Below are 57,299 nucleotides of genomic sequence, written 5' to 3' on the forward strand. Positions count from 1 at the left end.
GGTCAGGGGGTGGGTCGGGTCGAAAGCGACACGCCAGGCCTCGGGGACCTGCTGCAGGTGCTGCATCAGGTTGATGAAGTGCGCCAGGCCGATGCCGCTGTCGAGGTTGGCGCGCCGGTCCCAGGTTTTCAGGCTGGTGCACAGTGGCTGGAGCGCGGCGGCGTCGGAGCCGAGTTGCTTGGCGCAAAAATCGAGCAGGTCCGGCATGACTTGGCCCGCCAGGTACACCTCGTTGTCCATGACCATGTTTTGCAGGTCGCTGACGCTGATCGGCTGTTTGTCCAGGGATTGCAGGCGTTGCAGGGCGAAACGCGCACGTGGACCCAGGCCGATATTGTCCTGGCTGATCACCGGCGAGAACCCGGTCAGCGGCGCCTTGGGGTTGACCATCCAGGCGGAATCGTTGGAATGCTGTACATAATCGGTGCGTAGCAGCTGTGGCAACTGCGCCGCCGGGAAGATCCCGGCTTGCGCAGCCTTGGGGTCGATGTCCCAGGCACAGGCGCTGCGGCTGCCGTCGAGCATGATCATGTGCAGGCCGGCCCGTGGGTCGCTGCATGTTGCCAGCTTGGCGGCGCTGACGTTTGGCACCACCGACAGGTTCATGTACAGGCTCTGGCCCTGATCATCGGCAGCCAGGGTGTTGACCCAGGGGATGCCTTGCAGCGTGTGCACCGAGCTTTGCAATTCCTTGAGGCTGCCAGCGCGGTTCATGGCGTACCACTGTTGCAGCACGCGGTCGTTACCCAGATTCGCGTCACGCAGGCTGAAGGCGTATTTGTTGTCCCAGTCCAGCTTGCCGGGCCATTGCACCACGGGGCCGAACTGCGAACTGTAGACAGTGTGGGCAACGTTCTTGAGGCTGCCATCGGCCTGTTTGACCTGCACGGTCAGCGTGGTTTTATCCAGGGCCACAGACTTGCTGTCAAGCATATAGCGCGTGGAATCCCTGGGGTCCAGGGTCAGCCGGTACAGGGTGAAGTGCTTGGAGGTGTCCACGGTATGCGTCCACGCTACGTGCTGGTTGAAGCCGATATTCACCACCGGCAGCCCTGGCAGTGCGGCGCCCATCACATCCAGTTGGCCAGGGATGGTCAGGTGCATTTCGTAGAAACGCATACCACCCACCCAAGGAAAATGCGGGTTGGCCAGCAACATCCCACGGCCATTGAACGAGCGGTCACGCCCCACCGCGACGGCATTACTGCCCCGATCGAGGCTAAAACGTTGCTGATGCGCGGCGGCCTGTTCGAATGCGCGCGCGCCGGGCTGCACACTCGCGATGGCTTGGGGCGGCGTGGCGCCCACCAAGGCTTCGGCGAACTGGCCGACGCCACCTTCTACCAGCAACCGGCGCGTCAGCTTGACCAGATCTTCTTTAACCAGGGGGCGTACCCACGCCGCCTGGCATTGCGTGGGCGCGCCCTGCTCTTTCAGATAGCGGTTATAACCGGCCACGTAGCCTTCGATACGCTGGCGGATTTGCGGGGTCTGCGCACGCCAGAATGCCTGCACCGCGCCGGGTGTATTGAGCCAGGTAAAAAACACATCGCTAGCGAGATTGTTGCGCTCCTCCAGGGTTGCCTGCTCGGGGCCAAAGTAGCGCGCTCGCTGGCCATTCACCGTGACCACTTCATTGGCCAGCAGGCACAGGTTGTCCTGGGCGTACGCGTAACCGATGCCAAAGCCCAGACCGCGCTCATCATTGGCACGGATATGCGGCACGCCGTAGGTGGTACGCCGAATTTCAGCCGACGCCTGCGTCACTTGCTCACGCGCCGAGGCCGCGAAGTTCAGCCCCAGCAGCAACCCTGCCACGCAGACCCTGGACAACCCTTTGGAAATAATCACGCCGACCCCACAGTCAAATTGAACACCCTCGGTAGATACAACTACCCCACCGTAAGGACGCAAATAACCGGGAATAATTTAGCCGCGAAAGGGGCTTATCCAGGCCCGCCACAGTGTGACAAACCTGATACCGACAAATTTTCTACATGCGGCACTTCATGATTTTGCTCTCTCGTTCGTCTTATTGAATAAGAGCACCATCATTTTCCTGATCAGGCTCTGATAAGGAGTTTTTGCATGTACAACCCGCAAGTGCCCACGGATGGACATTCACCGGCTGCCGAAGCCAACTACGGCAACGGCCCACAAGGCTTCGGCAAGGCGCCCGAACAGCAAGGCAACCAGCGCATTCGCCATTTGCTCAAGTGCTTCGGTCTGCGCACCAGCCTGATTCGGCTGAAGGTCATCGACGCCCTCCTCACCGCCGCCGACAATCAGCGCACCCTGGGAGTGCGGGGCGTGCACAGCCACTTGCTGGAGCTGGGCATCCCGTTGTCGTTTCTCAGCGTGCGAGAGGTGCTCAAGCGCCTGTGCAGCGAGGGCGTGCTCACCCTCAATGCCGATAAAAGCTACAGCCTCCATGAAGAGGCTGCCAAAGTGCTCGAAGGTCGCGCCTGACACACGCCCCTTCGATCAGAAGTTCGGCTTGACCTTACGACGCATGATGCCGTTGATCACAACCACCACCACGGCAATCGCAATGGCCAGGTACTGGAAGGTCTTTTCACTGATCACGCCAATGTTCTGCAGGTAGGACAGGCCGAACATCGAGGCCAGCACAGCCAGAGCGATCAAAATCGAGTATTTCAAGCGTTGCTTTTGGGTCATGACGAATTCCTGGACCTGAAGGTTGTATCCACTGTGTATCGCCGCTCATGCCAAGCACATACCCAATTACGGGGACGGCACCGCGTCGGCGGGGTCTTATGTTACAGGCGATGAACAGATTTGGCTTGTCCTACGCCTGACAGACCTATGAAGCCCCGTGGAACATTGAGAAATGCTTCGACGGCTTACCCTGCTGGTTCCCCCGATGATCATGCTGAGCCTGTGCGGTTGTTTCTCTTCCCTCGCGGCGCAGGCTGGCATGATCACCGCGATGATGGCGGCCGAGCTTACGAACGCCGCTGACCCCTTCCGAATACTTCTTCCTATCGACCTGCCCCAGCGTGCACAGCGTGTGCAGCAAGCCCTCTTTTCCCGGTGTTGCTGCACCGATGCGGTACATATTCGTTAATATCATTTCCACGGGCGCCTTCGGAACCTTCCCACGCTCTCACCCCAATTATTCTAGGCCCAAACAAGGAAGAACCATCCCTCGGATATCATCAGGACGCGCGGGCCAATGCCATTGGAATAATTCACGTGATTACAGGTATCGCCCACCATCGCCTGCGCCGGAACATCTCGTCCGATGAAATCCCCCATCCTTCCCACACCCGGCCGATGCCAGGGGCGGCCCGGACAATCGCCATTCCGGACGTGGATGCCATCGCGCCGGTCAGCGCGATTCGTTCCGACCTGATCGAGGGCCTGCAAATAACTGATCAACGCCTGCTGCTCAATCAATACCAGCAACTCAATCAGAACATCCAGGCACTGCTGCTGCGCCAGCCGACGCTCAGCAGCGTCATCGAGCAGCAGTTGACCCGCAGCTTTGGCACTACGCCGCCGGTAGACGCCTCGAAGCTGTATGTGCATCGCTATCGCACCGATGAACAGGGCGAGCGCACGTTGATCTCGATGCAGAGCATCACCGAGGCCCTATTCAATGCGCTGCGCCAGCTCAAGGCATCTCCCAACGCTCAGCCCTCGACCAGTACCCCCGGCACGGAAGTCGGCTTCTACACCAGCGACTCGCCAAGAGAAAGCAGCCAGCAATTGCACGCGCGCGACACCCTCCTGTCGATTGCACAAGCCATCGAAAAAGAACTGCCTCTGAGCCTTGCCCGATTCTGGACCGAGCCACGCACGGGCGAACCCAACCCTGAGTCACCCCAGAACGAGTTGCTCGGTATCCACCGGGAGATGCTATCCACCCTGGCCGCCTTGGGCGTGGAAGACGGTGCGTTAACGCCCGCCGCCAAATCATTGATCGACAAGGCGTTTGAGCATCCAACCCTGCAGGCTCGGGAAAGCGCGATGAAGGATGGTGAAAGACCCGGTGTCTACCCGCTCAAATTGGATACCCCAAGCCCAGAGGGCAGCCTGCTGGCAGGGGCCTTCCTGATCACCAGCAGCGATGGATCGTCGGCGTCACGCCCATTCAATAGCGCACAGACCGACCGAACCTTACTTCCCGGCCAACAGCAAGGGCTGACGGTGCTCTACACGCCTCGCGATGGCTACGAAACGTTCGACAGCCCGGCCAAGGCACTTGCAACGTTGCGTCAACGCATCAACGACGACCCCGAGGCCGCAGCGCAGCTACTGCAAAGCCTGCCGGTGGCGGTGCAGCAGGGCTTGGAGAGTGACTGGAAAAACCAATTAAGCCAGGACCTCTCCCCCGTGGCCGCCGATGTCATTGCCGCAGGCGTGCCGCAGTTGCTGCAACGCCAGGGCCAACAGGTGAACAACGCACTGCAAGCGTTGTATGAATCGAAAAACGTTGAACCGATACTTGTTGACCCCTGGGGGCATCTACTGACTGAGACGGGCCTGCCTGAGGCTGCCGACCTGGGACCGCATTTCGACGGCAACAACGCCCTGTTGGCGCGTGCGCAATGGCTGGACGAGCGCGCGAACAGTATCGACGCGCGCCAGGCACTGGATCAAAGTCTGGGTGATCGTAAAAACTGGCGATACCTGGCGCAAAAACTCAATGAATCTGCCCAGGCCTTGCCGGAAAACCCCACTGAACGTGACGTGTCGGCCCTGCTGAAAAAAACGCCGATGAATATCGCGCCAGATTCCGCCCATTACCAATCTTATATACGCGCACCTGGCATGTCCGTATGCCTCGAAGCGTTCCTCACTGAAAACGGTGTGCCATTGCCCGCAACCGTGGACGACCTGCTGGCATTGGCGCAAACCGCAAAAGCACGGGCACAGCAACACCCCTTGGGCAACTTCGCAGGGGGCCTGTCGTGGCCGATTCCCTTGGATGTCAGCCAACAACACACGCTGCGCATGGCCGCCGTCGAACATGCCGGCATCGATCCCGAATTACCGCAGGAAAATCCCAGGCGCGGCGTACTGGAACATCTGGGCAGAAACCTGAGTTTCTCCGAGCAGGCACTGGATGACCCGGTCAATGTGCTCGAAACCCTGATCCTCTCCGAAGACGGCCAGGCGCTAGGCCAGGCCATGCAAACCAAAATGAATGGTATCGCCACCGACACCAGCGCAAACGACTATGCGCTGGCGGCGATCCAACTGATGCTGGATCCCGAGTCGTTGACCGCGCCAGTGCGAAACCATGTGGCAGGTTTCGACCTGGCGCAGAAAAGTCACTGGGGCAAACCGCTTTCGACCATCACCAACAACCTGCGCCAACACTTGATTGACACGGGGCGTGAATCCCCTGAGCTCGCTGGCGCAGCCGCACATCTGTTACTCAGACGCACGGCGCCGCAATTGCTGGTCAAGAACATTCCTGATTCGGTAGTTTACGGCAGCACCGCGTGGGCGAACCTTTGCATTGCAGTAGCCGCCATTGAAGCCAGGACGCCAGGCCGCGTGGCCACTATGTCTTATGCCGAAGTAATGATCACCGCCGACACTGCAGGCGCCGTGCCCGCCTCTGCGCAAGCCGCAGTGATGTTGGAGTGGGCCGTGGCCAATGACATTCTTCCAGCGAAGGAAGATGCCTTGTATCAGCCAGCTGACCTGGAAAAAGCCCAGGCGCTGTTCAAAGCACAACTCGATAAGCTGATAGAAGCCTCATCGCTCATCGGCGGGAGTTTTCCAAGCCGTAAACAAATGGCGCTGGATCTGCTCTTGAAGACATTCGGCCCGGGCATGGACTTCGAACTCAAGATGTTCTCCAAATACAATGGCGACACGCCCAGCGCTGCGCGCTCACTGGTGGAAATCGTCATGGAAGAACGGGTCATGGACGGTCGCTGGGTACTCACAAAAGAAAATACCGCCGTGGGCCTTGATGCTGTCATCGCCTTCACCAAGAGTGCGCCATTCAATATTCAGCGAGCGTTTGAGGATGCCTTTTCTACCGCCTTGGACAATCATAAGACCGTTAAAAAAACAGCGCTCCTCAACGCACTCAGCAACCTGCCGCCCGAAGACAGAAAAAACTTGACCCAGGGCAAGCTCAATTATTTTCAAGAAAAAAGTTACAAGGTTGGCAGGATCCCTTTTGAAGGCGACACCTTGTTTCACACCAACCCTGCCGTACTGGTCACCACGCAGAACAATGGACAAACCACCACCTATGAGTTCGATACGGTAAACGGCGTTATCCGAAGCCGCGGCAACAGAAAAACACCGGCGGCCCCTGTCAAGTTCTCCAACGAAATAGTCAGGGAAGAGGCATTTTATCCGGACAGAGACAAAGTCAAGATCGTTGACAGCGGGCAATCGATTCTCGCAAGTATCCCGGGCAACCCTGTGCCGGTTTCATGGTTTGACCTGGGTGATTTGAAGGAAAGCAAGCTGGATCGCGAACAGCCCTCCACAGCACCCCAGCCGTACATGTTCCTGAACCCACGCACTCACCATATCGCCGACTCCGTGCTCAAGGCGTTGGACCTGGACAATCCCGCCATCAAGAAAGCCGCTGCGGGGACCACGACCTTTGAGCGTAATCACGAAAAGCTGACGGACTTCAAAGAGTTTTTGCTCAACCTGATTCCCTTCCGTTCCGCAATCGTCAATTTCATGGACGGCAACTACGGCGAGGGGATGACTGACGTCACCCTGGATATTTTCGGTTTGGTCACCGCTGGCATCGGCCTGGCGGCCAAACTCGGAAAAGTACTGGGTGCGGCTGGGTCAGCAGTGAGCAAGGCGCTCAAGGCAACGAAAATCATGGTGCCCGCCCTGCTCAAGGAGTTGAACCCGTTAAACGGCGTGGGTGATCTGCTAAAGGGCGCGGGTAAACGCATTTACGAAGGCGCCGAAGCGTTAGCGGGTGCGGTGTCATCTCTCAAGGGAAGCGCAAGCCACGAAGCGCTGATCAGCGCCGCAAGCCGCTACGAAGCAGCAGCAACCGGGACCTTCAAGGTGGGCAACCAGCAGGTTCATGGCTCTGCCGTCAAACACAACGGTAAATGGTATCCCTACGATGTGCATAAGCAGGAGGCTTACGGTGCGCCTCAAGCTTTTGATCCTGTACATACGCTGATGCCACCCTCACCCCATGCTGACTTTTCCCCTCGGGGGCACGTGAACGTTCGTCAAAACACGCGATTTCAACCCTACAAAAGGCCCACCCCAAAAACACCGAACATCAACGGACCCACGCCAACGATTGTAAACAAAACCGATCATCTGGACGCCATCAAAGACGAATACGTAAAGCATATTAAAGGCCTCCCCAATGAAGGCCACTTCACACCCAGCCGAAGGCAACCGACAGAAGAGCGGTTCAACGCAGAAATGGATGCTTTCCATCAAAAACTGGACCCGTTAAGCCCACAAAATCGCCCCACAATTCCGGAAACGAAACCCTACGAGACAGTGCCCGACCTGATCGAAAAAGCCTTGGACAATTCGGACGTGGTGGTATTCGGGGAGAGTCACCAGCATTTGGCCATGTTCCGCGAAATTGACGCAAGCATCGACCTGTTCAAGCGCAAAAATGTAAAGGTGGTCGGCATTGAAGGTGTCGTCTATGACAACAATGGACTACTCAAGGACGATGGCATGGGCCATACAGGCCCCGGTTTGAGACCCGCCCACCCTCAATTCAATCTGCAAACGCTGCTCAGAAAATTCAAGAATGCCGGAATAGAAGTCGTGCCACTTGACCACTTTTATCTGACACGGCACCGGCATGACCGTAATGCCTACACGAAGCTAAGCGAAACCGAACGAAACCTGAAAAGGCTCAAAGAGTTTAACTACTACGCCGCACGCGTCATTGAACAACACAAGCACAAGGGTAAAGTGATCGCCTTGGTGGGGCGCCAACACATCAACACCACTCAAGGCGTCACCGGTTTGGCTGAGGCGACCGGAGGGATCGGCATCGGTGTTTACGAACGAACAGGCATGAAGGTGGGCTACGGCACGAACTCCACGGATGCCAAACCGGGCCCGATGGGTATCCTGAACGCTGACAACGATCTGGCGGGAGATCTGCAAATCTTTTCGCCGGCAACCTGATAACACGCTAACTAAATAGTTGCCTGCGTAGCACGCGGGCAACGTTCGAGTTCATCCGCCGTCATGCACCCACCGCTGGTGCAACCAACGCGCTAACGCATCCAGCGCAAACCCCAGCAACCCGATCACCACCACCATCGCCATCAACTCCGAATACGCCAGGCGATCACGGGTGTCGAGGATGTAATAGCCCAGCCCCGCACTGACCCCGAGCATCTCGCACGGCACCAGCACGATCCACAGAATGCCGATGGCCAGGCGTACGCCGGTCAACACATGCCCGACCACCCCTGGCAGGATGATTCGACGCAAGGTCTCCCAACGCGTGGCGCTCAGGCTCTTGCTCAATTGCAGCCAGCGCGGGTCCAGTTGACGCACGCCGGCAGCGGTGTTGAGCACGATCGGCCAGACGGCGGCGAACGCCAGCAAGAAGTAGATGGGCTGGTCCCCTACCCCCATCAGCATCACCACGATCGGCATCCAGGACAGTGGCGAGATCATCCGCAGAAACTGGAAGGCCGGCGTGGTCGCGGCTTCCAGATTGCGCGAACTGCCCACCAGCAGCCCCAGTGGCACCCCCACCAACAGCGCAAGAAACAGCCCGACAAAAATGCGTTTGAGGCTCACGGCTATGTGCAGGTACAGCTCACTGCGGCCAAGCAATTCCCACAGGCTGCTGGCGGTGGCCGCCAGCGAAAAGCGCGCCGACAGGCCGTCGGCCTCACCGAACACTTTCACGCCCAGCCACCAGAGCAACAACAAACCTGCCAAGCCGCTCAACCCCAGCCACCAACCCAGGATTCTACCGTTGTTCAAACGCCAATCTCCTCGTGCCGCTCATAGCCGTCCGGCAGGCCGAAGGTCTTCATGCCGCCCACCGCTTCGATCGCATGACGCACGAAACGGTCGTCCACCAGGTCCTTGGCAACGAACGCCGGGTCGAGATCGGCGAGAAACTTCTTGTCGCCTTCGATCAGCGTGTCTTTGAGGCGGCGCACCAGTTCTTCGGTGTAGCTGGGGAACGGGTACGGCTGAAAGTCGATGCGGTGCTCGTCCCAATTGGCGTGCTGGATCGCGCCATCTTTCACATAGAGGTCGCGGTCGGTGGCAGCCGGGGCCAGGACCTTGCTCAACACCGGCTCGGCATGTGGCGTGTAGCGGTTCGGGCCATCCTTGGACAAAAGCTTCACCGCCTCTTCGCGATTCTCGCGGGTCCATACCTGAGCCTTGACGATGGCGTTCACCACCTTCTGCGACCACTCCGGGCGGTTGGTCAGGTCGTGCTCATGCATAAATACCACGCAGCAAGCGTGGTTGCGCCACACATCGCCGGTAAAGCGCTGCACGCGGCCAACCTTGAGGTTCTCGGCCAGGGCGTTGAACGGCTCGGCGACGATATAGCCATCGATGCGCTTGCTGGCCAGCGCGGGCGGCATGTCCGATGGCGGCAACACGATCAGGTTGACTTCATTGGTGGCAATTGAACTGCCGGTCGCACGCGTCACCGGTGTGAGGCCGTTGTCGCGGAACAATTGTTGGACCACCACATTATGGATCGAGTACCAGAACGGAATCGCCACCGACTTGCCACCCAGCTGCTTCACGTCGGTGATGCCCGGCGATACGGTCAGGCCCGAGCCGCCCACATGGTTCCAGGCCACCACTTTGGCCGGCACCTTGCTGCCGTAGCGCGCCCACACGGTCATCGGTGACAACAGGTGAATCACGTTGACCTGCCCCGAAATAAACGCCTCGATTACCTGGGCCCAACTGCGCAACAGTACCGGGCGTTCGGCCTTGATGCCTTCGGCTTCGAACAGACCGTTGTTGTGGGCGACCAGCAGCGGCGTGGCGTCGGTGATCGGCAAATAACCGATACGCACCGGCGCGTCGGGCTCATTGGCGGCGCGGGCCTGCAGGCTGCTCAACAGCGGCAAGGCCCCGGCGGCACTGAGCACCGCCGAGAGTTTGAGAAAGTCACGGCGCGAGTGGGTCAGGTCATCCAGACACATGGCTAAGCTCCTGTTGTTCATGGGGGTTGGGTTGAGGGCGGCTCGCCTGCCGTAAGGTTTTCAGAATCTCGATACGCAGCGCGCCGATGGCCTCGACCTGTTCTTCCCGAGGTTGCGACAAGTCGATATGCCATTCGCCCAGGGTCCGCGCCGGGCGGTTACCCAGTAGCAGGATGCGGTCGGACAGCAATAGTGCCTCGTCGATATCGTGGGTGATCAATACCGCCGCCGAACCTTGTTCACGGTTGACCTTGAGCAGCAGGTGCTGCATGTCGGCGCGGGTCACTTCGTCCAGCGCGCCGAAGGGCTCATCCAGCAACAGCACTTGCGGCTGGCGTGCCAGGCAGCGGGCCAGCGCGGTGCGCTGGGCCATGCCGCCGGACAACTGCGCCGGGAACTGCTGGCGCGCATGTTCCAGGCCCACTGCAGCGATAGCGTGGTCGACACGTGCGCGGCGCTCTTGCACACTCAGGTGCGGTTGGCGGGCGAAGTCCAGGCCAAAGGCAACGTTCTTTTCCAGGTTCAGCCAGGGCAACAGGCTGGGATCTTGAAAGGCCACCGCCACCCGTGGGTGCGGGCCGCTCAAGGCTTCGCCCAATACCTGCACGCGGCCGGCCTGGGGTAGCTGCAAACCGGCAAGCACACGCAGCAGGCTGGATTTGCCCACGCCGCTGGGCCCCAGGATCGACACCACTTCGCCCGCCTGCAACTGCAAGTCGAACCCTTGCAGAACCGGGCCGCTGGCATACCCCAGGCAAATCCCCTGGGCCGTCATAACCGCCTGGCTCATAGATTGGCCTGACGATGCAACTCGGTGCGCAGTTGCACCAGGCTGGGCGTCACAATCGGCACAAACGCCGACTCGCGCCAGCGCCGCGCAAAGCCGCTGCCGTGGGCGGTCAGGTAGGCCTTGCCGCCGCTGGCCTGCAACTCAAGCTGCACGGCGCCGGCGGCGGTTTCTGCCAAGGCAATGCGCAGCTTGAACAAGGGGATCGGCTCAGCAGCAAAGCGCCCGGCCAGCAACCCGCTCTTGAGCTCGCTGACCAGATGGTCCAGCGTCGCTCGCAAGGCTTCCAACTCTTCGCGCAAGACCGTGCGGCTGGCGCCCAAATGGTTGGCTACCTCGGCCAGAGAACGCCGAGCCAGGCCAATCGACATGCCGCACTGCAAGCCCAGAAACGCCGGGCGCACCGCCGGCAGGAACTTGCGCGCGTCCTCGTGCAACAACCAATCACGGCTCAGCTCCACGCCCTCCAGGCCCAGGGCGGCGGTGTTGCTCGATTGCAACCCAAGCAGCTCCAGATCGCGGGAGCGCTGCAAGCCCGCAACAGAATCGGGGATCGCCAGGATAAATGGCGTACCACCGCCCGCATGTTCGATAGCGGCCGCGGCGACAAAACCATTCTTGCGCAGGTTGGTCACCCAATGCAGACGACCGTTGAGCGTCCATCCATGCTCGTTGGGCTCGGCGCTGATCTGCAACGACTCGATACCCGAGATGAACTTCATTGCGTTCGACAACCCGGTGGCTCCGGCCAACTTGCCACTGAGCAGGTCCGGCATCAGTTCTTCGCGCAGGCGCTGATTGGGGCTCTGTAACAAGTACTCGATAAACGAGCGCTGGCCCCAGCACACAAATGCCGCCGCCAGGGAATGGCTGGCCACATTGGCAATGGCCTCGACCGCCCCCGTCACATCACCGCCTAACCCGCCCAGTTGGGTAGGTACACCGATTTTCAGAATATTGGCTTCTGCCAGGCGTGGCAGCACTTCCTGTGGATCGCAACTGCCCACGTCCAGGGCCTGCGCTTGAACATCGAGCCAACGGCTCAAGATAGGGTCAAGCATTCAATGTCTCTCCTTTTACAGCAGGTGGACCAACGCCGATTCAGCTTGCCGGTTTTTCCCAGCGGTATTGCGCCAGTTCAGGGTTCAGCGGGGTACGGGCAAACACGTTAGCGAAGTTGCACAGGGTTGCCAGGCTTACGCCCAAGATGACCTCCAGCGCGTGGCCCTTGGTGTAGCCGGCCGCAAGGAACGCCTCAAAGCCGGCATCGCTGACATCACCCCGAGTGGCGATCACTTCACGGGTAAAGGCGGCGAGTGTCTCATAGCGAGTGTCAGGCAGCTCACCCAACCGGCGCAGGGCCTCGATCACGTTCTCGGGCAGCTTGGCCTTGTTGCGTGCAACGGCGGTGTGGCCGGCGACACAGAAATCGCACCCGTGGGTGGTAGCAGCAATCAATTGCACCACTTCGCGGTCGGCCAGGCTCAGCTCAGCCTTGGCATTCAAGCCGGAGACAGTGATATAGGTTTCCAGCGCCGCCGGTGCGTTGGCCAATACCGCCAGCAGATTGGGGATGAAGCCCGAGGCCTTCTGCGCGTTTTCCAGGAAAGGTTTCGCCGCTTCGGGGGCGGTGTCAGGGGTGAGCAACGGTACACGGGACATGGAGGGGTCTCCTGATGGGTTCGAGTGCGCCAGTCTGTTGGTTCTAAAAAAATCGCTCAATAGGCTAAAGTAGCGATTACTTGCTCTTGAGTCTTTCCATTAGATGAATTCGTCCAGCGCCCTTGTCGATTGGTTATTAGATAGCCTTGAACTCAACACCAGTTTGTTTCACGTCGGCCGTTATTGCGGTGACTGGCACGCCAGCACGCACGGCCTGGCGCAAGCGAGTTTCCATTTGATCGTGCAGGGCGAATGCTGGCTGCATATCGATGGCGATCCGACGCCCCAGCACCTGAATAACGGTGACGCCGTGTTCCTGCTGCGTGACCTGGCCTATCAGCTGTCCGGTGAAAGTACCGCGGCAGGCGCCCGAGAGTGCCCTCGCCGGCCGATGCTGCCCCTCGACAACAGTGCCGTGGACGGCGTGGGGCTGGTCTGCGGCTTCTTTCACTTCCAGTCCGGCTTGTCGGCGCTGATCGTCGACAGCCTGCCCGCCTGGATCATCCTGCGTGCCGGCGACCCATCGTTGACCGCTGCGCGCAATCTTTTCGAATTGATTCTGCAAGAGTGCGAGCGCATACCGGCGCCCTCCTCTGCCTTGCTCGAACGCCTTTGCCACTTGTTGTTTTTGTATGTGCTGCGCCAGCAAGTCATCGACAACACTGAACTCGGCGGGCTGGCTGCGCTGGGTCGGCAACCGGCATTTGCCGGCCTGCTGGAGCAATTGATCGCGCGCCCGGCCGAGCCCTGGAGCCTGGAAAGCATGGCGGCCTGCACGGGGCTATCCCGTTCGGCGTTTTTCAAACGTTTCAGGGAACTATGCGGCCAGTCGCCGGGGCAGGTATTGCTGATGATGCGTATGCGCCATGCCTGTGGATTGCTCAAGGCCGACCAGACCGTGGCCGAGGTCTCGCTGGCAGCCGGGTATCAGTCGGTGGCCGCATTTACCCGGGCCTTTCATAAAGTCACCGGGCAGCAACCTGGCGCCTATCGCAGGGCACAAGCCTAAGCAACCGCCGGTTTACGCTACCCCAGGCAAGTGCTGGTCATGCTGGATATCTGATCGCCCGGGGGGAGCATTAAAGGTTGGCGTAAATGCCTTGACGCAAATGAGTCACCGCCCGCAGGAACCCTTTGGGCCGATCCTCCACGCAAGAGTAGTCATGGCGCACTGTCAGACTTTCTACGATCAACCCGAAGGACACCTGATGCTATTACCCCTCACTCATTCAGCAGTCCCCCATTACTCCACGGCTTCCACCGAACCGCATCGGTCCAAGCCGTCACCCTATGACCCCCCCTCGGACCTGCAGCGGGGCGTACCGAATATCAGGACGCACCTGCTGCTTGAAAAAGGTGATGTGACCTTCAGCCGGGAAATTACCTGGAGCACCCGGAACCCCGAAAAACCGCAGATCAGCTCCAGTCGACTTGTGGTAGAAACCAGTAACGGCGCCGACGAGGTCCACGTGCGCAGTTGGCCGGGCGACAAGCTGCAGTTCATCATCAACGGCAGACCGTATGTGCTTGAGGCCAAAGCACCACAAGGCCCGGATCAGAGCCTTTTGATCAAAACCAATGGCGGCGATGACAGGGTCATCATTGATGATGACGTCAAGCACCGCCTGGAAGTACAGGGTGGCGCCGGAAACGACTTCATCCAGGCCGGCGGTGGCATGTCCGGGCTATTTGGCGGCAGCGGCCACGATATCCTGCTCTTGGGCAGCAACTCTGGCTACGCCGAAGGCAACGACGGAGACGACCTGATCATCGGCGGCAGTGGCAATGCCTTCATGTTCGGTAACGGGGGCAACGACCGACTCGATGCAGGGGTTGGCAATGCACATAAACAGAACTTGCTCGATGGTGGCGACGGCGACGACAAACTGTATGCCGGTAGCGGGACCAACCATCTGATAGGCGGCAACGGCAATGATCTGCTGACAGGGCATGACCGTACGTCTTTCTATACCGGTGAAGGTAACGACCGCATCGCCAATCATCAGCCCACGGACAGCATTCACACGCGGGTCAATGATCAATGGACACTCACCCAAGGCTCGGCCTTGAATGAGGCCAAGCCGGGCAAAGCCGGCGAGCAGCCAAGTTAACCAACGGTCGCAATACTCCCGTGCAAAGCGCGGGAGTCGGACTATTCTGACAGCTCCTAGTGTAAAAACCCGCCACACAGGAGGTGTGTCATGCACGCGACTGAGCAGTCGATCCGCTTGGAGCAGATCAGTCAGGAACGCTTCATCCAGGCCCCAATCGACACTGTCTACGATTATGTGACCCAGCCCGACCGCTGGCACGAATGGCACCCCACCTCCCTCAGCGCCGACACCGGCACCCGCGGTTCACTCCCGGTTGGCTCGCGTTTTACTGAAGACATCAACCTGCTGGGCATTCGCGTATCCATGAGCTACCGCGTGCAAATCGCCCGCCGCCCCGACGAGTTCAAGACCGTGTTCACCTCCCTGGCGGTGGACGGGTCTATCCATTATTTCTTGCAGGCCCATCAGGGTGGCACTCGGTTCAAGCGTGTATTGACGTATGAAACCGAACTGCAACTGGCCACCTTGCACGAACGCATGATCAAACTCTCTGCCACCGCCCTGGACCAGCTCAAGCAGCGGTTGGAAAGCCCAGGCTTCGTATAATTTAGAAACATTACCACCGCGTCTCGGTGTAAAAAGCAGGGAGAATGCGCGCTTTATTGCTGCGCTTTCAGTGAGACCCCTGATGACAAACCCATTACGACTGGCCTTGCTCTGCGCCCTGTTTGCCGCCCCCCTGGCCCAGGCCGCCGAACTGATTCCCATCGATGTGCACCGCGACGCCAACTGCGGTTGCTGCAAAAAGTGGATCAGCCATCTGGAGAGCAACGGCTTTAAGGTCAACGATCACGTTGAAGCGGATATGAGTGCGGTCAAGCAACGCCTGGGCGTGGCCCCGCGACTCGGCTCGTGCCATACGGCTGTGATCGACGGCAAATTCGTCGAAGGCCATGTACCTGCCGAGCAAGTGATGGCCTTGCGCAAACGCGACGACCTGTTGGGTCTTGCCGCACCGGGCATGCCCCTGGGCTCACCAGGCATGGAAGTTGAGGGTCGCAGCGAGGCCTATCAAGTCATTGGCCTGACGCGCGACGGCAAGGATGTGGTGGTAGCCGACTACCCGGCACACTGACCGGTGCTGACGGGTTACCTGGGACTGTTCGTCGCGGCGTTTGGTGCGGCGACGTTATTGCCGCTGCAATCGGAGGCCGTGTTGGTGGGCCTGCTGCTCAGCGGGCATTACAACCTATGGTTGCTGCTGGGCATCGCCACGTTGGGTAACGTGCTCGGCTCAGTGGTCAATTGGCTGCTCGGACGCTCGGTGGAACGTTTCAAGGAGCGGCGTTGGTTTCCAGTGAGCGCCAGGCAACTGGACAAAGCCCGCCGCCATTACGGGCATTGGGGGCACTGGACATTGTTGCTCAGTTGGGTACCGATCATTGGTGACCCGCTGACGCTGGTGGCCGGGGTGATGCGCGAGCCGTTGTGGCGGTTTTTGCTGTTGGTTACCCTGGCCAAAGGCATACGTTATGGCGTGCTCGCAGCGCTGACGTTGCAATGGGTGTTAATCCCCCGTTAATCCTCTCCCAAGAGCATCCGGACATCTTTCTCGGAGCCCCAGCCCATGCCGTTCATCCGTTCCTTATGCATAGCCGGCCTGTTTTCAGTGAGCGCCACCCCCGTGTTAGCCGCCACTTATGGCCCGGAACTCCAAGGCTTCCAATACCCCTATCCTCTCCAGCATTTCACTTTCCAATCCCAAGGCAAATCCCTGCAAATGGGCTACATGGACGTCCCCGCAACCGGCACCGCCAACGGTCGCAGCGTGGTGCTGATGCACGGCAAGAACTTCTGCGGGGCCACCTGGGAAGGTTCGATCAAGGCACTCAGCAGTGCCGGTTACCGCGTCATCGCCCCCGACCAGATCGGCTTCTGCACGTCCAGCAAGCCCGATCACTACCAGTACAGCTTCCAGCAATTGGCGACCAACACCCACCAGTTGCTGGAAAAACTCGGCATCCAGAAAGCCACGGTGATCGGCCATTCCACCGGCGGGATGCTTGCCACTCGCTATGCCTTGATGTACCCCGAGCAAACCGAACAGCTTGGGCTGGTAAACCCTATCGGCCTGGAGGACTGGAAAGCCCTGGGCGTGCCCTACCAGAGCGTCGACCAGTGGTACCAGCGCGAGCTGAAAATGAGCGCCGAGGGGGTGCGCAAATATGAACGCGACACCTATTACGTCGGGCGCTGGAAGCCGGAATACGAACGCTGGGTGGATATGCTCGTCGGCCTGAACAAAGGCCCGGGGCATCTGCAGGTTGCCTGGAACTCGGCGTTGATTTACGACATGATCTTCACCCAGCCGGTGTACTACGAATTCAAGGACCTTAAGGTGCCCACCCTGCTGCTGATCGGCACCAGCGACACGACTGCGATCGGCAAGGATGTGGCGCCGCCCGAGGTCAAGGCCAGAATTGGCAATTACCAAGTGCTGGGCAAGCAGGTGGCCAAGCTGATTCCCCACGCCACACTGGTGCAATTCCCAGGCTTGGGCCATGCGCCGCAGATGGAAGAACCGGAGCAGTTTCATAAAGCGCTGTTGCAGGGTATGAATGCCCTTTGATTTCGAGGCCCACGGCATGTCGATACAGATCGCAGTGATAGATGATTGGCAAAATGTCGCCAGCGACGTGGTGGATTGGTCGGCGCTGGATGGCGTGGGCCAGGTGCATTTCCTCCACAACTACCCCGCCGATACGGCGACGATGGTTGAGCGTTTGAAGGGCTTTGAGGTGATTTGCGTCATGCGCGAACGCTCCACCTTCGACAAGGGCCTGCTGCAAGGGCTGCCCAGGCTCAAATTGCTGGTCACCGGCGGTATGCGCAATGCTGCCATCGATATTGCCGCTGCCAAGGAACTGGGTATCCAGGTATGCGGCACCGACAGCTATAAGCACGCGGCGCCGGAACTGACGTGGGCATTGATTATGGCCTCTACGCGTAATCTGCTGGCCGAAGCCAATTCGCTGCGCGCAGGTGGATGGCAGGTGGGCCTGGGCGGTGACCTGCATGGCAAAACCCTGGGTGTGCTTGGTCTGGGCAGTATCGGCCAGAAAGTCGCGACGTTTGCCCAGGCATTCGGGATGCGGGTGATCGCCTGGAGCGAAAACCTCACGCCGCAGCGGGCGGCTGAAGCGGGTGTGACATGGGTCAGCAAGCGCGAGTTGTTTGAACAGGCGGACATCCTCACCATCCATCTGGTGCTCAGTGAGCGCAGCCGTGGGCTGGTGGATGCCCAGGCACTGGCGTGGATGAAGCCCACGGCGCACCTGGTGAACACCGCGCGCGGGCCGATTGTGGATGAGCAGGCGTTGGTGCAGGCATTGAGCAGTGGCCGCCTGGCCGGGGCGGCGCTGGATGTGTTTACCCAAGAGCCGCTGCCGGTTGAACATCCGTTTCGCCGCTTGCCCAATGTGCTGGCCACGCCACACGTGGGGTATGTGAGTGAGCGCAATTACCGGCAGTTCTATCAACAAATGATTGAAGACATTCAGGCCTGGGCCGGCGATGTGCCCATCCGTGTGCTTGGCTGACGCACCAAAAAAGCGCAGCCCTGCCTTCCTGTAGGAGCGAGCTTGCTCGCGAAAATCGTCAACGATAACGCGTGTTTCTTGAATAAACGCGGCGTCTGTCAGTTTTTCGCGAGCAAGCTCGCTCCTACAGAAAGGCACGCTGCATATCGTTAGATTTTTTTTGTCCTACAAAAAACTGCGCTAAACCCGGCAGGCGCTGGGATCTGGCCTAGACTCATGACCGATGGGTCCGTTCCAAAACAAAAACCCCGCAAAAAATCTAAACTTTCCAACTCCGCCTCAGGTCAAGTTTTAGGTAAGGACGTGCACGTGCGTTTCACGCCGAATGCCCGTTCATCCAATCTTTTTCAGCCGACGTTGCAACTGGCATACGCCTTGCCAGCTTGTATAGCGCTGGTGTGCCTGGCCGCAGGATGCGGCCACTCGGAGCTGATGGCAGCGGGCCATTAGCGAACCAACAAATGGGAGTGCATTATGATCAGTGCCGCAGTAGATACTCAGGGAGAGCGTTTTAGTCAGCCGGTAGGGGGGCCAACGTCTTTGGTCGACCTGCCCAACACTGTGCGGCCGATCGTGAGTCAGAATCCGAATCGAAAGAAAGTCTTGTTTGTCACCTCCGAGTTCGCCGACCTGGTGAAAACCGGTGGCCTGGGCGATGTGTCCGCCGCCCTGCCCCGCGCCATGGCGCACTTGCACGATGTGCGGGTGTTGATCCCCGGTTACCCGCAGGTGATGGAAAGCGACAACCCGATTCATATCGTCGGTGAACTGGGCGGCCACGCCGCGCTGCCGCCTTGCAAGATCGGGCGTATGGACCTTGCGGACGGCCTGGTCATCTACGTACTGATCTGCCCCGAACTGTACGAGCGCGAAGGCACGCCCTACGGCGCCAACAACGGCCGCGACTGGCCGGATAACCACATTCGCTTCGCCCGCCTTGGCCTGGCCGCCGCCGACATGGCCGCCAACCTGGCACAGATCCACTGGTGCCCTGACCTGGTGCACGCCCATGACTGGCCCGCTGGCCTGGCCCCGGCCTACATGCACTGGCGTGGGTCACGCACGCCGACACTGTTCACCATCCATAACCTGGCTTATCAGGGTGTGGTGAGCCTGGCGTCGACGCCTGAGCTGGGTATTCCACCCCATGCCCTGCAACAGGAAGGCATGGAGTTTTACGGCAAGATGTCGTTCCTCAAGGCCGGCATGGCCTATTCCAGCCACATCACCACCGTGAGCGCCACCTACGCCCAGGAAATCACCACGCCGGAATTCGGCTGTGGCCTGGATGGCTTTCTTGCCAGCAAGACTCAACAAGGTCTGCTCAGCGGGATTCCCAACGGCATCGACGAAAGCTGGGAAACGTCCACCGACACGCACCTGATCCACAATTTCAATATTGGCGACTGGGAAGGCAAGGCGATCAACGCCGCCCATGTGCGCGAGCTGTTTGGCCTGCACGAGTCCAACGGGCCGCTGTTCGCGGTGGTGTCACGCCTGGTTTATCAGAAGGGTCTGGACCTGACTGAAGCGGTCGCCGGTTTTATCGTCGAGAACGGCGGCCAAATCGCGATCATCGGCCGTGGTGAGCCCGAAGAAGAACAGGCCATGCGCGAACTGGCGCTGCGCTTCCCGGGCCAGGTGGGTGTGCGCATTGGCTTTAACGAGACCGATGCCCGTCGCATGTTTGCCGGCAGTGATTTCCTGCTGATGCCTTCTCGCTATGAACCTTGCGGCCTGAGCCAAATGTATGCGCAGCGCTTTGGTTCGTTGCCGGTGGCGCGGAACACCGGTGGCCTGGCGGACACCATTGAAGATGGCGTCACCGGCTTTCTGTTCAATGAATCCACGGTGCAAAGCTACGAAGAAGCCCTGCGCCGTGCCTTCAAGGTATTCGCCTTCCCGGGCCTGCTTAACGCCATGCGCAGTCGTGCCATGACGCAACCGTTCAACTGGTGCCAGGCGGTTGAACCCTACGCCGAACTCTACGAACAACTGGTGGCCAAGGCCCTGGGGAAATCGACCAAATAGCCACTTGAACCCACCCGGGAGGTCTTCATAGATGCCGTTACGGACTCTGGACACCTGGCCCCACGGCGCAATCATGCTGGACGCGCAACACACGCGTTTTGCCTTGTGGGCGCCAGACGCTTTTTATGTCAGCGTTGAATTGGAACACGGTAAATCCATCACCCTGCTGCCCCAGGCCGATGGCTGGTTCGAAGTCGAAGCCGCCTGCCCTGCCGGTACGCTCTACCGCTTTAACATCGATGGGGAAAAGGCGGTTCCCGACCCCGCGTCCAGGGCCCAGACCCAGGACGTGCATGGTTGGAGCCGAGTCGTCGACCCCAACGCCTACACCTGGCGCCATACCCAATGGCAAGGCCGCCCCTGGCACACCGCGGTGATCTACGAGCTGCACGTAGGCGCCATGGGTGGCTACGCCGGAGTCGAGAAACACCTGCCGCGCCTGGCTGAGCTGGGCGTCACCGCAATCGAGCTGATGCCGCTGGCGCAATTCCCCGGTGAACGCAACTGGGGCTATGACGGCGTGCTGCCTTATGCACCGCACGCCGCCTACGGGACGCCCGAGCAGCTCAAGCACTTGATCGACACTGCCCATGCCCATGGTTTGGCGGTGATGCTCGATGTGGTCTACAACCACTTCGGGCCCGACGGCAATTACCTGGGCCAGTACGCCAAGGGCTTCTTTCAGGAGGACGTGCATACGCCCTGGGGCGCCGGCATTGATTTCGAACGCCGCCAAGTGCGGGATTTTTTCCTGGATAACGCGCTGATGTGGCTGCTGGAATACCGCTTTGACGGGCTGCGCCTGGATGCGGTACACGCCATCGACAACCCCGGGTTCTTGCAGGAACTGGCACATCGCGTGCGTCAGCAGGTGCACGGCGAACGTCACGTGTGGCTGGTGCTGGAGAACGAACTGAACCAGGCCAGCCTGCTGCAGGACGATTTCAACGCCCAGTGGAATGATGACTTTCATAACGTGCTGCACGTGCTGCTGACCGGTGAAACCGACGCCTATTACAGCGACTTCGCCGAGCAGCCCACCGCCAAGTTGGCGCGCTGCCTGGGCGAGGGCTTTATCTATCAGGGCGAAACCACCCGCCACGGCCATGCACGCGGCGAACCCAGTGCGGATCTGCCGCCCAGTGCTTTCGTGGCGTTTTTGCAGAACCACGACCAGATCGGCAACCGCGCCCTGGGCGAACGCTTGCACCAACTGTGTTCGCCCCAGGCGCTGAACGCGGCGACCGCTCTACTGCTGCTGAGCCCGATGATTCCGCTGATGTTCATGGGCGATGAGGTGAATGCCGCCGAACCCTTTCTATTTTTCACCGACCATCACGGTGAACTGGCCGAAGCGGTGCGCGAAGGCCGGCGCAATGAATTCGCCGATTTCGCCGCGTTCCACGACCCCGAGCAACGCGAACGCATCCCGGATCCCAACGCACTGCAAACCTTTGTGCAATCGGCGCCCTCTTTCGTCGAGAACGAGCACACCCAGCTCTATCAGCACCTGCTGAGTCTGCGTCATCAACAGGTAGTGCCGCACTTGCCCGGCACGGTGGCATTGGGCGCGCAGGTGTTGGCCGAGGGCGCTGTCACGGCGCGTTGGCGCCTGGGCAACGGCAGCCTGTTGCAAATCGACCTGAACCTGAGCGAGCAGCCTGTGGATCACCCCGCGCCACACCCCATTATTTTCCAAACGCCTGCCGAGCATGGGGCGCAGTTGCCACCGCTGAGCGCACGCGTTTGCTTATCACCTGCCGGAGAACACTTTTGAGCGAAGCGAACCTGGAACTACTCGCCAGTCGCGCGGGCCTGGCCGTCGATTGGATCGATGCCAACGGTCGCCCGCAACACGTGCAGCCCGAGGCCTTGCGCGCCGTTCTCAAAGGGCTGGGGCACCCGGCCGATACCGACGCCGAGATCGACGCCAGCCTGCAGGAACTGGAGCAGGTGCAACAAGACACGCACCTGCCGCCCTTGATCACCACCGACAGCGGCGCAAGCCTGGACCTGGCGCGCTACTTCGCCCCGGACACGCCGTGCCGCGTCAGCCTGGAAGGCGGTGAAACCCTGGAATTGCGTCTGGACGGCAATGCCGAGCTGCCGGGTGTGATTGCCCTCGGCTACCACCAGGTGCATATCGACGGGCAAACCTTCACCCTCGCCGTTGCGCCCAGCCACTGCTACAGCGTGGCCGACGCAGTGGACAGCCGCCCTGCGCGCGCCTGGGGCTTGAGCGCCCAGCTGTATGCCTTGCGTCGCCTCGGCGATGGCGGCTTTGGTGACACCCTGGCCCTGGAGCACCTGGTGCGTTCGGCTGCCGAGCGCGGCGCCGACGCAGTGGCGATCAGCCCCATGCACGCGATGTTCAGCGCCGACACCGAACGCTTCAGCCCTTATTCCCCGTCCAGCCGCCTGTTTCTCAACAGCCTGTACGCCTCGCCCGCCTGCATCCTTGGCGAGCGGGAAGTCCGCAATGCGATCGAGGCCGCCGGGCTGGCGGACGAACTGCGTGTCCTGGAACAACTCACCCTGATCGACTGGCCCACCGCCGCCAAGGCCAAGCAACGCCTGCTGCGTGCGCTTTATGAGGACTTCCGCCACGGCGCGCACCCACAACATGCCGACTTCCAGAGCTTCCGTCAGGCCGGTGGTGAGGCCCTGGAGAACCATTGCCGTTTCGAAGCCGTACAAGCGCAACGTGCCGCCGCCGGAGAGGACCTCGACTGGCGCCAGTGGCCCGAAGACTGGCGCACGCCACACAGCCCGGCGCTGGCGCAGTTTGCTGAAGAAAACCGCGAGGAGATCGGCTACTTCGCCTTCACCCAATGGCTGATCGCCCGTAGCCTGGCGCGCGCGCAACAAGCCGCCCTTGGCAGCGGCATGGGCATCGGCCTGATTGCCGACCTGGCGGTGGGTGCCGACGGCGGCGGCAGCCAGGCCTGGAGCCGCCAGGATGAACTGTTGGCTGACCTCACGGTTGGCGCACCGCCGGATATTCTCAACCGTGCAGGCCAGGGTTGGGGCATCTCCGCCTTCTCCCCGGAAGGTCTCAAACGCAATGGCTTTCGCGCGTTTATCGAAATGCTGCGGGCCAACTTCGCCCATGCCGGCGGCTTGCGCATCGACCATGTGATGGGCCTGCAACGCCTGTGGGTCATCCCCCTGGGCGCCTCGCCCCGCGAAGGTGCCTACCTGTATTACCCGGTGGACGACCTGCTGCGCTTGCTGGCACTGGAATCCCACCGTCACCAGGCCATCGTCCTCGGCGAAGACCTGGGCACGGTGCCCGAGGGCCTGCGTGAAAAGCTCAGCGCCCGCTCGATTCTGGGTATGCGCGTATTGCTGTTCGAACAGAACCACGAAGGCCGGTTCACGCCGATTCTCGACTGGCCCGACAACGCCCTGGCCACCACCAGCACCCATGACCTGCCCACCCTTAATGGCTGGTGGCACAGTCGCGATATCGAGTGGAATATCCAGCTTGACCTGATCGACGCCCCCACCGTGGAGCAATGGAGCGAACACCGCCTGCGCGAACGTCATGCACTGCGCCAGGCCTTGAGCCAGGACCCGCAGAATTTTGTCGATGAGATCCGCAACGACACCGACCACATGATCGACGCCAGCGTGCGTTACCTGGGCCACACCCGGGCGCCGCTGGTATTGCTGCCATTGGAGGACGCGCTGGGCATCGAAGAGCAAGCCAACCTGCCCGGCACCCTCGACACCCACCCCAATTGGCGCCGACGCTTGCCAGGCGAGGCCGCCAGCCTGCTCGACCACGACAGTGCTGCGCGCCGCCTGGAACTGCTGGCCGTGGCGCGCAACCAAGCCTATGAGCGTGACCGATGAACGCACTGCCCCTGCGCGCCACCCAGCGCCTGCAATTTCATAAAGGTTTTACCCTCGATGATGCGGTGCCGCTGGTGCCGTATTTTGCCCGACTGGGCATCAGCCACCTGTATGCCTCGCCGCTTCTGAGCGCCCGCGCCGGCTCCATGCATGGCTACGATGTGGTCGACCCTACCCGCGTTAATCCAGAACTGGGCGGCGAGCCGGCGTTGCGTCGCCTGGTCGCGGCCCTGCGTGAACACGACATGGGCCTGATCCTGGATATCGTCTCCAACCACATGGCCGTGGGTGGCGCGGATAACCCATGGTGGCTAGACCTGCTGGAGTGGGGCCGCTTGAGCCCCTACAGCGAATTTTTCGACATCCAGTGGCACTCGCCCGACCCGTTGCTCAAAGGCCAATTGTTGATGCCGTTTCTGGGCAGCGATTACGGCGACGCCCTGCAGAGCGGTACGTTGACGCTCAAGTTCGACGCTGCTCAAGGCAGCTTCTACGCCGAGCATTACGAGCATCGTTTCCCGATCTGCCCACGGGATTACGCCTTGATCCTGGGCGGCGATGAGCTGCTCAAGCCGCTGGCCGAGCGCTTCGCCGCCCTCGCCTATCAGGACGACGCCTACACCGAAGCCGCCTGGCTCAAGCAAGCGCTGGCCGAACGCGCCACCGAGGTCTTGCCGGCCATCGAGCAGCGGCTGGCCGCTTTCGATAGTCGCCAGCCCGAGGGTTTCGAGCGCCTGCATCACCTGCTTGAGCAACAGACCTACCGCCTGGCCAGCTGGCGCACCGCCGCCGACGACATCAACTGGCGGCGCTTCTTCGACGTCAATGAGCTGGGCGGCCTGCGCGTGGAGCGCACTGCAGTGTTCGAAGCCACCCACGGCAAGATTTTCGAGCTGATCAGCGCAGGCTTGATCGATGGCCTGCGCATCGACCACATCGATGGCCTCGCCGACCCGCGTGGCTATTGCCGCAAACTGCGCCGCCGCGTGGATGCGCTGTCGCCACAGCGCCATTTGCCGATCTTCGTGGAAAAGATCCTCGGCGAAGGCGAAACCCTGCGTGAAGACTGGCACGTGGACGGCACCACCGGCTACGAATTCATGAATCAACTGTCGTTACTGCAACACCATCCAGACGGCTTCGCCCCACTGGCCGAGCTGTGGACGCGCCACAGCGAACGGCCTTCGGCGTTTATCGAAGAAGCGCGCTTGGCTCGTCAGCAGATTCTCAATGGCTCGTTGGGCGGCGACTTTGAAAGCGTGGCCCAGGCCCTGCTGCAAGTGGCCCGTGACGATGTCATGACCCGCGACCTAACGCTGGGCGCGATCCGCCGGGCCTTGCAGGAGCTGATCGTGCATTTTCCGGTGTACCGCACCTACATCAGCGCCAGGGGCCGCAGCGCCGCCGACGACAAGGTGTTCCAGCAGGCCATGGACGGCGCACGCAGCACGCTTAACGAAGGTGACTGGCCGGTGCTTGAGCACCTGGAGAAATGGCTGGGCGGCCAGCCTTGGCGCAATCGGCCGGTGGGCCGTGAGCGCAAGATCCTCAAACATGCCTGCGTGCGCTTTCAGCAATTGACTTCACCCTCCGCCGCCAAGGCTGTGGAAGACACGGCGTTCTATCGCTCGGCTGTGTTGCTGTCGCGTAACGACGTGGGCTTCAGCACCGAACAATTCAGTGCGCCGTTGGCAGCCTTTCACCAGGCCAATCAACAGCGCCTGACGACCTTCCCGAACAATCTGCTGGCCACCGCTACTCATGACCACAAGCGCGGCGAGGACACCCGCGCACGCCTGGCGGTACTCAGCGAATGCGCGCCCTGGTATGCCGAACAGGTGGAGCACTGGCGCAGCCTCGCCGCCCCCTTGCGCGAGGGTACCGACAGCCCCTCGGCGGGTGATGAGCTGATCCTTTATCAGGTGCTGCTCGGCAGTTGGCCGCTGGAGCACAACCCGGACTTTGAGGCCTACCAGCAGCGCCTCTGGCAATGGCAACAAAAAGCCCTGCGCGAAGCCAAGTTGCACAGCAGCTGGAGCGCACCCAACGACGCGTATGAGCAGGGTGTCGAGCACTTCCTCAAGCGCCTGCTACTCAGCGACGCAGGCAAACCGCTGCGCGATGCGCTGAACAGCGCCGCCCAGGCCATCGCCCCCGCCGGTGCCCTGAACGGGCTGGCGCAAACCTTGCTTCACCTCACCGTGCCGGGTGTACCGGATGTCTACCAGGGCGACGAGTTCTGGGACTTCAGCCTGGTGGATCCGGACAACCGACGCCCGGTGGATTTCCCTGCGCGCCAACGTGCCCTGGATACCCCGCCGGACATCGGTGAGCTGTTGTTCAACTGGCGCGATGGGCGTATCAAACAGGCATTGATCGCCCAGGTACTGAACACACGCAAAGCCTGTCCCGAGCTGTTGCATAACGGCAGCTACACGCCGCTGGAAGTAGTGGGTCGACACGCCGAGCGAGTGGTTGCGTTCTACCGTGAACACCTGGGTCAACAGCTGTTGGTGGTGGTGCCGCGCTGGTCTTATCCCTTGCTGGAAGACGGTGTGTTCCCCCACATCAATGCGCAGGTTTGGGGCGATACCCGGGTGAAATTACCGTTCGCCACCACAACACAAAACTGGAAGGGACTTTTTCAAACAGGCGCAGTCACACCCAACAAGGAGCTGTTGATCAGCGCTGCCCTGGGGGATTTCCCGGTCAATGTCTTTATCAATCCTGATAATCAAGAAAGCTGAACATTTTCTGTGAGGAGTTTGTGATGAGTAAAGAAGACAAACGTATTCGCGAACTGGCGCATCAGATCTGGGAGTCTGAAGGCAAGCCGGACGGTGCGCACGATCGCCACTGGGAGATGGCACGTAAACTGGCCGAAGCCGAGGCGCTGACGCCCAGCAAGCCCAAGCCTGCCGCCAAGCCGAAAACCGCGCCCAAAGCGGCCGCCAAACCCAAGCCGGCTGCGCCTGTAGCCGCCAAGCCTGCTGCGAAAAAACCGGCCTCCCCAAAGAAACCAAAACCGCCCGCCCCATGATTTCTCGGGCCTGGCGCTTTTATCAGAAGCGACAGGCCCTTTTTCGTCCATGCCCTTCGCTGAAATACCGTCAGCACGGCCGCATTCGGCCCGAAAAAAGACCCCTTGCAGGAGCAACACCATGAGCAAACCCGAGAACACCACAGCGACGCAGGACCATGAGCCGTCGCGGATTCGTGAAGGTTTGCCCTTCCCCCTCGGCGCCACCTGGGATGGCCTGGGCGTTAACTTCGCACTGTTTTCAGCCAACGCCACCAAAGTGGAGTTGTGCCTGTTCGACGATACCGGCGAAGTCGAGCTGGAGCGCATCGAACTGCCCGAGTACACCGACGAGATCTTTCACGGTTACCTGCCCGATGCCCACCCCGGGCTCATCTACGGCTACCGGGTATACGGCGCCTATGACCCGGCCAATGGTCATCGCTTCAACCATAACAAGCTGCTGATCGACCCCTATGCCAAGCAGCTGGTAGGCGAACTCAAATGGTCGGAGGCGCTGTTCGGCTACACCATCGGCCACCCGGATGACGACCTCAGTTTCGACGAGCGCGACAGTGCGCCGTTCGTGCCCAAGTGCAAGGTCATCGACCCCGCGCACACCTGGGGCAACGATCAACCGGTACGGGTGCCGTGGGACCGCACGATCATCTATGAAACCCATCTGCGCGGCATCAGTATGCGCCACCCTTCGGTGGGCGAGTCCGTGCGCGGCACCTGCGCCGGCTTGATGGAAGACGACGTACTCAAGCATATCCGTCAATTGGGCGTCTCTTCGGTTGAGCTGCTGCCGGTGCACGCCTTCGTCAACGACCAGCACTTGCTGGAAAAAGGCATGACCAACTACTGGGGCTACAACAGCATTGCGTTCTTCGCTCCCGACCCGCGCTACCTGGCCAGCGGCAAGATTGCCGAGTTCAAGGAGATGGTCGCGCACCTGCATGAGCAGAAGTTGGAAGTGATTCTGGACGTGGTCTACAACCACACCGCCGAAGGCAACGAGCGCGGCCCGACCCTGTCCATGCGCGGTATCGACAACGCCTCTTACTACCGCCTGATGCCCGACGACAAGCGCTTCTACATCAACGACTCCGGCACCGGCAACACCCTGGACTTGAGCCACCCGTGCGTGCTGCAAATGGTCACCGACTCCCTGCGTTACTGGGCCACCGAGATGCACGTGGACGGTTTCCGCTTCGACCTGGCAACCATTCTTGGCCGCTACCGCGACGGGTTCGACGAACGCCACAGCTTCCTCGTCGCCTGCCGCCAGGATCCGGTGCTGCGCCAGTTGAAAATGATTGCCGAACCCTGGGACTGCGGCCCCGGTGGTTATCAGGTGGGCAACTTCCCGCCGGGCTGGGTGGAATGGAACGACCGCTTCCGCGACACCGTGCGTGCGTTCTGGAAAGGCGACGACGGCCAACTGGCAGATTTTGCCGGGCGCATGACCGCCTCGGGCGAGATGTTCAACCATCGCGGGCGCCGGCCTTACAGCTCGGTGAACTTCATCACCGCCCACGACGGTTTTACCTTGCACGACCTGGTGTCGTACAACGACAAGCACAACGAGGCCAACGACGAGAACAACCAGGACGGCAGCAATAACAACCTGTCGTGGAACCATGGTATCGAAGGCCCGACAGACGACCCTGAAATCAACGCACTGCGTCTGCGTCAGATGCGTAACTTCTTCGCGACTCTGCTGCTGGCTCAGGGTACCCCGATGATCGTCGCCGGTGACGAGTTCGCCCGCACCCAGCATGGCAACAATAATGCCTACTGCCAGGACAGCGAAATCGGTTGGGTCAACTGGGATCTGGACGATGACGGCAAGGCCCTGCTCAAGTTCGTCAAGCGCTTGATCAAGCTGCGCCTGGCCTACCCGATTCTGCGCCGTGGACGCTTCCTGGTCGGCGATTACAACGAAGACATCGGTGTAAAAGACGTCACCTGGCTGGCGCCCGATGGCAACGAAATGAGCACCGAGCAATGGGAAGACAGCCAGGGTCGCTGCCTGGGCATGTTGATGGATGGCCGCGCCCAGGAAACCGGGATCCGTCGGGCCGGTGCCGACGCTACGCTGCTGCTGGTAGTCAATGCCCACCACGACATGGTCAATTTCCGCCTGCCGCCGGTGCCGGAGGGCGAATTCTGGACGTGCCTGCTCGATACCAATGCCCCAGCGGTACGCGGCCAGGAACGTTTTGATTTTGAGCATGAGTACGCAGTGACGGGCCGCTCGCTGCTGTTGTTTGAATTGCAGCACGAAGACGAGGTATGAGATGGCGCTGCACAGTTTCCTTCAGGGCTACAGGGGCTACGCGGATACCCAGGCGCTTGGGGCTGCACTGAGAGCCCTTCAGGAAGAAGGGCTTGATCAACTGCCGCTGCCGGGCAGCGGCGAAACGCTGGCCCGCTTCAGTCGGCTGGCCCAGGTGGCCGGCCATGACTTGCGCCTGTGCAAGTTGTTTGAAGGCCATACCGACGCGCTGGCAATTATTGCCGAGCTCGACAGCCCGCTGCCGCCGCTTGGCAGCACCTGGGGCATGTGGGCAGCCGAACCACCGGCGGCCAAGGTGCGTGTGCGACGCGATGGTCACTGGCTGATCGTCGATGGGCGCAAAGCCTGGTGTTCCGGTGCTGCAGTGGTCAGTCATGGCTTGCTGACGGCCTGGGACGAGGATGATCGTCAGCAATTGGTGGCCGTGGCGATGGATCAACCGGGCGTCACTGTGTCGGATGAGGGCTGGAATGCGGTTGGCATGGCCGCCACCGGCAGCGTTGACGTTCTGTTCAACGCGGCCAAAGGCATCGCGGTGGGTGGGCCGGGTGATTACCTGACTCGACCCGGCTTCTGGCAAGGCGGCGTTGGTATCGCCGCCTGCTGGTATGGCGGTGCGCAACGCCTGGGCGAGGTGCTGCGCGCTCACTGTGCGCAGCGCCCGGAGCCTCATGCGCTGGCCCATCTGGGAGCGGTCGACAGCGCGCTGAACAGCGCCGCTTGCGTACTGCGCGCCAGCGCCGAGCATATTGACCGCGAGCCTCGCGCCGATGCCAGGCAACTGGCTCAGCAGGCACGCGCGTGTATTGAAGACACGGTCGAGCAAGTCATGCGTCGTGTCGGCCATGCCGTGGGCGCCGGGCCCTACTGCAAAGACCCGCACTTTGCACAGCTGATGGCTGATCTACCGGTGTACGTACGGCAAAGTCATGCCGAACGCGACCTGGCAGCCCTCGGCGAACTGGTAGCCAGCGACGCCTCGGGGAGGTGGCAATTATGAAACCCAATCCGATTGTCGGCCAAGGCACCCCACTCAATCATTGGCAAACGTCGGCACGGCTGGCCGAGTTACCGCACATCAGCGCCGCGCAACTGGTGCCGCAGGGGCACCGCGCGGTGATCATCGCCCCACACCCGGACGATGAAGTCCTCGGCAGCGGTGGCCTGCTGCAGGGTTTGGCCGTGCTGGAGCGCCCTATCCAGTTGATCTCCGTTACCGACGGCAGCGCCAGCCATCCTGGCTCCAAACGCTGGCCGGTAGCGCGCCTGAGCGTCGTGCGCCCGCAGGAGTCGGCCCAGGCCCTGCATCGCCTGGGCCTGCCGTTGCACAGTTTAAAGTGGCTGCGCGGCGGGTTTACCGACAGCAAGGTGGCCGAGCGCGAAGCCCAGCTGTGTGCGTTCATCCAGCGCCACCTCAAGCCCACCGATATTGTGTTCGCCACCTGGCGCGAAGACGGCCATTGCGACCATGAAGCGGTAGGCCGTGCCAGCGCCAAAGCGGCCGAGGCCGTCGGCGCGACGTTGTGCGAACTGCCGGTGTGGACCTGGCACTGGGCGACTGCCGAAGACAACCGGGTGCCTTGGCACCGGGCGCGCAAAATTACGTTGACCGCCGAACAAGTGGCACGCAAGCGCCACGCGATCCACGCATTCGCCAGCCAGTTGGAGGGCGACCCGCAGGTCGGCCTGCCGCCCGTGCTGGCGCCCCACGTAGTAGAGCGCTTGCTGCAACCCTTTGAAGTGGTGTTTGTATGAGTGTGGCCACCCCGTATTTTGATCAACTGTTTGCCGGCAATGACGACCCCTGGGCGTTTCGTCAGCGCTGGTACGAACAACGCAAGCGCGCACTGACCCTGGCCGTACTGACCCGACCGCGATATGCCTCGATCTTCGAGCCCGGCTGTGCCAACGGCGAACTGAGCGCCGAGCTGGCGACCCGTTGTGAGCGCCTGCTGTGCTGTGACACCGCTAGCGCCGCGGTGCGCCTGGCACAGGCGCGTCTGAGCGCGTTTGCCCATGCTCATGTAGAACAGCGGCGCCTGCCCCAGGAGTGGCCCACCGGTGAGTTTGAACTGATCGTGTTGAGCGAGCTGTGTTACTACCTCGATGTGAATGATCTGAATCGTCTGATCGATCGCGCCCTCGCCACCTTGACCGATAACGGCCAACTCCTGGCCTGCCACTGGCGCCCGCCCATTGACGGTTGCCCGCAAACCGCCGAACAGGTACACGCTCTGCTCCAGCATCGAATGGGGATGCCACCGCTGGTGCAGCACCATGACCAGGATTTTCTGCTCGACCTGTGGAGCCGCGACGGCACCTCGGTCGCGCGCCATGAGGGATTGCGATGATCGGCATCTTGATTCCGGTGCATAACGAAGAAGCCCTGTTGGACGAATGCCTGAGGGCTGCGCGGGTCGCCGCCCACCATCCGGGCCTGCACGGGGAAAGGGTGCAAATCCTGGTGGTGCTCGACAGCTGCAGCGATGCCAGCGCGGCGATCGCCCAGGCGCATGATGTGCACAGCATCCACGTGCAGGCACGCAACGTAGGGCGAGCGCGAGGCGTCGGCGCCCGGCATTTACTGAACCTGGGCGCGCGCTGGATTTCCTGTACCGACGCCGACAGCCGCGTGGCCCCCGACTTGCTGGTGGCTCAACTGGCCCTGGGCTGTGACGCGGTGTGTGGCACCGTGACCGTGGACAGCTGGAGTGAAGGCTTCGACCCCGCAGCGCAGATTCGTTATCACCAGGCATACCAGGCGCGTGATGGCCATCGGCACATTCACGGCGCCAACCTGGGCGTGAGTGCCAGTGCCTATGTGCAGGCCGGCGGCTTCGAACCCCTGGCGTGCCACGAGGATGTGCAGTTGGTGCGCGAGCTGGAACGTTGCGGTGCTTCCATTGCCTGGAGCCATGCGCCGCAAGTGATCACCAGTGCACGCCTGGATTGCCGCGCCCAGGGCGGCTTCGGCGATTACCTGAAAAGCCTGATGCTGGTTTCGTAAAAAAACGACAAACCTGTGACACATCCTTGTCTATGCTGAGAGTGGCTTGCAGGGCATCCCAGGGTTGGAATGCCCTGCACTCACCGCAGCGGAGCCTGCGCTGAAGCCAAGAGCGTTACCCACCAACAAGGATGTGACACCCATGAAGCCTGCCTCCTCAAGCGAAGGCCGTCGCGGCCCCGCGCAAATCTGGAACAGCGCGCCGCAGTTGGCGCAAATCCCCTGCCTTGCACTGGCTACCCTGGTGCCGCCCGGTGCCCGGGTTGTGGTGATAGCGCCCCACCCCGGCGATGAAGTGCTGGCGTGCGGCGGTTTGCTGCAACTGCTCAGCACCCGCGAGCATCCGCTGAAATTGATCTCCATCACCGATGGCAGCGCCAGCCATCCGGGCTCCCAGGTATGGCCGGTGAGCCGCTTGAGTGTGGTGCGCCCGCAGGAAAGCGCCGAGGCACTGCGCCGCCTCGGTATGCCGTTGCACAGCCTCAAATGGATTCGCGGCGGGTTTTGCGACGACGCGCTGGCGGCCCACGAGCAACCGATGAGCCAGTTCATTGCGCGCCACCTGCAACCCGGCGACGTGGTGTTTACCACCTGGCGCCATGATGGCAATGACGACCACGATGCCGTCGGCCGGGCGAGTGCAAAAGCCTGCAGCCTGGTGGGCGCGCAACTGTATGAACTGGCGATCTGGGCCTGGCATTGGCCGGCGCGCGAAGGTGCGGTGATTCCTTGGCAACGCGCACGCAAAGTGCGCCTGGACACCTGGAGCGTGGCGCGCAAACTGCACGCCGCCCATGCCTATGCCAGCCAATTGGTCGGCGACCCCCAGATCGGCCTGCCGCCCATGCTCGCCCAGGTGTTGCTTGAGCGTATGCGCGAACCCTACGAGATCGTATTCATGTAGGTATTGGCCCGCCTCTACCTGTTAGTTTTCACAGTAGCGGCCTTTTCGATCTGCAACTAAGGTGCGCAAAGTACTGCCCCCTTAAGGTGCAGTCGAGAAAGCCATGCCAACCCTTTGCATTGGCCGATGTTTTCAGATGCAGGTAACCCGTAGTCCCTGATCCGTATCGCGTTCGTTGTTGCCATGGTTTTGCACCGCGCCTGGCGTGCCAGGTGCCGGACGATATTGTGCTCAAGCGAGGACGGACCATGCGCACACGGATAACTGCTTTGTTGTACTCAGGCATTGCCTCAGCGATTGTATTGACGACCTGGCCGCTGGCCTCTTATGGCGCGTGCACCATCAACAATACGCTCGGCAACGACACCTCCAGTTGTGACAGCGCCACCGCACCGGGCTTTACCGATACCGGCGGCGACAACACCCTCGAACTCACCGCCACCGGCAGAGTAAGTGGGAACGTGACCTATGGAAGCGGCAATGATCGCGTGGTCGTCAACGGCCCGGGCGCCGGCGTCGATGGCAACCTCAACCAGGGTGATGGCAATAACTTTTTCCGGCTCAACCAGGGCAGTGTCAGCGGGTCCATCAGCCAAGGCGCGGGCGCCGATGTGGTGGAAATTTCCGGGGGCCAGGCAGGCGCTGTCAGCCAGGGCTCGGGAATCGACCGTTTTGACATGAGTGGCGGCACTATCGCCTCGCTGGAACAGGGCGACGGCCTGGACGTCTTCAACATGAGCGGCGGCACCATCACCGGCGGCTTCGACGACGGCGACGAAGCAACGATGACCGGGGGCACCATCGGCCGGGTCAACATGAAACTCGATGACAATCGGTTCGATATGTCGGGTGGCAAGATCATCGGCAACCTGGTGACCGGCTTCGGCAAAGACACCATTCTGATCTCGAAAGACGCCTTGGTTGGCGGCAATATCAGCGTCAGCGGTGGGGACGATCAGGTGATCATCAGCGGTGGTGAGGTTAACGGCCAAGTGCTGCTCAGCTTCGGCAACGATGAATTTGTCTGGTCTGGAGGCAAACTGCACTCATCCGTGCTGATGGGCGCCGGCGACGATACGGCCATGCTTCAGGGGCTGGTGGCTGAACAAGTGGCTGCGGCGCAACTGATAGACGCCGGCGTGGGGATCGACAACCTGACCCTGAACAATACCCAAGTCGATGATCCTGGCCTGTTTGCCAACTGGGAAAGCATCCGCCTGGACAACGGCTCGCACATGACCCTGGGCGGGCCCCTGACCCTCGGCGACAGCGAGACCGGCACTGGCGCCCTGTTCATTGATAGCAGCAGTGCGCTGCTGGTCAACACGGGCGGTATCAGTCCGTTTACCACCGGGCAGTTGGCCAACGTGACCAACAGCGGCACCCTCGACATGGTCACTGGCAGCACCACTGCCAGTGACACCTTGACCATCAACGGCAATTACACCGGCGACGGCGGGCGTCTGGCCCTGCAAACCGTGCTGGGAGCAGACGACTCGGCCAGCGACAAACTGGTGGTCAGCTCCGGCACGCTACAGGGCAACACCACCCTCTTGGTGACTAACCTTGGGGGCGCCGGCGCCGCGACGTTGCAGGACGGCATCCAGGTGGTGCAAGCGCTCAATGGCGCCAGCGGGCCTGGCACAGCCTTCACCTTGGGCAATACCGTAACGGCCGGGGCGTTCGACTACTACCTGTTCAAAGGTGCGGGCACGGCTGGAACCGAGCAGAGTTACTACCTGCGCTCCACGATCCCGGCCACACCGCTGCCCAAACCTGAAGAACCGGCCATGCCATTGCCTGAGCCGGTGCCAGGAACCCCGCCCCTGCCGTCTAACCCCACTGAAAAAGAGGTTCCGATCTATCGTCCCGAGGTGCCGCTGTACGCCGTGTTGTTTCCCGCTGCGCAGCAAATCGTGCAAGGGATGCTTGGCACCTATCACGAGCGCATGGGCGATCAGAGCCGGCAGCAGCACACCGGCGTGATGCCGGCAGGTTGGGGACGGGTCTACGGCAGCAGCAGCCGACAGAGTCTTGCCGGTGCGGTCAACCCTACGTTGGACGGTTCGCTGACAGGGTTCCAGGTCGGCACCGATGTGTTCGCCAGCGAGTTGGGCAACGGCCTGTTGCAGCGCCTCGGGTTCTTCGTCGGTCACAGTCGCCTCAGAGGCGATGTAAAAGGCTTCAATGGCGGCTGGGAAAACAAGGACGCCGGCAAAACCACCTTGCGCGGCGACAGCCTGGGGGTCTATTGGACGCTGATCGGCACTAACCAGGCTTATCTTGACCTGGTGTTGATGGGCACCCGCTTTGATGGCAATAACGAGTCAGCGCGTGGCGTGAAAATGAAAACCCGTGGGCATAACGTCACCGCCTCTGCTGAAGTGGGCTGGCCGTTGGCGCTGAGCGCCCGCTGGATTCTGGAGCCCCAGGCGCAGTTGATAGTCGGCAAAACCAGGCTCGATAGCCAGAACGACGGTATTTCCGACGTTTCCTATGACGCCGACACCAACGTCACGACGCGCCTGGGTGTGCGCCTGCGCGGTGATTACACCGTTAATGGCATGCCGTTGCAGCCTTATGTGCGTGCCAATGTCTGGCATTCCAGCGCCGGGGACAACAGTGTCGTATTCAACGATGTAACGCGTATAGACACCGAACAAAAATCCACCACGATGGACGCCAGCCTCGGGGCCACCCTGCAAGTTGCCCAAGGCATTAGCCTGTACGGTGAAGTCGGCTATGACCGCAACCTGGACAGCAATAGCTTCAACGGCCGCCGGGGGACGCTCGGCGTAAGAATGGAGTTCTGACCCAGAAACCGCTGTAGGAGCGAGCTTGCTCGCGAAAAACTCACAGACGCCGCGTTCATTCAGCCAGCACGCGTTATCGTTGAGATTTTTTGCGAGCAAGCTCGCTCCTACACGGCCATGTAAGACTTTTTCCCAGAGCTTGGATCTGCCACACTGATGCGAATAATTATCAACAGATTTTTTATTTGCCACGGATGGCCTTTGGGAGCCCTATATCCATGTCTGTGCAACAACGCGTCAGCAACGTTTTTTCACCCAGCTCAATGGCGATGGCGATCTGCCTAGCAACCTCACAAGCGGCCCTGGCCGCCGACGCCGAAGCCCCGGCCACCATTGAGCTCGGCGCCACCCAGGTGTCGGGCCAGCAGCTTGGCGCAACCACTGAAGGCAGCGAGTCATACACCACCGGCTCGATGAAGACTGCAACCAAACTGCCGCTGACCCTGCGTGAAACCCCACAAGCTGTCACCGTGATTACGCGCCAGCGCATGGATGACCAGGCCATGACCAGCATCAACGACGTGGTCAACGCAACGCCAGGGTTGTTCCTGAACTACTCCAACGGCCCCGGCCGGCAGGCTTACACCGCACGCGGCTTCAATGTCGACAACCTCATGTATGACGGTATCCCCAGCGGTTACAACGGCGCGTCGGTGGGCGCCCAGCCAAACCTGGCGATGTTCGACCGCGTCGAGGTGGTGCGCGGCGCTACCGGCCTGGTGACCGGCGCGGGCAACCCCTCGGCAGCCATCAACCTGATCCGCAAGCGGCCCCTGGACGAACAGAAAGTCACCCTCACCGGCGCCGCCGGCAGCTGGGATGACTACCGTGGCGAATTCGACGCCTCCAGCCCGCTCAACCCCAGTGGCACCTGGCGCGGTCGCGTCGTCACGTCCTACCGCGACGCCAACAGCTTTATCGACAAGGCCGAGCAGGATCACGGCCTGTTCTACGCCGTCACCGAAGCCGACCTGAGCGAAGACACCACTCTCACCCTCGGCTACTCGAACCAGAAGGACAAGACCAACTACTTCTGGGGGGCTTCGATGGTCGGCCTGGATGGCCATCACCTGGACCTGTCGCGCTCTTACAACCCCGGTACCGACTGGGAAAACAAAGACCAGGAAATCAACACCGTGTTCGCCGAGCTGCGCCAGCGCCTGGCCAATGACTGGAGCCTGCAGGTCAACGCCAATTATTCCGAACAGGACGCATTGTTCTCCGGCTCCTACCAATCGCGCTGGACCAACAAGACCCTCGCCCGCACGGTGTATCAGGCCAGCTATGATGAAAACCAGGCCGGCGTCGACGCCTTTGCCAGCGGCCCGTTCGAGGCGTTCGGGCGTACCCATGAGCTGGTGGTGGGTGCCAGCAAGCGCATCTACGACATGACCACTCACAACTACAGCCCGTATGAGCGAGACTGGCCGATCAATGCCGGCAAACCGAACTTCACCCGCACCAACAACGCCCGCGAAGTCACCACCCAGGACGGCTTCTACCTGACCTCACGCCTGAGCCTGGCCGACCCGTTGAAGCTGATCCTTGGCGGGCGCCTGGATTGGTATGACTACGACAACCGTGATGGCGACGGCGACTACAAGGTTACCCGCAACCTCACCCGCTACGCCGGCTTGATCTACGAACTGAACGACCAGCACTCGGTGTATGTAAGCTACAGCGACATCTTCACGCCACAGAAAGAGAAGAGCACTGCCGGCACCCCGCTCAAGCCCATCGTCGGCAAGAACTATGAAATCGGCCTCAAGGGCGAATACCTGGGGGGCGCGTTGAATGCGAGCGTGGCGCTGTTCCGCGTCGACCAGGAAAACCGCGCCGTGAAGATCGTTGTACCGAACTGCCCACAGGCCTCTTGCAACCAGGCCTCGGGGGAAATCCGCAGCCAGGGCATCGACTTCGAACTGCAAGGTGCCTTGACCGAGAACTGGCAAGTCGGCGGTGGCTACACCTACGCGCGAACCCACACCATCAAGGACCACGCCAACCCGCAGAAGGTCAACAAGCAGTTCGACACCGACACCCCGGAACACCTGTTCAAATTGACCACTCGCTATAACTTGCAGGGCCCGCTGGAAAAACTTCGGGTCGGCGGCAACATCTCCTGGCAGAGCCGCATGTACAACGACATCAAGCTGGCCGATGGCAGCACCTACCGGCTCAAGCAAGGCGGTTACGCAGTCACCGACCTGATGGCCGGCTACCGGGTCAACCAGCACCTGGACCTGCAGCTCAACGCCAACAACATCTTCGATCGTCACTACTACCAGTCCATTTCCGACTCCGTGGAGTATGGCGGCGATTCCTATGGCAGCCCACGCAACATGATGCTGACCGCCAAGTACAGCTTCTGATTCCAGCCTGTACCGTGGGAGGGCCTGCGCCCTTCCACTCAAGTCCCCTTCCCTCCTGCCGATAACCGTTTGCCGGATCTGATCCGGTAAAAAACGCTGCACCTGACTTGCTATCGACCAGTGGCCATCGTGGCACGCCACATGCTTGGTTGCTGGTATCACTACATGGAGTAACCGTGAATGCCCCTTCGCACACGCTTCCTGGAGCACTACCGCAAGGCCGACCGCATCATGCTGGCGTTGATCTGGCTGATGTCCCTGTTCTCCGTGGGGTTGGCGTTCTGGCATGACACCCTGCTCCAGGCGCTGCTCGTCGGTGGTGGCACCGGCGTGGTGCTGACGGCGCTCTACCGTGTCATCGGCGGCACCCGGGTGATGCGTTGCGCACTGGGCGCCGGCTTGATGGTGATGGCGGCGTTGCACATCAACCAGGCACACGGGGTGATCGAATCCCACTTCGGCATTTTCGCGCTGTTGGCGGTGTTGACCTTCTATCGTGACTGGCTACCGATCCTGGTAGCGGCGTTGACCATTGCCGTGCACCACCTGGTGTTCCATGCGTTGCAGCACCAGGGTTTTCCGGTGTTCGTGATGGAGCATCACGGCGGCTGGACGATGATCTTCGTTCACGCGTTTTATGTGGTGATGGAAACGGTCGCCCTGCTGTACCTGGCGGTCCATAGCCAGGCTGAAGCGGTCGAAGGCCAGGAAATGCTTGAGAAGATGCTCGCTGTAACCTCACAGTTCACCGAGCAAAGCGCGCAAGGTGAAGACAAGGTGCGCGTGTCGCTGGCCAAGCGCTTCGACCACTTCCTGCAACAACTGACCCACCTGATCGACGGCGTCGCCCGCGACTCCCACGGCCTTGGCCAACTCGGCCAGGAACTGGCCACCGCCAGTGGCACCCTGGAAAAAGGGGCGCGGCATCAACTGGTGCAGATTGGCGAAATGAACGGCTCCATGCAGCGCATGGAGGACGCCATGGGCCACATTACGGTGCAAGTCGAACAAGCCGTGGAACATGCCGGCCAAGCCAGCCAGCAAATTGTTCGCGGCCAGGAAAGCGTCGGCCGCGCCCAGGATGAAATCAGCCAACTGGCCTCACGCATCAACGGCACTGAATCCACCGTGCAATCTTTGGCCGTACAGGCCGAGCAAATCGGCTCGGTGCTGGAAGTGATCAGCAGCATCGCCAACCAGACCAATTTGCTGGCCCTCAACGCTGCCATCGAAGCCGCGCGCGCCGGCGAGCAGGGCCGCGGGTTTGCCGTAGTCGCCGACGAAGTGCGCAGCCTGGCGCAGCGCACCGCCCTCTCCACCCAGGAAATCAAAACCATCATCGAAGGCTTGCAACAGGGCAGTCGCGAGGCCGTCGAAGCCATGCACGCCAGCCGCGAAGGCGTGGAACGCTGCGTGCAAGACAGCCAATTGGCGGTGCAGATGCTCAAGGCAGTCGGCGAGGACATTACGCATATCGATCAACTCAATAGCCGCATCGTCGCGACCACCCGCGAGCAGACCTCGGCGAATCTGGAGATCGTCGAGCGCTTGCAGTCAGTACAAAACATCGCCCAAAGCACGGCCGACGATGTGGAAACCCTGGCCCGCAGCAGTGAACGCCTGCCGCCGATTGCGGTGCGCCTGGATGCGTTGGGGCGCAGGTTTCATCCTTGAATGCGTCGATACGCTAGACGGGTTGCCTCATTTCATCAGGTTCACTTCTGCGACCCGGATGGGTATGAACCGGCGGTGTGGAGCGCTGCACCTTGATCACATGATCTAATCATCAAAAGCTGTAACGCGCAGTCAGTTTCATATTGCGTGGATCACCGTAGATGTCGTACGGGCTATAGCCCCCATTGGCCACGCTGCTGTAGTACACACGATCGAACAGGTTGTTGACGTTGACCTGCAGGTCCAGTTGCTCACTGGCCTTGTAGCCTGCTACCAAACCAACCACTGTGTACGAGCCCTGCTCGTTTTTCCAGGCCGTGGCGCCGGTCCCTCCCGAGGCGCGAATGCGGCTTTGTTGATAGACATCACCCCCCACGCGCCAGCGTTGCAGTTCACCTGGCAAGGTGTAAATGGTCGAGAGTTTGAACAGTTGCCGCGGCTTCTTGCGGTCGAAGTCTTCCCCCTCGCGTGCAGTGTTGGCGTCGTTGACATACTGGGTCTGGGTGTAGGTGTAGCCGGCGGCCAACTGCCAGTTATCAGTGAGGGCACCCTGGATTTCCATATCGATACCGCGGCTGCGTACCAACCCGGCAGCTTCATAGCAGGCACTGGCTGGGCCTGAGCCGCAGCCTTTGACGTCAGGCAATTCCTGGGCGCGATTCTTCTGGTCCAGCTGGAACACCGCCATGCTGGCGTTCAATGCGCCGTCGAAGTATTCGCCCTTGATGCCCACTTCGTAGTTCTCGCCAACGATAGGCACGATTACGCTCCCATCGACGCCTTTTTCGCTCTGCGGCTTGAAGATATCGGTATAGCTGACATAGACCGAATGATGAAGGTCCAGGTCGTAAACCAGACCGGCATAGCGCGTCAGATTACGGGTGACCTTGTAGTTGCTTTCACTATTTGCGCGGTCTTGGAATTCGTACCAGTCGACACGCCCCCCAAGGATCAGCGACAGCGGTTCGGTCAGTCGCAGCCGGGTGCTGGCATAGAAGCTGTCCTGAGTGGTGGTCTGGGGAAGACCGTTGTCTCCCCTGACATAATTGGGCTTGGCATGACCACGCGGGTTCCACGTGAAGGGATTGATGCCCGTGTTGATGTAATCGCTCCAGTCCTTGCCGGACCGGTAATCCAGCTTGCGCTTGCTGACGCCGAAGGTCAGGTCATGCTGTTGACCGAGCAATTGGAAGGGGCCGCTGAGCGCAAGGTCGTAGCCGGTTTCTTTCTGCTCCATGGCTTCGGTCCATAGATACTGGCGATTGTATTCCCAGATCGAAGAAGCCAGCACGTCACCGACAGTTTTCGACCGCATCGCCGCTGCGCGCAGTGTCCAGTCGTTGGGCAGGCCTTGTTCCAACGTAGCGAAATAGCCGGTGGTGCGATTGTCCGAGTATTCCCAGTCATGCCCCAGGAAAGTGTCACGGGGCAGCCCCAGGTGACCACCGCCACGCGCCATGGGCAATCCACCCCAGATGTAGTTGGTGTGGGTCTTCTGTCGGTAGCCGCCCAGTGTCAGAGTGGTGCTCTCGCTCAGGTCAGCGTCGACCACACCGTAGAACAGATCGTTATCACTTTCCACCGAGTCCCGGAAGCTCTTGGCGTCTTGCCGCGAGACCACAGAACGGGCGCGCAGGGTACCGCTGTCGTTGAGCGGGCCACCCACATCCAGCGTGCCCGTGTAGTCATCCCAGCTGCCGGCGCTGCCGGTGAGCGTGCCCTGGAATTGGTGGGTCGGGCGCTTGCGAACCAGGTTGATGGCGCCCGCAGGGCTGCCGGCGCCCTGGGCCAGCCCGTTGGGACCGCGCACGATCTCTACCCGATCATACATGGCCAGGTTGGCCTCTGCGCTGGGCAGGTAGGTCTGGAAGCTGGTGGGAAAACCGTCATACATGATGTTGTCAACGTCGAAGCCCCGTGAACTGAACGTAGGCCGCCCCGCGCCGCCCGCGTTATTCAGAAACAGCCCCGGCGTACTTTTAACCACATCGCTGATGTTGGTCATGACCTTGTCGTCCATGCGCTTGCGCGTCACCACGCTGACCGACTGCGGCGTTTCGCGCAGGCTCAAGGGCAGCTTGGTGGCCGTTTGCATAGCCCCGGTGGTGTAGGAACCGCTGTTTTCGGTCGTCGACGTCAGGCCCTGACCGGTAATGCTGGTCGCGCCCAGTTCCAGCGCGGTTTCGGCCACCTGCGTTACCAACAGGTAAAGCCCATTACCCTGTGCTGAGGCTTGTAGGCCGGTACCCTGCAGCAGTTGCTGCAAGCCGCCTTCCACACTGCTGGCGACATTCAGACCAGGGCTGCGCAGCCCCTCTACCAGGCCCGGTTCGATCGGCAGGGTGATACCCGCCTGGCTGGCGAAGGCCGAGAGCGCACTGCTCAGGTTACCGGCCGGCACGTGATAGGCGCGGCTCTGCTGCGCGCCTTGCTCGGCGGCGTGCAGCGACGCCGCACTCAGGGCGCCACCACCTGCGATGATCAAACCCAACGCGGCAGCGTGTACGGCCCGCGCCAGTGGTTGCATGCCCTGTTTCGTCGCCATGTGTTCGTCCCCGCCCGATAAAAGTAGTGTTGTTATGAGGGGGACACGCAGCCCGGCAAAAACACGACAACTTTTTTACGTGCTCGTACGCGCCGTTACAGTCACCCAATAGGGCGTGCGGTAGTGGACGCTCACCGGCAAGGTCTGGCTGAGTGCGTGGAGAACCTGGTCGGTATCGCGCAACTGGAAGGCACCGGAAATCAGCAACCCGGCGACTGCCGGATCGCAACGCAGCAGGCCACGTCGATAACGGTCCAACTCATTGATGAAATCATCGAGGCGCATCTTTTCTGCACGCAATACACCGCTCAGCCAGTCCAGACGATGCTGCGCCAATGGTACGGAGGGCTCCACCGCCTGGTTGTTGACATAGGTCTGCCGACCGGCCGCCAGGCCCGTCATACGCCCGTCCCGTGACAGCCGCAGGCCTACCTCGGCGGTGCCCTCCAGCGCGGCGAGGAAAGTGCCTTGCGAATATTGGCGCACCAAAAAGCGGCTACCTGACAGTGCAATTTGCGCCTGGGCGGTGCTGACGATAAATGGCCGCGCGACATGCACATCGGACACCTCAATGAGCATCTCGCCGGCGATAAGGCGCACATGACGAACACTGTCGTCGTAGGCGATGTCGATAGCGCTACCGGTGTTCAAGCGGATCTGTGCGCCGTCCGGCAGATTCAGCGTGCGCTGTTCCCCCGTCGCCGTGCGCTCGTCCGCCTGCCATTCGCGCCATGGCAAGCCCCGGTATGCCGTGAGGCCTACCGGCGCGGCAGCGATCAACAATGCAAGGGTCTTGAGCGTTTGTCGACGAACCAGGTTGCACGGGCGTTCCAGCGCTGCGCGCGCGGCCCCCTCGCCAAGCTGCTGGGTACGAGCACTGAAACGCTCCGCCAGTTGCCAGGCCCGTTCGTGGTCTGGATGCAGCGCCCGCCACTCGGCGCCGGCAACATGCTCGGCGGCGCACGCGCCGCTGCTCTGCAAGCGTACGAACCAGCTGGCTGCTTCGCGAGCAATACGCCGGTCAATGGGTTTGGTATTCATGCTGCGCTCTGGCTGGCGAGCACAATACACTCCTCGAACGCCCTCGCCAGGTGGCGTTGTACCGACCGTACGCTGAGCTCAAGCCGGCCGGCGATTTCTTCCTGGGTATACCCTTCCAGTTGCGCCATCAGGAAGGCGTGCCGGGTTTTGGCTGACAACAGCGCCAGTACCTGATCGATCTCGTCGAGCGCCTCAAGCACCAGCGCCTGATGTTCCAGCGACGGAGCCACGTCTTGCGGGGCTTGCGCCAACGCCTCCAGGTAGGCCTGCTCCAGTGAGCGGCGTCGATAGAGATTGATGCTCAATCGATTGGCGACAGTGGCCAGGTAGGCGCGCGGCGTCGTGACGCTCAACGGTTCGCCGAGCCCACTGCTGAGCAACCGCACGAACGTATCCTGGGCCAGATCAGCCGCATCGGCGGCGTTGCCCAGGCGCCTGCGCAGCCAGCCACGCAACCAACCGTGGTGGTGGCTGTAGAGCTGATCGATGGACTGATGGCGACTTGCCGACGAAGTAGACTGCACGGTATGAAATAGATGCTAATGAGAATTCGTCGCATTCTATCAGCCCAGCCTCGGCCCCGTGCAAGTAAAACGTTGTGCAGACAACCAAGCCATCCTTGCCCTTTTCCTGTTCGCGCCACGTCATCGCCTCTGGCTTGAGCGCTGCGAAACTCCTTAACCTTCCTTTGGTCGATGCTTTGAAGGGGCCGATAGTGCCTCAGATGTCTTGTGTGTGTAATGAACGTTGCGGAGACAGCCATGAAAGAAGCTTTCAACGATTTGCCCGGCCCCATTAAGCGGCAGGCTGACAGAATTCTTCGCGAGATCGAACTGGCGGGGTCGATGATTCTTGCAGTGAAAGGGGGCGCCAAAGCCCAGGGGTTTGTGTTGGGAATTACCTGCTGTGAGGGGCTCAAATCAGAGCGCTGTGAGCAGTTGGCAAGCCATTTTGACAGTGTGGTGGAGCAGAAGCTGAGGTCGCTGACCCTCGGGCTTTAGCGTCAGCGGGATGAATCCTGCAGGCACGTAGATTGGATCCATGCAATCGCGCCCACGGCAGCGCTTTAAAAGCTGCGAACAACCTCCTACACTGCCGGAAATTTCCTGCATCTGCGCAGCCTTGCTCTTGTGCCCTACCCTTCAGGATTACAGACATGCGCCTGGCCGATTTCATCCTTGAGCACCTCGAACCGATTCTGCAAGCCTGGGAAGATTTCGCCAGAACCCTCGACACTCCGGGCGAGGACCTCGACAGCGTGGCGCTGCGCGACCACGCCGAACAGATGTTGCGCGCCATCGTCAGCGACTTGCGAACCAAACAGACCCGCCAAGAGCAAATCGCCAAGGCCCAGGGCCTGGCCCCGGAGGAAGAGCACGAGACCGCAGCGGAAATCCACGCCATCACGCGGTTAATGGCAGGCTTCACCATCGATCAGATGGTGTCCGAATACCGCGCCCTGCGCACCAGCGTGGTCAGCCAGTGGATGCGCCAGGTCAAGGACGGCACGCCGATCAACGTAGACGACATGATCCGTTTCCACGAGGCCATTGATCAGGCTCTCGCCGAGTCCATCGCCAGCTACTCGCGTGCGGTCGAGGCGTCGCGCAACGTGTTTTTGGGCATCCTCGGCCACGACCTGCGCACGCCGCTAGGCGCAATCCTGCTGGGTGCCGACGTGCTGAGGCGCTCACAGGAGGCAGGCCCCAAGGCGACCAAAGTGGCCAACCAGATTTACACCAGTGTGCGCCGAGCCAGCCAGATCGTCGGCGACTTGCTCGACCTGACCCGCTGCCAGATGGGACCGGGCATTCCAGTCAGAACCGCAGCTATCGACCTCACACCGCTGTGTCAGCGGGTCGTTGAAGAAATCCGCACCTTTCATCCTGAGGCGATCATCCTGTTTGATTCCAAAGCCCAGGTGCAAGGCCAGTTCGACGGTGCCCGAATGGAGCAGGTGTTCTCCAACATCGTCAGTAACGCCGTGCAGCATGGCGACACCACACGACCTATCAAGGTTGAGTTGGGGTTTCAGGAAGACTTCGCAGTATTTTCCGTGCACAACAGCGGAGAAGCGATACCTGAGGATGTGCTGCCGTTCATCTTCAACCCGATGGGCCGCTTCTCTCAGCGTACTGCCGCCAATCACGGCCCCACGGAAGGCTTGGGCCTGGGCCTGTTCATCGCCTCGGAAATCGTCGCATCCCATGGCGGATCGATTGAGGTCAGCTCTGATACCGAACACGGCACGGTGTTTCATGTGCGGCTTCCGATCGCTACACCCCTGGTCAAAGACAAACGCGTCACACACCAAAGTTGAACGCTATGGAGATCCGCGGTCGCGGACCTTCAAAGCGCCGTACCGCGTGCATCAGCCAGGACGGAAACATCACAAACGTGCCGCTGCTGGCGGCGCAGGTGCTGCTGAACCCGGCTGTCAGGCAGTCTTCCACTCTCATGCGCAGGGCCGGGTTGTAGGTCGACGCCACCATGCCTCGCGGGTCGAGGAACTCCAGATCTCCCCCCACGGCGGGATCGTCCTCCCGGCCACCGGCGTCCACCCAATACACACCCGACCAAAACGCCCCCGGGTGACCGTGCAGCGCATTGCTGTGGCCTGCCTCATTCACGTTGACCCACGCATTGAGCTTCCACTCGAAACCGGGCTCGATAAAACCGTGTTGCTCGCTATGCACCGCGGTTAGCTGGGTAGCGAACTCGCAGGCAAACCTCACCAGGGCAGCGCAGGCATCCCCGCCCCACTCGGCAAAATCATGATCCGACTGCCAACCGCCGCTATTGCTGCGCTGCGTGCCATGGGCATCGGCGGCCATACGCTGGGCGATGAGGGTTTTAAGTTCCGAGTTAAGCCAGTGCGCGTCAGGATATTGAAGGCTGGCCAATGGCGTGGCAAACAGCCGCCTGATCTTGATCAACTGCGGATCCAAACTGTGATTACCGGGCTGCATCGTGAGGTTTCATCGTTACACAAGTGACTGAAAAACATACCGAATCAGCGCACGCTGGGGTGTAAACCTTTGTTAAAAACTTGAGGGTTATTGAAAGGTTTGGACAGATCGTCTACAAACTCCAAGTGGATAGGTTCAAGGCCTTAACTTACGGCAGTGTGCGCCAAAGACGACGCCTTGAGGCCGACTTCGACAAGGTGTACGTAGTACAAGCGGAGTAATCACCATGGAATACGACGAGTACGACGAAAAATTGATAGAAGACGCCGTCCTGGCCCTGCTGGCCACTTTCAGTACCGTTAGCGGCAATACGTGGAAAGGCTACGACTTTCAGATAATGAACCGATTGCATGACCAAGGTTATATCTTGAACCCGGTCAACAAGAACAAGTCGGTTTGGTTGACGACGCAAGGGCAGGAGCGAGGCAGGCAACTGGCGGATCAATTGTTTGGAGCAAAGGCTCAGGTAAAGGACAATCTGTAGCGCACCTCCACCAGCGTGACACCACCCCTCTCAATCTTGAGTTCGCTGCCCGCGTCCTCGACACAACCGACCCTGCGATAAAAGCGGATGGCCCGTTCATTGCGGGCCAGAACCCAAAGCGTCAGGCAGTCATACCCCTGCTGAATCAACGCCTGCAAGCCCAAGATGACGAAATCAGTTTCGCTATGGGGCGCCTCATTGCCGTCCGCGTCCGACTGCCCTTATCCTCACCGCTCCCGTTCGCCCCCGGAGCCGCCATGGACCTCGCCACCCTCGCCCTCTTCCTGCCTGCCTGCTTCGCCCTGAACATGGCGCCAGGCCCCAACAACCTGCTGTCGGTGAGCAACGCCACTCGCTACGGCTTGCGCACTGCCTGCCTCGCAGGTCTGGGCCGCTTGCTGGCCTTTGCCGGCATGATCGCCCTCGCCTCCACCGGGTTGGCGGTGGTGCTGCAAACGTCAGAGTTGTTGTTTTACGGGATCAAGATACTGGGCGCGGCGTATCTGTTTTATCTGGCGTACCAGCTATGGCGTGCGCAACCACAGACAGCCTCACAAACAGCCGCTCACAAGGTCGGCTTATGGGCCCTGGCACGGCAGGAGTTTCTGGTGGCGGCCGGCAACCCGAAAGCCATTCTGATCTTCACCGCTTTCCTGCCGCAGTTCGTGGTACCCGGCCACCCCATCACCGCACAGTTCGCCGTGCTGGCCCCGATGTTCCTGGCCCTGGAATGGATCGCCATCAGCGCCTACGCCTACATGGGCCTGCATATGCGCCGCTGGTTTGCCGAGCCAAGGGGCAAGCGCATCTTCAATCGTTGCTGCGCGGGGCTGTTGTCAGCGGCAGCGGCAGTGCTATTGACCGCCCGCAGGGCTTAACCCAACGCCTGTAGGCGCGAGCTTGCTCGCGAAAACCGCCAACGTTGGCACGGGTCGCCTGAATAAAACGCGGCGTTCCAGGGATTTGCGCGAGCACGTTGACGCAGACAGGCATTGCCGTAAAATCGCCCCCCCAAAAATTCAGCGTGCACAGCGAGAAGGAGCCTCAATGCGACGAGTGATGATTGTGGGTCAACCTGGGTCCGGCAAAAGCACTTTGGCGCGCAAGCTTGGTCAGTGCACGGGTTTGCCGGTGGTTCATATCGACACTATCCACTGGCAACCAGGGTGGATCGAACGCAGCCGCGCCGCGAAGACGCAGCTTTGCCTTGAGGTTGAAGCCCGTGAATGCTGGATATTCGAAGGCGGCCATTCATCCACTTGGGACAACCGGCTGGCCCGCGCAGACCTGTTGATCTGGATTGACCGTTCGGCGACGCTTCGATTCTGGCGCGTACTGCTGAGGACGCTGCTCAGACGCGGTCAGGCTCGACCAGACCTGCCCGAGAACTGCCCCGAGCGACTGGCGAACCTGCCGGAGTTTTTTAGATTCATGTGGCAGACCAAAAAATCAGCGCGAGTTCAGATGCGACAACTCATGGAGGCTGCGCCAACCACTTGCCGTGTGGTTCATCTGCGGTCCAATCGGGATACCCGGATTTTTCTTGCAAGCATTGGACGTTCTACTGGCCAGACAACACCCGATTGATCGACGGCTGACTTTCCAAGTCATCAATGTTGACGCACCCCGCACAAGCGTCGGTGCTCAACATCCATAACATCGCCATGATGCGCCACGGGGTGTCACCCCTTGCTCAGATCAACCAACGGCGTCTGACGCACCTCAGTCTCCCGACCAGCCTGAATCTCGCTGACCTGCTTCAAGGCCTTATCAACAGCCGCCTTGTCCGCCAACAAGCTGTAACTGATGCGGAACTGCTTGTGTTCCTTGGGCCCGATTGTCGGCACCAGATTCAGTGGCCGCTGATAACGACGGTTGTAGGAAAAACTAGTCCCCGGCTCCAGCCCCGTGACATAGCCCTGGCCTTGAGTGTCGGTGTTTTTCCAGAGGGAAAACACCGGCAGCGTCTGCGTATTGAAGCCGACCGAAACGCCCAGGCTGCCGGCCTTGTTATGCAGCACAGTCAAGGTATCGCCCTTGGCATCGGCATACGGCACCACGTTGTAGACCGTTTCGTCGTAGTCCTTGGTGGGTGCGCGATAGGTTTGCCAGTCAGCCAATTCGCCCTTGGCCTTGTCATTGAACGGCGACACCTGCTTCACCGGCGCGACAAACCGCGCGCCCTGCTCCAGGAACGGCGTGCTGAAGTTACTGTGATACAGCGCCTGGTATTCCTTCGAATAGTCGCCGTTGTTGGTCAGGGTGTCGTTGAGGGCAAACACCACACTGCCAGGCTGGGTGACCAGTTCAGTCGCGACGGAGAAATCGACCTTCTTGAACGCCTGCTCTTTCAGTTCGCCGCGCAGGGTGATGGCATACGGTGGTTTTTCATCGATATGCAGCGTGACTTTGTTCGCAGGGATATTCGCCGCCCGACCGTGCAGGGTCAGCAGTTCGCCGTTGTCGATGCCGGGGTGACCGACCCACTCATAGCCGCAGCGGGTCACCAACTCGTTGAAACCTTCCAGCCAGCCCAACCCACCACGGCCATTGAGCTCGATAAACGAAGGATTGACCACCTCTTTGACCGGCGAATCCCAGCCCATGCGCACATCACCGACCGACGCCTGCAACACGTTCATACCGCGAGTCGGCACCACCGAAAGCTTCATCGTGCCGTTATCGATATCAACAATGCTCACCCCCTCCTGCCGACCGCCGTGCAAGGTGCGCAGGGTGACGCTGAAGGGTTTGTCGGTTTGGATGCCGAGCTGCTGGCTGGTGATTTGCCAGTTCTGGGCGGCTTTGTCGGTGTCGAGCAGCACGTAATCCCAGGCCATGGCGTGGGAGGCAGTGGACAGTGCGCTGAGGGCAACGATGAGTTTTAGCGGGGTCATAGCGGTGGCCTTTATTGGAGTTGTGGAGGTTTTATAAACTCGATGAAACGTTTCAGCAAGCTTAAAAAGCGTGATGCTGGAGGGAAATGCCAGGTATGAGATGAAACTGGCCTGGGGGAGACTGGAGCCCAAAAGTGGGATGAGCGGCGTATGAGCTTCAGCCCATCCGCGCGGGTTACAACCTTGGCGTTGCTCGTCGGCTACCATGACGCTTATAGTCTCCCGGTCGCCCAAGTGACGACCAGGTTTGGCGACCTGATTATCGGTAAATCATTGCATTTATCGGAGTTTCAAAAATGGAAAGATATATCCCTCTTACTGGAATCGAACGGGTTCCGGCCTCCCTGCTCATTGATTCGCAAGCACCGCTGGATGTGCTGCAGGCGATGGCTGACTATCGTATTCGTACCGTGACTCAAGTATTGGAAAACATCGCTTCTCGGGGCGAGGTCGAGGCTGATTGCGTTGTGCTTTCAGACTTTGCACAACTGCTAGCTATACCATTGCGAGATGGGTGTGATCTGATGGATGTTATCGCGCGTCGATTGCGGGAGCAGGCTTCGGAGGTAGAAGCGCACTCTACAACGGTTAGCTAGTAAAAGGCCCCGCGCGCTGGAGCTAGGGCCAGCGCGTGGAGGAGGAACTGGGTATTTTTCATGGGCCGTAAACGGCCAGAAGCAGCCAGTCAAAAGCGTCTAGGAAATCAGGGTCGGTTCAAGATTCGTCGAGCACGGCCGACACAAATGCATTAATAGACACTTCCCAGACAAGTAAACGATCACTATATGCCGGCTTGGCAACCATGTGTTTGACCAACAAGGAGAGTTACCAAATGCTAGATCTCATTTACATCGTAGAAGATCATTTCGCCTCAGACACCTCCTAGCAAAATGACAGCGGCTACGCCCCAAACTTCACACTTCCTGGCCAAAATACTACACCGCTGACTGGAAAAGCTGTATATCCCGGCGTAGCGGTAGCTACGGCTGCAGCGGCTGCAGCATCGTCATTCCTGATTCCTATTCTGCCTATTTCTATGATTATTGGCGCAGCGGCCACCGCTGTTGGTGTTGCAGGCGCGGGTGCATCAATCGCCAAAGATCGCAGCGCCACAACAGATGAGTCAACCCCAGCTTTAGCGATAGCCGAAGAAACACGTTTGCTTACTGCTTACGTACAACGTCATTCGCTTTCCCGCACCCAAGCCAAAGAGGCTGACTATCGTTTCCAGCCAGGGCACCCAGTCGTTGGCAAGGCTTACCGCAAACACCCACTGTCCGACTACTCGAACCCGGATAACAGGAACCTCTACATTCCCAGCGATAGCTACGACGCAATCCTGCTGGAGGAGCGCGAATCGGAACTGGTAAAGTTATTGGTTCAACTCGGAGCGACTAAAATCAGCATCACCAAGAAAGTATCCGATAAAACCCGCGACTCCATCAGCGCAAAAGCATCGGTGCAAGTTGGCTCTATGGGTGGAGGCGCAGTCAGTTACGTAGGTAAAACTGAATACGATACTGATTCGCACGATACACGTGAGTTCTCGTTAACCGGCAAACCTTGGAACGTAGATAGCAAAGTCGATCGTGAGAACTTCTTTTGGCTGTCGTATGAGCCTTCATGGAAGGCTGTCGTGTTTGCACGCGAAGTGGGCGGCTGTCTGACTGCATCCCTAGAGATTAAAGAAAACACGTCATTCTCCACAGACAAAAATTTGGAACTGTCAGTCAAGGCAAAGCTAGTAGAGGTTGGTGCGCAGGCCGGTATATCGAATCTCGAAACCGGAGAAAAAACATATTTTGTGAAAGCAGAGTTCGCACCGGTAAGCCACAGCACATGACCAAAACCAAGCGATTTAGCATTGCGAGTAAACAGGAAGTAGTGCCCTTTACAGAGGTATTCCTTTTTTATTTGGCAATTATCACCGATTCAGGGAGTCGCGGCTGACTGCACATCGAAATAGTGACTGCTGATAGCAACTCACGAATGACCACTTTTGGCCGAGAGTAGACGTTTACGGATGACTTGAAGCCGTTTGGAAGCAAGGTACTATTAAATAGCTCCTTGCTCCCAGCTCCAAGATGAAACGAGTGAAGACTGAGGGCCAGCCAGGTAAGAACTCGCTAACTCCCGCTGGCCCCAGCTCCAGAGGGTGGCGCCTCCGGTGGTAGCGCAGGAAATAGCGTATCCAGTACCAGTAGGTCTTCTCGGTCCGAATGCTGTAGTGATTCACACCAATAACGTTAAGAAACTGTTCTCGCAGGCGTGTCTTGTCTATATCGTATTCATGCTGTATTTTTGTTTGCACAAAAAGAAAAAGGCAAGCGAATATAGATTGCATGCAACAGCAATGAAATAACCTATTGTTTTAAATAGAGAATTTACGAATTGGATTCACCAAGAGAGGCATTATTATGAAGAAGCCACTAATATGCAATCATAAAGCCGTCGACCCACTCAACTGTTATACCCCATAGGAATCGTGCAACATAATAGTTGCACTCTATTCAGTACAGCAGGTCTAATTTATCAATAGGAGTAAAAAGATGAGTGTATTTGAAAGCTTTAATTTATTAAAAGCGGACATGATTGAAAACGGTTGGGCTATAGAGGGCTTCCCTTTCAATTACAAAAGCCACGACTACATTGTCTTAGCAAAATTGTACGAAAAAGGGGAAAAAAGGCCGAAGTACGCTCTGATAAAAATAGAGATACTGAAAAGTAAAAATATTAATGAACGACTGGCTTTAGCTGTTAGCGCAAATGGCTTTATTATTGAGCCGAAACTATTGAGAGAATTTTTTAATATAGAGTATGGTGAAAACCTTGGGGATATATTGAGTCAGTTTAATGAGTACTTTGCTCAATTTATTCCAACTCAAATAACTTTAGGTAAATCTCCCCAGGTTGAGGACGCAATGGTTGAATCTCTATCAAAGAGTGATAGCCAAGATCCTAAAAAGCGCTACTGCTATGGTGTTATGAGAAATCAAGATGGGCGAACAAGAACATTGTTCAATGACAATAAAACCAGACTTCTAAGACCTACTTTGTACCAGGAATTCAGTAGAGATCAATCGATAAGTTTTTGCTACTCAATCGACACTAATGATCACAAGTCTGATGCAGTAATAATTCAGATTTTTTCTAACAGATGATTTCGAGATTTTGAATATAGCAAAGCCTTCAAGAGCGGACGCAAAAGCTTGGCTTGCGCTCCTTCGTCGCTAATTTTAGCCGAGCCTTTTTCGCAACTTATGGCAGCGTTAGGCTCTCAGGGCAACCAGAACACCCGCAAACTTTTACCTTGCATATTAAATTGATGAGAACAATTCGTCCCATAGCACTAGCATCAACCATCTTACTATTTTTCAGCTGCGTAAGCTATGAATCCGGAACTTGGACAAAACATGGACCGGTCACAATTGACGCAAGTAAAACATGTCTAATCTACTATTATGATTACGCCAACTTGATCAATGGCGAGCGCATTGTCGGTACGCTTCGCAGGGAACCAACCTCGGGCTTCTGATGCAAGGTGAACCTGTCATTAGTTTTGGTCTGTGGAATCGTAAATTTATGAAGGCACTTATTAGCGAAACCACTCAGGGTGTAGAGCTGAGACACGAAGGAAAACCTGAATTACTGAAATGTTCTCCCGCTCTTAATGAGAGCAATACAGAGACGGATCGAGATTGCACAGTAACCATTAGCGAACAGCACTTGGCATCCGTAAAATTTATTTTCCAAAAACTATCAACGACAAAATAAAATAACTTAGTAGAGCTCAGATGAGACGGCTCTAACAACTGGTTCTAACCGCTTGCTTCGCACACTGGGACGGGCTAAAGCCCGCCCCTTAACCAAAGCAGCAGAAAGCGCCACGTTCTGGAAAGTCGTGGAGGGCAGAAAAAAGGAACTTGTAAGCAATAAGCTAGAATGGTTTTAGATATGCAGTCGCATGTTATGAGCATTTAATATCGGACTAAGCCAGAACCACGCCAGCGGTCTGCTTTTGGCCGAAAGCAGTGATTCATAAGCGGCTGCTTCCGGCCAAAAGCGGACATTAGAAAAATAAATCCGCCTCGTTTCCCTGGTCCCCTTTTCCCTGGCATTGGGACAGTCAAATCATGACTTTCCGATCTTATTGGCACTCCGCATGAAATCAACAAACGCGCGCAGCTTGCCTGGCATGTGTTTACGATGGGGGTAGTAAAGATGAAACGCATCGTCCATGCCGCTGTGCTGCTTCAATATCTGACGAAGCGTACCGTTTTCTAACGCTTGCTTCGCGAAGTCCTCGAACACAAAACCAATGCCTTGGCCTTGTATTGCCGCATCAAGGACGGATCTCATTTCGTCAAAAATAAAACGCCCTTGAACATCGATTTGAACCATTTGCCCGCCCTCTTCGAACCTCCACTCAAAGAATCTTCCGCCAACTGAATACCGCTGGCGAATGCAGTTTTGCTTCAGCAGTTGCTCCAGCGTCTGCGGCTCAACCCGCGTGCGGAAGTAATCCGGCGCAGCCACCACAATTCTTTTTTGTGCCGCTCCCAACTGTATCGCGACCATGTCGTTTTGCACTCTTTTCCCCATGCGTATGCCGATATCGAAACCGGCATTAACGATATCGCCAAGTTGATTATCCAGTGATACCTCGACATTAATCAGCGGGAACTCTTCCATGAAAGCGGTTAGATGCGGTTCGATCAAGATGCGGTATGCAACATACGAAGAGTTGAGGCGTACTGTGCCAGATGGTTGATCAGTCGCGAGCAAGACGTGTGACAAGGAGTCTCTGATCAAAGCCAGCGCAGGTGCCAATGCTGCGTTCAATGACGCGCCGGCCTCGGTCAGGCTGACACTGCGTGTTGTTCGATTGAATAGCCGCACGTTGAGTTGCGTTTCCACATTTTTGATCGTGCGTGATACCGCAGTTGGCGTGACACCGATTTCTGCGGCGGCGCGAGCGAAGTTCAAATGTCTGGCGGCCGCCTCGAAGGTTAAAAGACCGGGGAAATGCACCGGCGGCAAAGGAAGTGAACTCTCTATGCCCTCAGCGCGCGCAGCGCCCTGCATTATGACCTTTTTGCTCATACTGTATCCACGCCTATGACTATTTACGTCATTATCATTGCCCCCCATAGTTGATATAGCAAGGTGTTTCATCCGGCAGAACAGTTATCTTCAGGAATCACAATGACGCTCAACCGCCCATCAACGGATCTTTTCACTCCAATGACTTTAGGAGCCTTATCTCTGGCTAACCGCATTGTCATGGCCCCGTTAACGCGCAGCCGCATGGGGCCAAAAGGCGTCCCCAACGAAATGCACGCTCTCTACTACGCACAACGTGCCAGCGCCGGTCTGATCATCAGTGAAGCGACCAATATTTCCGCGCAAGCGCGTGGGTATGCATTGACGCCAGGCATCTGGACTGAAGAGCAAATAGCAGGCTGGAAACAGGTGACAGATGCGGTGCATGCCGCTGGTGGACTTATTGTTTGCCAACTGTGGCATGTGGGGCGCTTCTCGCATGTGGACCTGCAGCCCGATGGCACGGCACCGGTAGCGCCCTCGGCGATTAAAGCCGAAGGCCAGACCTTCACTGAAATGGGAATGATGGACGTCTCCATGCCGCGAGCGCTGGAAACATCCGAAATCCCGGGCATTATCGAGCAGTACCGACACGCCGCCGCATGCGCAAAACACGCCGGCTTTGATGGTGTTGAAGTGCACTCTGCCAATAGCTATTTGCTCGATCAGTTCCTGCGCGACTCTACCAATCAGCGAACCGACCAATATGGTGGTTCGATTGAGAATCGCACACGACTCACGCTGGAAGTAACCGCCGCAGTCGTCGAGATCTGGGGGCATGACCGCGTTGGCATTCGCCTCTCTCCCGTGACGCCAGATGCCGGCAACACACCCTTGGACAGCCAGGTAATGCAAACCTATGGCTATCTGATTGAGCAACTGAATCGCTTCCAGCTCGCCTATATGCATTTTGTCGAGGGCGCCACCGCTACGTCACGCACTGTTCCCGAGAACGTAGATCTCGATGCGTTACGTACAGGGTTCAAAGGCCCATACATCGGCAATAACAATTACGAAATCGAACTGGCCGTTACCCGCCGTGCTGAAGGCAAGGTCGATGCAGTCGCTTTTGGCCGCCCGTTTATTGCTAATCCGGATTTGGTTCGTCGATTAAAAGAAGGTGCAGAACTCACTGTTGCGCCACGCGAAGCCTATTACGGTAACGGCGCAAAGGGTTACACCGATTGGCCTGCGCTCGCTGGATAAGCCAACTGAGCAACATTCCAAAAGTGAGACCTTGGGCCCCAGTGCCGCTGCAGATGGTCTCAGGGATTGATCTCAATGCCAGCCAGCAGTGGCTGGTTTTTTTAACATGATTGAAATTAACAGCAGGAGTACAAACATGAACAAACCTACTTATGTGCCGGAATATCAAGCCATCGTCGAGGTACTGAACAAATACAACGAAGGCTGCAAGCAGGCCAAAAGCAGCATCATGAAACCAGCTTTCAGTGAGCAAGCAACGATGTTTAGCGTCGATGGCGACGGTAAGCTGGCCGGCGGCCCGATTCAAACATTATTCGATGGCATTGACAGCGCGTTCCGCCCGTCTCCTGAAGCTCAAGGCGTAATCGTCAAAATCGACATCGTAGGCACCGCTGCCAGCGCGCGCATCGACACCAATGACGTATCGGGCTTTTGCTTTACAGATTTCTTCAACTTGCTGAAAGTTGATGGCAAGTGGACGGTCGTCAGCAAAATCTTCCACACCCACGTCGCGCCTTGAATATCTACCTTCCTTGAGCACACGACAGATGAGGCTTTGATCCCTATCTGTCGTGTTTTTCTTCGCAGCCGAGCGGAACTGCAACTGTACGTCCGGCACACCACCTGAAATCGGGCCATAAAGCGACTTTTCAACATAATCGGCCAGCCCTCCTCCCAAAAAATCCAAACCAACACATCCTCAAACCCCATGCCTCTCCACCAAAAAATCCACAAACGCCCTAACCCGCGCCGGCATCGCCCCTCCCCCCACAAACACCGCATGAATCGGCTCCACATCCCCCGGGTTAAATTCCTCCAGCAAC

At 59.3% G+C, this 57,299-nt stretch carries 48 protein-coding genes and 2 pseudogenes; 33 read left to right on the forward strand and 17 right to left on the reverse strand.

What is annotated here, in order from left to right; genetic code table 11:
- Nucleotides 1–1,851 (reverse strand): bifunctional acylase PvdQ (gene pvdQ, locus JFT63_RS26550; protein WP_198845104.1); only part of this gene is annotated, 1,851 nt, incomplete at its 3' end.
- Between the two features lie 237 nt (nucleotides 1,852–2,088).
- On the opposite strand from pvdQ, the gene JFT63_RS26555 reads away from it, so the two are divergent.
- Nucleotides 2,089–2,469, forward strand: coding sequence for a hypothetical protein (locus JFT63_RS26555; protein WP_057703420.1), 381 nt, complete (start codon nucleotides 2,089–2,091; stop codon nucleotides 2,467–2,469).
- Between the two features lie 15 nt (nucleotides 2,470–2,484).
- On the opposite strand, the gene JFT63_RS26560 is transcribed toward JFT63_RS26555, so the two are convergent.
- On the reverse strand, nucleotides 2,485–2,679 hold the full coding sequence (locus tag JFT63_RS26560; protein WP_057703421.1) for a hypothetical protein: 195 nt from the start codon (nucleotides 2,677–2,679) through the stop codon (nucleotides 2,485–2,487).
- 145 nt (nucleotides 2,680–2,824) lie between these two features.
- Nucleotides 2,825–3,079, reverse strand: coding sequence for a hypothetical protein (locus tag JFT63_RS26565; protein WP_198845105.1), 255 nt, complete (start codon nucleotides 3,077–3,079; stop codon nucleotides 2,825–2,827).
- 137 nt (nucleotides 3,080–3,216) lie between these two features.
- On the opposite strand from JFT63_RS26565, the gene JFT63_RS26570 reads away from it, so the two are divergent.
- A complete protein-coding gene (locus tag JFT63_RS26570; RefSeq protein WP_198845106.1) occupies nucleotides 3,217–8,136 on the forward strand; it encodes a membrane-targeted effector domain-containing toxin in 4,920 nt (1,639 codons plus the stop codon).
- A gap of 51 nt (nucleotides 8,137–8,187) precedes the next feature.
- Here the strand turns inward: JFT63_RS26570 and JFT63_RS26575 are convergent, their stop codons facing one another.
- From JFT63_RS26575 to JFT63_RS26595, 5 genes are read right to left on the reverse strand one after another with little or no spacing between them, the layout of a single operon-like run.
- Nucleotides 8,188–8,937 carry an ABC transporter permease gene (locus JFT63_RS26575; protein ID WP_438811474.1) on the reverse strand — a complete coding sequence of 250 codons (750 nt, stop codon included), beginning with the start codon at nucleotides 8,935–8,937 and terminating at the stop codon, nucleotides 8,188–8,190.
- An 11-nt stretch (nucleotides 8,938–8,948) separates the two neighbouring features.
- On the reverse strand, nucleotides 8,949–10,148 hold the full coding sequence (locus JFT63_RS26580; RefSeq protein ID WP_057703425.1) for an ABC transporter substrate-binding protein: 1,200 nt from the start codon (nucleotides 10,146–10,148) through the stop codon (nucleotides 8,949–8,951).
- Nucleotides 10,135–10,938, reverse strand: coding sequence for an ABC transporter ATP-binding protein (locus tag JFT63_RS26585; RefSeq protein WP_057703426.1), 804 nt, complete (start codon nucleotides 10,936–10,938; stop codon nucleotides 10,135–10,137). The genes JFT63_RS26580 and JFT63_RS26585 overlap by 14 nt, the downstream gene beginning before the upstream one ends.
- A complete protein-coding gene (locus JFT63_RS26590; protein ID WP_057703427.1) occupies nucleotides 10,935–11,996 on the reverse strand; it encodes an acyl-CoA dehydrogenase family protein in 1,062 nt (353 codons plus the stop codon). Before JFT63_RS26590 ends, JFT63_RS26585 begins: the two co-directional genes overlap by 4 nt.
- Before the next feature lie 40 nt (nucleotides 11,997–12,036).
- Nucleotides 12,037–12,597, reverse strand: coding sequence for a carboxymuconolactone decarboxylase family protein (locus JFT63_RS26595; RefSeq protein WP_032875627.1), 561 nt, complete (start codon nucleotides 12,595–12,597; stop codon nucleotides 12,037–12,039).
- 103 nt (nucleotides 12,598–12,700) lie between these two features.
- Here JFT63_RS26595 and JFT63_RS26600 point away from each other — a divergent pair, with 103 nt between their 5' ends.
- The 21 genes from JFT63_RS26600 to JFT63_RS26700 all read left to right on the forward strand — a co-directional run bounded on the left by JFT63_RS26600 (nucleotide 12,701) and on the right by JFT63_RS26700 (nucleotide 40,230).
- Nucleotides 12,701–13,606, forward strand: a complete 906-nt coding sequence (locus JFT63_RS26600) for an AraC family transcriptional regulator (protein WP_186560635.1) — start codon at nucleotides 12,701–12,703, stop codon at nucleotides 13,604–13,606.
- Nucleotides 13,607–13,805: 199 nt separating this feature from the next.
- The gene (locus JFT63_RS26605) at nucleotides 13,806–14,708 is read left to right on the forward strand and encodes a calcium-binding protein (RefSeq protein WP_198845108.1); all 903 of its coding nucleotides are present in this window, start codon (nucleotides 13,806–13,808) and stop codon (nucleotides 14,706–14,708) included.
- A 90-nt stretch (nucleotides 14,709–14,798) separates the two neighbouring features.
- The gene (locus JFT63_RS26610; protein WP_186560633.1) at nucleotides 14,799–15,257 is read left to right on the forward strand and encodes an SRPBCC family protein; all 459 of its coding nucleotides are present in this window, start codon (nucleotides 14,799–14,801) and stop codon (nucleotides 15,255–15,257) included.
- 82 nt (nucleotides 15,258–15,339) lie between these two features.
- Nucleotides 15,340–15,786 (forward strand): DUF411 domain-containing protein, encoded by a 447-nt coding sequence (locus tag JFT63_RS26615; RefSeq protein WP_057703430.1) that lies wholly within the window; start codon nucleotides 15,340–15,342, stop codon nucleotides 15,784–15,786.
- A 3-nt stretch (nucleotides 15,787–15,789) separates the two neighbouring features.
- Complete coding sequence (locus JFT63_RS26620) at nucleotides 15,790–16,233, forward strand: YqaA family protein (RefSeq protein WP_057703431.1); 444 nt, start codon at nucleotides 15,790–15,792, stop codon at nucleotides 16,231–16,233.
- 45 nt (nucleotides 16,234–16,278) lie between these two features.
- Nucleotides 16,279–17,280 (forward strand): alpha/beta fold hydrolase, encoded by a 1,002-nt coding sequence (locus tag JFT63_RS26625; RefSeq protein WP_198845109.1) that lies wholly within the window; start codon nucleotides 16,279–16,281, stop codon nucleotides 17,278–17,280.
- A gap of 16 nt (nucleotides 17,281–17,296) precedes the next feature.
- The gene (locus tag JFT63_RS26630) at nucleotides 17,297–18,250 is read left to right on the forward strand and encodes a D-2-hydroxyacid dehydrogenase family protein (protein ID WP_198845128.1); all 954 of its coding nucleotides are present in this window, start codon (nucleotides 17,297–17,299) and stop codon (nucleotides 18,248–18,250) included.
- Nucleotides 18,251–18,724: 474 nt separating this feature from the next.
- Nucleotides 18,725–20,281 (forward strand): glycogen synthase GlgA, encoded by a 1,557-nt coding sequence (gene glgA, locus JFT63_RS26635; RefSeq protein WP_082629654.1) that lies wholly within the window; start codon nucleotides 18,725–18,727, stop codon nucleotides 20,279–20,281.
- A gap of 31 nt (nucleotides 20,282–20,312) precedes the next feature.
- Nucleotides 20,313–22,058 carry a malto-oligosyltrehalose trehalohydrolase gene (treZ, locus tag JFT63_RS26640; protein WP_198845110.1) on the forward strand — a complete coding sequence of 582 codons (1,746 nt, stop codon included), beginning with the start codon at nucleotides 20,313–20,315 and terminating at the stop codon, nucleotides 22,056–22,058.
- Nucleotides 22,055–24,139, forward strand: coding sequence for a 4-alpha-glucanotransferase (malQ, locus tag JFT63_RS26645; protein ID WP_198845111.1), 2,085 nt, complete (start codon nucleotides 22,055–22,057; stop codon nucleotides 24,137–24,139). Before treZ ends, malQ begins: the two co-directional genes overlap by 4 nt.
- Nucleotides 24,136–26,886, forward strand: coding sequence for a malto-oligosyltrehalose synthase (locus JFT63_RS26650; RefSeq protein ID WP_198845112.1), 2,751 nt, complete (start codon nucleotides 24,136–24,138; stop codon nucleotides 26,884–26,886). The genes malQ and JFT63_RS26650 overlap by 4 nt, the downstream gene beginning before the upstream one ends.
- Nucleotides 26,887–26,909: 23 nt before the next feature.
- A complete protein-coding gene (locus JFT63_RS26655) occupies nucleotides 26,910–27,179 on the forward strand; it encodes a DUF2934 domain-containing protein (protein WP_198707789.1) in 270 nt (89 codons plus the stop codon).
- 121 nt (nucleotides 27,180–27,300) lie between these two features.
- Nucleotides 27,301–29,460 (forward strand): glycogen debranching protein GlgX, encoded by a 2,160-nt coding sequence (glgX, locus tag JFT63_RS26660; protein WP_198845113.1) that lies wholly within the window; start codon nucleotides 27,301–27,303, stop codon nucleotides 29,458–29,460.
- 1 nt (nucleotide 29,461) lies between these two features.
- Complete coding sequence (locus JFT63_RS26665; RefSeq protein WP_198707788.1) at nucleotides 29,462–30,460, forward strand: acyl-CoA dehydrogenase family protein; 999 nt, start codon at nucleotides 29,462–29,464, stop codon at nucleotides 30,458–30,460.
- Nucleotides 30,457–31,215, forward strand: a complete 759-nt coding sequence (locus JFT63_RS26670; protein WP_057703440.1) for a PIG-L deacetylase family protein — start codon at nucleotides 30,457–30,459, stop codon at nucleotides 31,213–31,215. The genes JFT63_RS26665 and JFT63_RS26670 overlap by 4 nt, the downstream gene beginning before the upstream one ends.
- A complete protein-coding gene (locus JFT63_RS26675) occupies nucleotides 31,212–31,811 on the forward strand; it encodes an SAM-dependent methyltransferase (RefSeq protein ID WP_057703441.1) in 600 nt (199 codons plus the stop codon). The genes JFT63_RS26670 and JFT63_RS26675 overlap by 4 nt, the downstream gene beginning before the upstream one ends.
- Nucleotides 31,808–32,467, forward strand: a complete 660-nt coding sequence (locus JFT63_RS26680) for a glycosyltransferase (protein ID WP_198845114.1) — start codon at nucleotides 31,808–31,810, stop codon at nucleotides 32,465–32,467. Before JFT63_RS26675 ends, JFT63_RS26680 begins: the two co-directional genes overlap by 4 nt.
- A 142-nt stretch (nucleotides 32,468–32,609) precedes the next feature.
- Nucleotides 32,610–33,371: a PIG-L deacetylase family protein gene (locus JFT63_RS26685; protein WP_057703443.1), complete on the forward strand. Its 762-nt coding sequence runs from the start codon at nucleotides 32,610–32,612 to the stop codon at nucleotides 33,369–33,371.
- A gap of 248 nt (nucleotides 33,372–33,619) precedes the next feature.
- On the forward strand, nucleotides 33,620–36,184 hold the full coding sequence (locus JFT63_RS26690) for an autotransporter family protein (RefSeq protein WP_198845115.1): 2,565 nt from the start codon (nucleotides 33,620–33,622) through the stop codon (nucleotides 36,182–36,184).
- Between the two features lie 218 nt (nucleotides 36,185–36,402).
- Nucleotides 36,403–38,556, forward strand: coding sequence for a TonB-dependent siderophore receptor (locus JFT63_RS26695; protein ID WP_186560608.1), 2,154 nt, complete (start codon nucleotides 36,403–36,405; stop codon nucleotides 38,554–38,556).
- 180 nt (nucleotides 38,557–38,736) lie between these two features.
- The gene (locus JFT63_RS26700) at nucleotides 38,737–40,230 is read left to right on the forward strand and encodes a methyl-accepting chemotaxis protein (RefSeq protein WP_198845116.1); all 1,494 of its coding nucleotides are present in this window, start codon (nucleotides 38,737–38,739) and stop codon (nucleotides 40,228–40,230) included.
- A 112-nt stretch (nucleotides 40,231–40,342) separates the two neighbouring features.
- On the opposite strand, the gene JFT63_RS26705 is transcribed toward JFT63_RS26700, so the two are convergent.
- The 3 genes from JFT63_RS26705 to JFT63_RS26715 form a co-directional block, all read right to left on the reverse strand.
- Nucleotides 40,343–42,775: a TonB-dependent siderophore receptor gene (locus JFT63_RS26705; protein WP_198845117.1), complete on the reverse strand. Its 2,433-nt coding sequence runs from the start codon at nucleotides 42,773–42,775 to the stop codon at nucleotides 40,343–40,345.
- Between the two features lie 75 nt (nucleotides 42,776–42,850).
- Entirely contained in the window at nucleotides 42,851–43,816 is a 966-nt protein-coding gene (locus tag JFT63_RS26710; protein ID WP_057703447.1) for a FecR domain-containing protein, read from the reverse strand.
- Entirely contained in the window at nucleotides 43,813–44,340 is a 528-nt protein-coding gene (locus JFT63_RS26715) for a sigma-70 family RNA polymerase sigma factor (RefSeq protein WP_057703448.1), read from the reverse strand. Before JFT63_RS26715 ends, JFT63_RS26710 begins: the two co-directional genes overlap by 4 nt.
- 237 nt (nucleotides 44,341–44,577) lie before the next feature.
- Here JFT63_RS26715 and JFT63_RS26720 point away from each other — a divergent pair, with 237 nt between their 5' ends.
- Entirely contained in the window at nucleotides 44,578–44,817 is a 240-nt protein-coding gene (locus JFT63_RS26720) for a hypothetical protein (RefSeq protein WP_057703630.1), read from the forward strand.
- 155 nt (nucleotides 44,818–44,972) lie between these two features.
- Nucleotides 44,973–46,136 (forward strand): sensor histidine kinase, encoded by a 1,164-nt coding sequence (locus tag JFT63_RS26725; protein WP_186560599.1) that lies wholly within the window; start codon nucleotides 44,973–44,975, stop codon nucleotides 46,134–46,136.
- On the opposite strand, the gene JFT63_RS26730 is transcribed toward JFT63_RS26725, so the two are convergent.
- Nucleotides 46,120–46,785 (reverse strand): TIGR02466 family protein, encoded by a 666-nt coding sequence (locus JFT63_RS26730; protein ID WP_198845118.1) that lies wholly within the window; start codon nucleotides 46,783–46,785, stop codon nucleotides 46,120–46,122. The two genes, JFT63_RS26725 and JFT63_RS26730, sit on opposite strands and share 17 nt — an antisense overlap.
- Before the next feature lie 226 nt (nucleotides 46,786–47,011).
- Here JFT63_RS26730 and JFT63_RS26735 point away from each other — a divergent pair, with 226 nt between their 5' ends.
- A complete protein-coding gene (locus JFT63_RS26735; RefSeq protein WP_057703451.1) occupies nucleotides 47,012–47,269 on the forward strand; it encodes a DUF6429 family protein in 258 nt (85 codons plus the stop codon).
- On the opposite strand, the pseudogene JFT63_RS29800 reads toward JFT63_RS26735, so the two are convergent.
- Nucleotides 47,248–47,430 (reverse strand): annotated as a pseudogene (locus JFT63_RS29800) (GNAT family N-acetyltransferase); the annotation flags it as partial. The gene JFT63_RS26735 and the pseudogene JFT63_RS29800 overlap by 22 nt on opposite strands.
- Nucleotides 47,431–47,526: 96 nt before the next feature.
- Between JFT63_RS29800 and JFT63_RS26740 the strand changes: the two are divergent.
- Both JFT63_RS26740 and JFT63_RS26745 read left to right on the forward strand, forming a co-directional pair.
- Entirely contained in the window at nucleotides 47,527–48,147 is a 621-nt protein-coding gene (locus tag JFT63_RS26740; RefSeq protein ID WP_198845119.1) for a LysE family translocator, read from the forward strand.
- Nucleotides 48,148–48,316: 169 nt separating this feature from the next.
- The gene (locus tag JFT63_RS26745) at nucleotides 48,317–48,856 is read left to right on the forward strand and encodes an AAA family ATPase (RefSeq protein ID WP_198845120.1); all 540 of its coding nucleotides are present in this window, start codon (nucleotides 48,317–48,319) and stop codon (nucleotides 48,854–48,856) included.
- 95 nt (nucleotides 48,857–48,951) lie between these two features.
- Here JFT63_RS26745 and JFT63_RS26750 read toward each other — a convergent pair whose 3' ends face one another.
- Nucleotides 48,952–50,166 (reverse strand): aldose 1-epimerase family protein, encoded by a 1,215-nt coding sequence (locus tag JFT63_RS26750; RefSeq protein ID WP_198845121.1) that lies wholly within the window; start codon nucleotides 50,164–50,166, stop codon nucleotides 48,952–48,954.
- Between the two features lie 296 nt (nucleotides 50,167–50,462).
- Between JFT63_RS26750 and JFT63_RS26755 the strand changes: the two genes are divergently transcribed.
- Both JFT63_RS26755 and JFT63_RS26760 read left to right on the forward strand, forming a co-directional pair.
- Complete coding sequence (locus JFT63_RS26755) at nucleotides 50,463–50,762, forward strand: hypothetical protein (protein ID WP_198845122.1); 300 nt, start codon at nucleotides 50,463–50,465, stop codon at nucleotides 50,760–50,762.
- Between the two features lie 440 nt (nucleotides 50,763–51,202).
- Nucleotides 51,203–52,009 carry a hypothetical protein gene (locus tag JFT63_RS26760; RefSeq protein WP_233102420.1) on the forward strand — a complete coding sequence of 269 codons (807 nt, stop codon included), beginning with the start codon at nucleotides 51,203–51,205 and terminating at the stop codon, nucleotides 52,007–52,009.
- A 174-nt stretch (nucleotides 52,010–52,183) separates the two neighbouring features.
- Here JFT63_RS26760 and JFT63_RS26765 read toward each other — a convergent pair whose 3' ends face one another.
- Nucleotides 52,184–52,510: a phage integrase N-terminal SAM-like domain-containing protein gene (locus JFT63_RS26765; RefSeq protein ID WP_198845123.1), complete on the reverse strand. Its 327-nt coding sequence runs from the start codon at nucleotides 52,508–52,510 to the stop codon at nucleotides 52,184–52,186.
- 205 nt (nucleotides 52,511–52,715) lie between these two features.
- Between JFT63_RS26765 and JFT63_RS26770 the strand changes: the two genes are divergently transcribed.
- Nucleotides 52,716–53,327 (forward strand): DUF6037 family protein, encoded by a 612-nt coding sequence (locus tag JFT63_RS26770; RefSeq protein WP_198845124.1) that lies wholly within the window; start codon nucleotides 52,716–52,718, stop codon nucleotides 53,325–53,327.
- 970 nt (nucleotides 53,328–54,297) lie between these two features.
- Here JFT63_RS26770 and JFT63_RS26775 read toward each other — a convergent pair.
- On the reverse strand, nucleotides 54,298–55,269 hold the full coding sequence (locus JFT63_RS26775) for a LysR family transcriptional regulator (RefSeq protein ID WP_198845125.1): 972 nt from the start codon (nucleotides 55,267–55,269) through the stop codon (nucleotides 54,298–54,300).
- A 102-nt stretch (nucleotides 55,270–55,371) separates the two neighbouring features.
- On the opposite strand from JFT63_RS26775, the gene JFT63_RS26780 reads away from it, so the two are divergent.
- Together JFT63_RS26780 and JFT63_RS26785 are read left to right on the forward strand one after the other, a co-directional pair.
- Nucleotides 55,372–56,475, forward strand: coding sequence for an alkene reductase (locus JFT63_RS26780; protein ID WP_198845126.1), 1,104 nt, complete (start codon nucleotides 55,372–55,374; stop codon nucleotides 56,473–56,475).
- A 136-nt stretch (nucleotides 56,476–56,611) separates the two neighbouring features.
- On the forward strand, nucleotides 56,612–56,995 hold the full coding sequence (locus tag JFT63_RS26785) for a nuclear transport factor 2 family protein (RefSeq protein WP_198845127.1): 384 nt from the start codon (nucleotides 56,612–56,614) through the stop codon (nucleotides 56,993–56,995).
- A gap of 180 nt (nucleotides 56,996–57,175) precedes the next feature.
- Here JFT63_RS26785 and JFT63_RS29805 read toward each other — a convergent pair.
- Nucleotides 57,176–57,299 (reverse strand): annotated as a pseudogene (locus tag JFT63_RS29805) (LysR family transcriptional regulator); the annotation flags it as partial.

Source organism: Pseudomonas sp. MF7453, assembly GCF_016405455.1.
Classification (GTDB): Bacteria; Pseudomonadota; Gammaproteobacteria; order Pseudomonadales; family Pseudomonadaceae; genus Aquipseudomonas; species Aquipseudomonas paralactis.

Bases quoted from the DNA above. Each gene is read 5' to 3' on its own strand.
- JFT63_RS26555 (WP_057703420.1), top strand. From the start codon at position 2,089: ATGTACAACCCGCAAGTGCCCACGGATGGACATTCACCGGCTGCCGAA.
- JFT63_RS26560 (WP_057703421.1), bottom strand. From the start codon at position 2,679: ATGACCCAAAAGCAACGCTTGAAATACTCGATTTTGATCGCTCTGGCT.
- JFT63_RS26565 (WP_198845105.1), bottom strand. From the start codon at position 3,079: ATGTACCGCATCGGTGCAGCAACACCGGGAAAAGAGGGCTTGCTGCAC.
- JFT63_RS26580 (WP_057703425.1), bottom strand. From the start codon at position 10,148: ATGTGTCTGGATGACCTGACCCACTCGCGCCGTGACTTTCTCAAACTC.
- JFT63_RS26585 (WP_057703426.1), bottom strand. From the start codon at position 10,938: ATGAGCCAGGCGGTTATGACGGCCCAGGGGATTTGCCTGGGGTATGCC.
- JFT63_RS26590 (WP_057703427.1), bottom strand. From the start codon at position 11,996: ATGCTTGACCCTATCTTGAGCCGTTGGCTCGATGTTCAAGCGCAGGCC.
- JFT63_RS26595 (WP_032875627.1), bottom strand. From the start codon at position 12,597: ATGTCCCGTGTACCGTTGCTCACCCCTGACACCGCCCCCGAAGCGGCG.
- JFT63_RS26600 (WP_186560635.1), top strand. From the start codon at position 12,701: ATGAATTCGTCCAGCGCCCTTGTCGATTGGTTATTAGATAGCCTTGAA.
- JFT63_RS26605 (WP_198845108.1), top strand. From the start codon at position 13,806: ATGCTATTACCCCTCACTCATTCAGCAGTCCCCCATTACTCCACGGCT.
- JFT63_RS26610 (WP_186560633.1), top strand. From the start codon at position 14,799: ATGCACGCGACTGAGCAGTCGATCCGCTTGGAGCAGATCAGTCAGGAA.
- JFT63_RS26615 (WP_057703430.1), top strand. From the start codon at position 15,340: ATGACAAACCCATTACGACTGGCCTTGCTCTGCGCCCTGTTTGCCGCC.
- JFT63_RS26625 (WP_198845109.1), top strand. From the start codon at position 16,279: ATGCCGTTCATCCGTTCCTTATGCATAGCCGGCCTGTTTTCAGTGAGC.
- JFT63_RS26630 (WP_198845128.1), top strand. From the start codon at position 17,297: ATGTCGATACAGATCGCAGTGATAGATGATTGGCAAAATGTCGCCAGC.
- glgA (WP_082629654.1), top strand. From the start codon at position 18,725: ATGATCAGTGCCGCAGTAGATACTCAGGGAGAGCGTTTTAGTCAGCCG.
- treZ (WP_198845110.1), top strand. From the start codon at position 20,313: ATGCCGTTACGGACTCTGGACACCTGGCCCCACGGCGCAATCATGCTG.
- JFT63_RS26650 (WP_198845112.1), top strand. From the start codon at position 24,136: ATGAACGCACTGCCCCTGCGCGCCACCCAGCGCCTGCAATTTCATAAA.
- JFT63_RS26655 (WP_198707789.1), top strand. From the start codon at position 26,910: ATGAGTAAAGAAGACAAACGTATTCGCGAACTGGCGCATCAGATCTGG.
- glgX (WP_198845113.1), top strand. From the start codon at position 27,301: ATGAGCAAACCCGAGAACACCACAGCGACGCAGGACCATGAGCCGTCG.
- JFT63_RS26665 (WP_198707788.1), top strand. From the start codon at position 29,462: ATGGCGCTGCACAGTTTCCTTCAGGGCTACAGGGGCTACGCGGATACC.
- JFT63_RS26670 (WP_057703440.1), top strand. From the start codon at position 30,457: ATGAAACCCAATCCGATTGTCGGCCAAGGCACCCCACTCAATCATTGG.
- JFT63_RS26675 (WP_057703441.1), top strand. From the start codon at position 31,212: ATGAGTGTGGCCACCCCGTATTTTGATCAACTGTTTGCCGGCAATGAC.
- JFT63_RS26680 (WP_198845114.1), top strand. From the start codon at position 31,808: ATGATCGGCATCTTGATTCCGGTGCATAACGAAGAAGCCCTGTTGGAC.
- JFT63_RS26685 (WP_057703443.1), top strand. From the start codon at position 32,610: ATGAAGCCTGCCTCCTCAAGCGAAGGCCGTCGCGGCCCCGCGCAAATC.
- JFT63_RS26690 (WP_198845115.1), top strand. From the start codon at position 33,620: ATGCGCACACGGATAACTGCTTTGTTGTACTCAGGCATTGCCTCAGCG.
- JFT63_RS26695 (WP_186560608.1), top strand. From the start codon at position 36,403: ATGTCTGTGCAACAACGCGTCAGCAACGTTTTTTCACCCAGCTCAATG.
- JFT63_RS26700 (WP_198845116.1), top strand. From the start codon at position 38,737: ATGCCCCTTCGCACACGCTTCCTGGAGCACTACCGCAAGGCCGACCGC.
- JFT63_RS26705 (WP_198845117.1), bottom strand. From the start codon at position 42,775: ATGGCGACGAAACAGGGCATGCAACCACTGGCGCGGGCCGTACACGCT.
- JFT63_RS26710 (WP_057703447.1), bottom strand. From the start codon at position 43,816: ATGAATACCAAACCCATTGACCGGCGTATTGCTCGCGAAGCAGCCAGC.
- JFT63_RS26720 (WP_057703630.1), top strand. From the start codon at position 44,578: ATGAAAGAAGCTTTCAACGATTTGCCCGGCCCCATTAAGCGGCAGGCT.
- JFT63_RS26725 (WP_186560599.1), top strand. From the start codon at position 44,973: ATGCGCCTGGCCGATTTCATCCTTGAGCACCTCGAACCGATTCTGCAA.
- JFT63_RS26730 (WP_198845118.1), bottom strand. From the start codon at position 46,785: ATGCAGCCCGGTAATCACAGTTTGGATCCGCAGTTGATCAAGATCAGG.
- JFT63_RS26735 (WP_057703451.1), top strand. From the start codon at position 47,012: ATGGAATACGACGAGTACGACGAAAAATTGATAGAAGACGCCGTCCTG.
- JFT63_RS26740 (WP_198845119.1), top strand. From the start codon at position 47,527: ATGGACCTCGCCACCCTCGCCCTCTTCCTGCCTGCCTGCTTCGCCCTG.
- JFT63_RS26745 (WP_198845120.1), top strand. From the start codon at position 48,317: ATGCGACGAGTGATGATTGTGGGTCAACCTGGGTCCGGCAAAAGCACT.
- JFT63_RS26750 (WP_198845121.1), bottom strand. From the start codon at position 50,166: ATGACCCCGCTAAAACTCATCGTTGCCCTCAGCGCACTGTCCACTGCC.
- JFT63_RS26755 (WP_198845122.1), top strand. From the start codon at position 50,463: ATGGAAAGATATATCCCTCTTACTGGAATCGAACGGGTTCCGGCCTCC.
- JFT63_RS26760 (WP_233102420.1), top strand. From the start codon at position 51,203: ATGATTATTGGCGCAGCGGCCACCGCTGTTGGTGTTGCAGGCGCGGGT.
- JFT63_RS26765 (WP_198845123.1), bottom strand. From the start codon at position 52,510: ATGCAATCTATATTCGCTTGCCTTTTTCTTTTTGTGCAAACAAAAATA.
- JFT63_RS26770 (WP_198845124.1), top strand. From the start codon at position 52,716: ATGAGTGTATTTGAAAGCTTTAATTTATTAAAAGCGGACATGATTGAA.
- JFT63_RS26775 (WP_198845125.1), bottom strand. From the start codon at position 55,269: ATGAGCAAAAAGGTCATAATGCAGGGCGCTGCGCGCGCTGAGGGCATA.
- JFT63_RS26780 (WP_198845126.1), top strand. From the start codon at position 55,372: ATGACGCTCAACCGCCCATCAACGGATCTTTTCACTCCAATGACTTTA.
- JFT63_RS26785 (WP_198845127.1), top strand. From the start codon at position 56,612: ATGAACAAACCTACTTATGTGCCGGAATATCAAGCCATCGTCGAGGTA.